Annotated in this window: 47 protein-coding genes and 1 pseudogene (1 of these 48 running past the window's edge); 33 read left to right on the plus strand and 15 right to left on the minus strand. The window is 73.1% G+C overall.

Going from position 1 to position 57527, the window contains the following annotated elements; translation table 11 throughout:
- On the minus strand, positions 1-333 hold a 333-nt coding region (locus A5481_RS17635), incomplete at its 3' end, for a contractile injection system protein, VgrG/Pvc8 family (RefSeq protein WP_280945611.1).
- A 215-nt stretch (positions 334-548) separates the two neighbouring features.
- Here A5481_RS17635 and A5481_RS17640 point away from each other — a divergent pair.
- From A5481_RS17640 to A5481_RS17650, 3 genes and pseudogenes are all read left to right on the plus strand, one after another.
- Positions 549-986, plus strand: a pseudogene (locus A5481_RS17640) (transposase); the annotation flags it as partial.
- 140 nt (positions 987-1126) lie between these two features.
- Positions 1127-2014 (plus strand): TRAP transporter substrate-binding protein, encoded by an 888-nt coding sequence (locus A5481_RS17645; protein WP_245239214.1) that lies wholly within the window; start codon positions 1127-1129, stop codon positions 2012-2014.
- 65 nt (positions 2015-2079) lie between these two features.
- Positions 2080-2868: an SDR family oxidoreductase gene (locus A5481_RS17650; RefSeq protein ID WP_048437224.1), complete on the plus strand. Its 789-nt coding sequence runs from the start codon at positions 2080-2082 to the stop codon at positions 2866-2868.
- 62 nt (positions 2869-2930) lie between these two features.
- On the opposite strand, the gene A5481_RS17655 is transcribed toward A5481_RS17650, so the two are convergent.
- Complete coding sequence (locus A5481_RS17655; RefSeq protein ID WP_082173585.1) at positions 2931-5150, minus strand: TonB-dependent receptor; 2220 nt, start codon at positions 5148-5150, stop codon at positions 2931-2933.
- 559 nt (positions 5151-5709) lie between these two features.
- Between A5481_RS17655 and sbnA the strand changes: the two genes are divergently transcribed.
- The 9 genes from sbnA (at position 5710) to A5481_RS17700 (ending at position 17875) form a co-directional block, all read left to right on the plus strand.
- Positions 5710-6708: a 2,3-diaminopropionate biosynthesis protein SbnA gene (gene sbnA / locus A5481_RS17660; RefSeq protein ID WP_082173586.1), complete on the plus strand. Its 999-nt coding sequence runs from the start codon at positions 5710-5712 to the stop codon at positions 6706-6708.
- Between the two features lie 93 nt (positions 6709-6801).
- Positions 6802-7812 carry a 2,3-diaminopropionate biosynthesis protein SbnB gene (gene sbnB / locus A5481_RS17665; protein WP_197514209.1) on the plus strand — a complete coding sequence of 337 codons (1011 nt, stop codon included), beginning with the start codon at positions 6802-6804 and terminating at the stop codon, positions 7810-7812.
- Positions 7813-7823: 11 nt separating this feature from the next.
- Positions 7824-9578 carry an IucA/IucC family protein gene (locus tag A5481_RS17670; RefSeq protein ID WP_064504097.1) on the plus strand — a complete coding sequence of 585 codons (1755 nt, stop codon included), beginning with the start codon at positions 7824-7826 and terminating at the stop codon, positions 9576-9578.
- Entirely contained in the window at positions 9575-10765 is a 1191-nt protein-coding gene (locus A5481_RS17675; protein ID WP_064504099.1) for an MFS transporter, read from the plus strand. Before A5481_RS17670 ends, A5481_RS17675 begins: the two co-directional genes overlap by 4 nt.
- A complete protein-coding gene (locus A5481_RS32590; protein WP_082984933.1) occupies positions 10762-14178 on the plus strand; it encodes an IucA/IucC family protein in 3417 nt (1138 codons plus the stop codon). Before A5481_RS17675 ends, A5481_RS32590 begins: the two co-directional genes overlap by 4 nt.
- Positions 14175-14957: an HpcH/HpaI aldolase family protein gene (locus A5481_RS17685; RefSeq protein WP_048435494.1), complete on the plus strand. Its 783-nt coding sequence runs from the start codon at positions 14175-14177 to the stop codon at positions 14955-14957. Before A5481_RS32590 ends, A5481_RS17685 begins: the two co-directional genes overlap by 4 nt.
- Positions 14954-16162 carry a type III PLP-dependent enzyme gene (locus A5481_RS17690; protein ID WP_048435495.1) on the plus strand — a complete coding sequence of 403 codons (1209 nt, stop codon included), beginning with the start codon at positions 14954-14956 and terminating at the stop codon, positions 16160-16162. The genes A5481_RS17685 and A5481_RS17690 overlap by 4 nt, the downstream gene beginning before the upstream one ends.
- A complete protein-coding gene (locus A5481_RS32595; RefSeq protein WP_048435496.1) occupies positions 16159-16545 on the plus strand; it encodes a ParB N-terminal domain-containing protein in 387 nt (128 codons plus the stop codon). Before A5481_RS17690 ends, A5481_RS32595 begins: the two co-directional genes overlap by 4 nt.
- A gap of 253 nt (positions 16546-16798) precedes the next feature.
- Complete coding sequence (locus A5481_RS17700; protein WP_048435497.1) at positions 16799-17875, plus strand: alkene reductase; 1077 nt, start codon at positions 16799-16801, stop codon at positions 17873-17875.
- A gap of 38 nt (positions 17876-17913) precedes the next feature.
- Here the strand turns inward: A5481_RS17700 and A5481_RS17705 are convergent, their stop codons facing one another.
- On the minus strand, positions 17914-19785 hold the full coding sequence (locus A5481_RS17705; RefSeq protein WP_048435498.1) for a TRAP transporter large permease: 1872 nt from the start codon (positions 19783-19785) through the stop codon (positions 17914-17916).
- Positions 19782-20807 carry a TRAP transporter substrate-binding protein gene (locus tag A5481_RS17710; RefSeq protein ID WP_048435499.1) on the minus strand — a complete coding sequence of 342 codons (1026 nt, stop codon included), beginning with the start codon at positions 20805-20807 and terminating at the stop codon, positions 19782-19784. Before A5481_RS17710 ends, A5481_RS17705 begins: the two co-directional genes overlap by 4 nt.
- 237 nt (positions 20808-21044) lie before the next feature.
- Between A5481_RS17710 and A5481_RS17715 the strand changes: the two genes are divergently transcribed.
- The 7 genes from A5481_RS17715 (at position 21045) to A5481_RS17745 (ending at position 27932) form a co-directional block, all read left to right on the plus strand.
- Positions 21045-21971, plus strand: a complete 927-nt coding sequence (locus tag A5481_RS17715; RefSeq protein WP_048435500.1) for a LysR substrate-binding domain-containing protein — start codon at positions 21045-21047, stop codon at positions 21969-21971.
- A gap of 191 nt (positions 21972-22162) precedes the next feature.
- Positions 22163-23524 carry an NAD(P)H-dependent oxidoreductase gene (locus A5481_RS17720; RefSeq protein WP_048435501.1) on the plus strand — a complete coding sequence of 454 codons (1362 nt, stop codon included), beginning with the start codon at positions 22163-22165 and terminating at the stop codon, positions 23522-23524.
- Positions 23525-23580: 56 nt separating this feature from the next.
- Positions 23581-23886: a putative quinol monooxygenase gene (locus tag A5481_RS17725; protein ID WP_048435502.1), complete on the plus strand. Its 306-nt coding sequence runs from the start codon at positions 23581-23583 to the stop codon at positions 23884-23886.
- A gap of 164 nt (positions 23887-24050) precedes the next feature.
- Positions 24051-25310, plus strand: coding sequence for a ribulose-bisphosphate carboxylase large subunit family protein (locus A5481_RS17730; RefSeq protein ID WP_064504109.1), 1260 nt, complete (start codon positions 24051-24053; stop codon positions 25308-25310).
- Positions 25310-26683, plus strand: a complete 1374-nt coding sequence (locus A5481_RS17735; RefSeq protein WP_064504111.1) for a four-carbon acid sugar kinase family protein — start codon at positions 25310-25312, stop codon at positions 26681-26683. The genes A5481_RS17730 and A5481_RS17735 overlap by 1 nt, the downstream gene beginning before the upstream one ends.
- Positions 26684-26696: 13 nt before the next feature.
- On the plus strand, positions 26697-27473 hold the full coding sequence (locus A5481_RS17740) for an SDR family NAD(P)-dependent oxidoreductase (protein ID WP_048433062.1): 777 nt from the start codon (positions 26697-26699) through the stop codon (positions 27471-27473).
- 78 nt (positions 27474-27551) lie between these two features.
- Positions 27552-27932 (plus strand): group III truncated hemoglobin, encoded by a 381-nt coding sequence (locus A5481_RS17745; RefSeq protein ID WP_048433061.1) that lies wholly within the window; start codon positions 27552-27554, stop codon positions 27930-27932.
- A 20-nt stretch (positions 27933-27952) separates the two neighbouring features.
- On the opposite strand, the gene A5481_RS17750 is transcribed toward A5481_RS17745, so the two are convergent.
- On the minus strand, positions 27953-29545 hold the full coding sequence (locus A5481_RS17750; protein WP_053082303.1) for a gamma-glutamyltransferase: 1593 nt from the start codon (positions 29543-29545) through the stop codon (positions 27953-27955).
- Positions 29546-29815: 270 nt separating this feature from the next.
- Between A5481_RS17750 and A5481_RS17755 the strand changes: the two genes are divergently transcribed.
- The 8 genes from A5481_RS17755 to A5481_RS17790 all read left to right on the plus strand — a co-directional run bounded on the left by A5481_RS17755 (position 29816) and on the right by A5481_RS17790 (position 38999).
- Positions 29816-30559, plus strand: coding sequence for a FadR/GntR family transcriptional regulator (locus tag A5481_RS17755; protein ID WP_064504101.1), 744 nt, complete (start codon positions 29816-29818; stop codon positions 30557-30559).
- A gap of 635 nt (positions 30560-31194) precedes the next feature.
- Positions 31195-32298: a four-carbon acid sugar kinase family protein gene (locus A5481_RS17760; protein WP_064504113.1), complete on the plus strand. Its 1104-nt coding sequence runs from the start codon at positions 31195-31197 to the stop codon at positions 32296-32298.
- 19 nt (positions 32299-32317) lie between these two features.
- On the plus strand, positions 32318-33355 hold the full coding sequence (pdxA, locus tag A5481_RS17765; RefSeq protein WP_197514210.1) for a 4-hydroxythreonine-4-phosphate dehydrogenase PdxA: 1038 nt from the start codon (positions 32318-32320) through the stop codon (positions 33353-33355).
- A complete protein-coding gene (locus A5481_RS17770; protein ID WP_048433646.1) occupies positions 33352-34479 on the plus strand; it encodes an iron-containing alcohol dehydrogenase in 1128 nt (375 codons plus the stop codon). Before pdxA ends, A5481_RS17770 begins: the two co-directional genes overlap by 4 nt.
- 11 nt (positions 34480-34490) lie before the next feature.
- A complete protein-coding gene (locus A5481_RS17775) occupies positions 34491-35408 on the plus strand; it encodes a dihydrodipicolinate synthase family protein (RefSeq protein ID WP_048433647.1) in 918 nt (305 codons plus the stop codon).
- A gap of 280 nt (positions 35409-35688) precedes the next feature.
- Positions 35689-37107 carry a sodium:solute symporter family protein gene (locus A5481_RS17780; protein WP_048433648.1) on the plus strand — a complete coding sequence of 473 codons (1419 nt, stop codon included), beginning with the start codon at positions 35689-35691 and terminating at the stop codon, positions 37105-37107.
- A gap of 16 nt (positions 37108-37123) precedes the next feature.
- Positions 37124-38320, plus strand: coding sequence for a sialidase family protein (locus tag A5481_RS17785; RefSeq protein ID WP_048433649.1), 1197 nt, complete (start codon positions 37124-37126; stop codon positions 38318-38320).
- Complete coding sequence (locus A5481_RS17790; protein WP_048433650.1) at positions 38313-38999, plus strand: SDR family NAD(P)-dependent oxidoreductase; 687 nt, start codon at positions 38313-38315, stop codon at positions 38997-38999. The genes A5481_RS17785 and A5481_RS17790 overlap by 8 nt, the downstream gene beginning before the upstream one ends.
- 40 nt (positions 39000-39039) lie before the next feature.
- Here the strand turns inward: A5481_RS17790 and A5481_RS17795 are convergent, their stop codons facing one another.
- Positions 39040-39549 carry a Ros/MucR family transcriptional regulator gene (locus A5481_RS17795; protein WP_048433651.1) on the minus strand — a complete coding sequence of 170 codons (510 nt, stop codon included), beginning with the start codon at positions 39547-39549 and terminating at the stop codon, positions 39040-39042.
- Between the two features lie 339 nt (positions 39550-39888).
- Between A5481_RS17795 and A5481_RS17800 the strand changes: the two genes are divergently transcribed.
- From A5481_RS17800 to A5481_RS17810, 3 genes are all read left to right on the plus strand, one after another.
- On the plus strand, positions 39889-40098 hold the full coding sequence (locus A5481_RS17800) for a hypothetical protein (protein WP_048433652.1): 210 nt from the start codon (positions 39889-39891) through the stop codon (positions 40096-40098).
- Positions 40099-40207: 109 nt separating this feature from the next.
- A complete protein-coding gene (locus A5481_RS17805) occupies positions 40208-40411 on the plus strand; it encodes a hypothetical protein (RefSeq protein ID WP_048433653.1) in 204 nt (67 codons plus the stop codon).
- A gap of 102 nt (positions 40412-40513) precedes the next feature.
- On the plus strand, positions 40514-41494 hold the full coding sequence (locus A5481_RS17810) for a right-handed parallel beta-helix repeat-containing protein (protein ID WP_048433654.1): 981 nt from the start codon (positions 40514-40516) through the stop codon (positions 41492-41494).
- 147 nt (positions 41495-41641) lie between these two features.
- Here the strand turns inward: A5481_RS17810 and A5481_RS17815 are convergent, their stop codons facing one another.
- The 5 genes from A5481_RS17815 to A5481_RS33665 form a co-directional block, all read right to left on the minus strand.
- Positions 41642-44074: a putative bifunctional diguanylate cyclase/phosphodiesterase gene (locus A5481_RS17815; RefSeq protein WP_053082341.1), complete on the minus strand. Its 2433-nt coding sequence runs from the start codon at positions 44072-44074 to the stop codon at positions 41642-41644.
- 79 nt (positions 44075-44153) lie between these two features.
- Positions 44154-44714 (minus strand): porin family protein, encoded by a 561-nt coding sequence (locus A5481_RS17820; RefSeq protein WP_048433655.1) that lies wholly within the window; start codon positions 44712-44714, stop codon positions 44154-44156.
- A gap of 27 nt (positions 44715-44741) precedes the next feature.
- A complete protein-coding gene (locus A5481_RS17825; RefSeq protein ID WP_048433656.1) occupies positions 44742-46136 on the minus strand; it encodes a TonB-dependent receptor plug domain-containing protein in 1395 nt (464 codons plus the stop codon).
- Positions 46133-46816, minus strand: coding sequence for a hypothetical protein (locus A5481_RS17830; protein WP_197514211.1), 684 nt, complete (start codon positions 46814-46816; stop codon positions 46133-46135). Before A5481_RS17830 ends, A5481_RS17825 begins: the two co-directional genes overlap by 4 nt.
- A gap of 500 nt (positions 46817-47316) precedes the next feature.
- Positions 47317-47502: a hypothetical protein gene (locus A5481_RS33665; protein WP_156311811.1), complete on the minus strand. Its 186-nt coding sequence runs from the start codon at positions 47500-47502 to the stop codon at positions 47317-47319.
- A gap of 54 nt (positions 47503-47556) precedes the next feature.
- Between A5481_RS33665 and A5481_RS17835 the strand changes: the two genes are divergently transcribed.
- Positions 47557-48213 (plus strand): response regulator, encoded by a 657-nt coding sequence (locus A5481_RS17835; protein ID WP_053082342.1) that lies wholly within the window; start codon positions 47557-47559, stop codon positions 48211-48213.
- A 24-nt stretch (positions 48214-48237) separates the two neighbouring features.
- Here A5481_RS17835 and A5481_RS17840 read toward each other — a convergent pair whose 3' ends face one another.
- The 3 genes from A5481_RS17840 to A5481_RS17850 all read right to left on the minus strand — a co-directional run bounded on the left by A5481_RS17840 (position 48238) and on the right by A5481_RS17850 (position 54946).
- Positions 48238-51063, minus strand: coding sequence for a hybrid sensor histidine kinase/response regulator (locus A5481_RS17840; RefSeq protein ID WP_082173083.1), 2826 nt, complete (start codon positions 51061-51063; stop codon positions 48238-48240).
- A gap of 151 nt (positions 51064-51214) precedes the next feature.
- Positions 51215-52411 (minus strand): DUF2252 family protein, encoded by a 1197-nt coding sequence (locus A5481_RS17845; RefSeq protein WP_048433659.1) that lies wholly within the window; start codon positions 52409-52411, stop codon positions 51215-51217.
- Between the two features lie 213 nt (positions 52412-52624).
- Entirely contained in the window at positions 52625-54946 is a 2322-nt protein-coding gene (locus A5481_RS17850; RefSeq protein ID WP_425339732.1) for a CHASE domain-containing protein, read from the minus strand.
- Positions 54947-55207: 261 nt separating this feature from the next.
- On the opposite strand from A5481_RS17850, the gene A5481_RS33670 reads away from it, so the two are divergent.
- Both A5481_RS33670 and A5481_RS17855 read left to right on the plus strand, forming a co-directional pair.
- Entirely contained in the window at positions 55208-55366 is a 159-nt protein-coding gene (locus A5481_RS33670; protein ID WP_091883624.1) for a DUF3309 family protein, read from the plus strand.
- 140 nt (positions 55367-55506) lie between these two features.
- A complete protein-coding gene (locus tag A5481_RS17855; RefSeq protein ID WP_048433660.1) occupies positions 55507-56550 on the plus strand; it encodes an ABC transporter substrate-binding protein in 1044 nt (347 codons plus the stop codon).
- A gap of 130 nt (positions 56551-56680) precedes the next feature.
- Here the strand turns inward: A5481_RS17855 and A5481_RS17860 are convergent, their stop codons facing one another.
- Positions 56681-57527 carry the 3' end of a cache domain-containing protein gene (locus A5481_RS17860; protein WP_048433661.1) on the minus strand. 884 nt of this gene lie beyond the right edge of the window, so only the last 847 of its 1731 coding nucleotides appear in the window; its start codon lies off the right edge, out of view — the gene reads right to left on this strand; its stop codon occupies positions 56681-56683.

The following is a 57527-nucleotide window of genomic DNA, read 5'->3' on the forward strand; positions in this document are numbered from 1 at the left end:
GCGCTGGCTCATCAGCCACAGCCGCGGGCGCAGGGTCAGCGCGTACTGGCGCGCGCCTCTCGTGACGATCGGCCCCTCGTGCAGCTCGGTGACGAGGCCGTTCCAGACCCGCTGCGAGCCGTCGGCGAGGGTGAGCGTCAGGTCGGCGGCGGTACCGACGATCTCGTCGGGGCGGACCTCGTCGCGTTGCGCGCGGACGCGGGCCTGGAGGGTGAAGAGGCGGTTGATGCCCTCCTCGACCTCCAGGCGTTCGAGCAGCAGCACGTCGGGGCCGAGCACGGTGTCGATCGCCATCAGGCGACCGGCCTGGGTGTAGCGCACAGGCTCGGTCATCGCGTGCCTTCCGTAGGGGTCGAAGACGAGATCTATGGTTTACGGCAGGGTTCTCCGACGTTCAACCCTGCGCCGTGCGGTGACTTCGGCGACGATCCGTGAGGGCTGACGCAGCAGCATGGGGATATCATATTGTAGATCCGGCGCTTCAGAGCACCTGCCTCAACCGTCTCTACTCCCGTGATTTCAACGACTTAGCAGGATCCGGGATGGGTACGACGCTGTTTGCCGCGCTCGACGTGCTGGAGGGCACGGTGATCGGCCGCTGCATGCAGCGCCACCGCCACGACGAGTTCCTGCGCTTCCTCAACACCGTCGAGGCGGCGGTGCCGGCCGGCACGTTGATCCACGCGATCCTGGACAACGACGCCACCCACAAGCCCCCGAAGGTAGGGGCTTGGCTGGCCCGGCACCCGCGCTGGATCTTCCACTTCACCCCGACCTCGGCGTCGTGGATGAACGCCGTCGAGGGCTTCGTCTCGGTCCTGACCCGGCGCAGGCTGAGGCGGGGCAGCTTCAGCGGGATCGTCGATCTCCAGGCCGCGATCAACCGCGACATCGCCGAGCACAACGACAAGCCGAAGCCCTTCGTCCGGACCAAACCGGCCGCCATCCTCGATGCCGTCGACGGCAACGCTGCACCATCCGAATGAGTCAGTGCACTCGATCACGGGTTCCGCCGCGTGGCCCCGGGATGACGACGGAGAGTCACGGGATACGTTCACGGACACGGTCGAAGCAAGAAAAGCACCCGAGCGGCAAGGCCGCCAACCACAACAGACCAGGAGGAACGATGTCGCGCGCTCTTCTCTCGCGCCGGGCTGCGGACGCCATCCGCGAGCAGACCGGCGGGCGGGTCGACCTCCAGATCTTCTCCAACAACCAGCTCGGCGGCCAGAGCGACATGCTCTCGCAGCTGCGCTCCGGCGCCCTCGAATGCTTCGCGCTCTCGGGCGTCAACGTGCTCTCGACGATCATCCCGACCGCGTCGATCTACGGCCTCGGCTTCGCCTTCCCGGATTACGACGCGGTCTGGCGCGCCATGGACGGCGATCTCGGCCGGCACCTGCGCGGGCAGATCGAGAAGGCCGGCCTCGTCGTCATGGACCGGATCTGGGACAACGGGTTCCGGCAGATCACCAACAGCGTGCGACCGATCGCCGAGCCGAAGGACCTCCAGGGGCTCAAGATCCGGGTGCCGGTGAGCGCGCTCTGGACCTCGCTGTTCCGCTCGCTCGGGGCGGCGCCGACCAGCCTCAACTTCGCCGAGGTCTATTCCTCGCTGCAGACCCGGGTCGTCGACGGGCAGGAGAACCCGCCGGTCATCATCAACACCGCCAAGATCTACGAGGTGCAGAAATACTGCTCGGTGACGAACCACATGTGGGACGGCTGGTGGTTCCTGATCAACCGCCGGGCCTGGACCCAGCTGCCGGACGACCTCAAGGAGGTGTTTGCCCGCATCGTGAACGCCGCCTGCCTCGACGAGCGCAGGGACGTCGCCCGGCTGAACGCCTCCCTGCGCGAGGAGCTGGTGGCCAAGGGGCTCGCCTTCAACGACGTCGACACCGCCCCCTTCAAGGAGGAATTGCGCAGGAGCGGCTTCTACGCCGAGTGGCGTAGGAAGTTCGGCGACGACGCGATGGGCCTGCTCGAGAGCGCCGCCGGCAAGCTCGGCTGAGGCCTTGCGGTCGGCCCCCGATCGCCGACACTGGCGCACGACGACACTCCCGGGGAGGGACCACGATGAAGCTCGGACTCGACGGCAAGGTGGTGCTGGTCACCGGCGGCTCGAAGGGGATCGGCCTCGCCTGCGCCCGCGCCTTCCTGGACGAGGGCGCCCGGGTCGGCCTCGTCTCGCGGGCGCAGGCCCATCTCGACCACGCCCTCGCCGAGCTCGGGGCGGGCGGGGACCGCGTCGCGGGCTACGCCGCCGACCTCGTCGACCCCGCCCAGGCGCTCGCCGCCCTCGATGCCCTGGAGGGCGCGCTCGGCCCGGTCGACGTGCTGGTCAACAGCGCCGGCGCGGCGCGGCGCGTCCCGCCCGACGACCTGACCCCCGAGCGCTGGCGCGCCGCCTTCGACGCCAAGCTCTTCACCTACGTCAACATGTTCGATCCGGCGGTGAAGCGGATGGCGGCGCGGGGCAGCGGCGTGATCGTCAACGTGATCGGCAGCGGCGGCAAGGTGGCGGCGCCGACCCACATCGCCGGCGGCGCCGCCAACGCCGCCCTGATGCTCGCGACCGCCGGCCTCGCCCAGGCCTACGCGGCGAGCGGCGTGCGGGTCGTCGGCGTCAGCCCGGGCCTCACCCGCACCGGCCGGGTGGCCGAAGGCATGCAGGCCGAGGCGGCCCTGCAGGGCGTCGCGGTCGAGGAGGCGCAGGCCCGGGCGGAGGCCGGCATCCCGCTCGGCCGCATGGCCGAGCCCGAGGAGATCGCCGCCGCGGTGGTGTTCCTCGCCTCGGCCAAGGCGAGCTACGTCACCGGCGTGACGCTGACGATGGACGGGGCGAAGGTGGCGGTGGTGGTGTGAGCGGCGCCAGGATCGACCGGGTGCCGCCCTGACGCGGTGGCAGGAAGAGATCCCCGTCGGCTTCAGAAATCCATCGAGGCCGAGAGCAGGAAGGTCCGCGGCGTGCCCTGACTCAGGATGCCGCGTCCGGTCGAGGCCCAGTAGTTGGTGCCGGTCACGTTGGCGACGGTCGCCCGCAGGGTCAGCGGGCGGTCCTGGACCGTCGTCGCGTAGCGCAGGCCGACGTCGAGCGTCGCCCAGTCGGGGATCTTCTGGCTGTTGGCGAGGTCGTAGTACTGCGCCGAGGTGTAGATCACGCGGCCGGTCAGCGTCAGGCCGGGCAGCAGGCTCGGAGGCAGGTCGTACTCCCCGTAGAGGTTGAGCTGCACGTCCGGCACGCCGACCGCGGTGCGCCCGACGTTGCGCGGGTCCTGCGCCCGCACCTGCACCCCGTCGAGCAGGGTGACGCCGCCGAGGAGCCGCACCCCCGGCACCGGCTCGCCGAACACGGTCAGCTCGACGCCGCTGTTGCGCTGGCGGCCGTCGACGGAGAAGACCAGGGTGCGCGAATCGAGGAAGCCGGAGGGCTGCTCGATCTCGAAGGCCGCGAAGCCGACGCCGACCGTGCCGAAATCGTACTTCGCGCCGACCTCGGTCTGGCGCGAGACGAAGGCCGGGAAGGCCGCCGAGGCGTTGACCGCGTTCACCGGCGCGGCCGGCGAGGTCAGCCCCTCGACGTAGTTGGCGTAGAGCGACAGCCGCTCCCAGGGCTTCACCACGAGGCCGACGCCCGGCGAGAAGGCGCCGCTCTCGCTCGCCCCGGTCCGCAGGCCGGTCGTCGCGCTGTAGGAATTCACGTCGAGGCTCTGCCAGCGGCCGCCGATCGTCAGCAGCACCCGGTCGTCGAGGATCGACAGCGTGTCGGCGACCGCGATGCTGCGGTTGATCCGGCTCGAGGTGCGCGGGGTCGCGTTCGACAGCCCGATCGTCGAACGCGGCGCGACGTAGGTCGGGTCGTAGAGGTTCGACACGATGGTCGACCCGACATTCTGCGCCGGCGGCTGGGCGAGGTCCTGCCAGAACCCGACCGCGGCGAGCCCGAAGCTGTGCTTGACCGGGCCGGTCTCGACCGTGCCGCGCAGGCCCGCCTCCGCCGTCTGGTTGACGATGTGGAACGGCAGGTAGCTGACCGGGTCGCGGTAATCGCCGCGCGGGCTGAAGATCGTCAGCACGCCGCCGAAATATTCCTGGCGGAAGTTCGAGACGCCGTAGGCGCCGTAGAGCGTCAGGTCCGGGGTCAGGTCGTACTCGACCCGGGTGGCGAGCTGCTGGTTGGCGCTGTCGCGGTACTCCCAGGGCTGCTGCTGGTTGAGGGTCAGGTCGGGCGCGCGGGGAATCCGCACGCCGGCCGCCACGCTGCGGTTGCGCAGGGGCGAGGTGAAGTCGAGTTCCTGGTAGCCGAGGTCGAGGCTCGCCCGCAGCCGCTCGCCGCGATAGTCGAGGGCGAGCGCCGCGACGCCGAAATGGAGGCTCTGGTTGTCGATCGGCGTCCGGCCGTTGTTGAACGCGCCGTTGAAGCGGACGCCCCATTCCTTGGCGTCGCCGAAGCGGCGGCTGACGTCGATCGCCTTGTAGATCGTGGCATCGGAGGCGTAGCCGATCGTCGCGCGGGTGAGCGGCTCGTCGCCGGCCCGCTTCGGGATCAGGTTGATGATGCCGCCGATATTGCCGAAGGGCGGAACGCCCGAGAGCAGCGTCGAGGGCCCGCGCAGCACCTCGACCCGCTCGATCGGCTCGATCGCCGGGTTGAACGCATCGGCGACGCCGAACAGGCCGTTGAACGCCATGTCCTGGGCGAAGACCGGGAAGCCGCGGATGAAGAAGCCGAGGATGCCCGAGAAGGCCGGCACGTTGGTGCGGATCGACGGGTCGTTGTTGACCACGTCCTGGACGTTGCGGGCCTGCTGGTCGCGGATCAGCTTGTCGGTGTAGCTGGTCGAGCTGAACGGCTGGTCGAAGACGTCGCGGTTGCCGAGAAGGCCGAGGCGCGAGCCCGATCCGACCTGGCCGCCCGGATAGGCCGGGGGCGGCGGCCCGACCACCCCGTTCGGCGGCGGGGCCTGGAGGCCGGGCCGGCCGCCGGCCTGGCCCGCCACGGTGATCTCGTCGAGGCGGATGTCGCTCTGGGCCGCGGCGCCCTGCGCGAGGCAGGGCAGGGCCAGCGTGGCCAGGCCGAGGCCGGCCGCGAGCCGGCCACGGGTCCTGGAACGGGTCCTGGGACGGGGACGTCGGGCGTGCCGCATACGAAGACGATCCGGAGTTGATGGCGATCTCGGGCCGACCGCGTGCCAGCCGATTTTTCTATTCGGTATCCCCAAGCGGCACGCAACGGATTTGCGCGCCGTCCCGCCGCTTATCCGCAGCCTTGTTGCGTTTCTGGAACAAAACTCAAACTATAATATCTCTAAACTGGCTCATTCCCCGGATTGCGCGTCTTATGAATTCTGCCGGGTATGCGCGCCACATCGATCCTGCTGCTGCGGCATCGTGACCGAGAACGCGGCCCCGTCGATGCCGAACGCTCGCCAGAGGCGCGCCCGGGCCCGGCAATCGATTGATCGGCCTCGCCGAATCCCCGCACCTGGAATTGTTCGACTTCCATCCTGCACATCGTCTTATAAACATTCGATATCGGAATGAATATATCTTAGAAATCATCCAGAAGAAATCGATTGAACCATGCGACGACATCGTTATCTCCACCGCAGATCGGATCGGCACTGAACCGGGAGCGGGCGAAAGTCCTGCCAGGTCTGTCGTGCCCGTCGCGATGTCGAAGGAATGCCAGACGGGGAGATGCCCATGTTGCCGGCGCTTGAGATCCGTGTCGGGGAGACGCCGCTCGTCGCCCTCGACAGGCTGTTCCCGCCCGAGATCGTCCCGGTCTTCGCCAAGCTCGAGATGCTGAACGTCGGCGGCAGCGTGAAGGACCGCACCGCCCACTACATGGTGGCGCAGGCGATCGCCGCCGGGCGGCTGACGGCGGACAGCCACCTCGTCGAGAGCTCCTCGGGCAACCTCGCCATCGCGCTCGCGATGATCGCCCAGCGCGTCGGCATCCCGTTCACCGCGGTGGTCGACCCGAACATCGCGCCGGCCAACCGCCGCCTGATCGAGGCCTACGGCGCCCGGGTCGACATGGTGAGCGAGAAGGACGAAGGCGGCGGCTACCTGCACACGCGGGTGCGGCGGGTGGCGGAGCTGGCGCGCACGCTCCCGGGCGCCTTGTGGCTCAACCAATACGCCAATCCCGACAATTGGCGGGCGCATTACCACGGCATCGGCGCCGAGATCGTGCGCGAGATGCCGGCGGAGCCGACCCACCTCGTCGCCGCCGTCTCGACCTGCGGCACCCTGATGGGCATGGCGCGCCGCCTGCGCGAGCGCTGGCCGCGGATCGAGGTCGTCGCCGTCGACCTCGACGGGTCGGTGATCTTCGGCGGGCCGGGCGGGCGGCGCGACATCCCGGGCATCGGCGCGAGCCGGGTGCCCGAGCAGCTCTCGCTGCCGGAGGTCGACGCGGTGATCCACGCCACCGACTGGGAATCCACCCTCGGCTGCCGCCGGCTGGTCGAGCGCCAGGGCCTCCTGGCGGGCGGCTCCTCCGGCACGGTCGTGGCGGCGATCGAGAAGCTGATCCCGCGTCTCGGCCGCGGCGCCCGCATCGTCACGCTGCTGCCCGACCGCGGCGAACGCTACCTCGACACGGTCTACGACCCGGGCTGGCCGGCGCCTGAGCGACGCCTGACGAAGCCCTTCGAGGCCTCCTACCGCCGCCTCGCGACCCGCTCCGCGGCCTGAGCGCCGCCCGTATCGCGGCCTGACGGGCCGCCCGTATCGCGGCCCGACGGGCCGCCCGCGCCCCTCTCCGCCGACAGCCCAAGGATGCACCCCATGGCCACGACCAGCCTGCGCTACCTCTCGCGCGCCGACATCGTCGGACTCGGAGGCGACCGCTCCGACCTCTACATGGCGGCGATCGAGGAGGGGTTCCGCCTCCACGCGGCGCGCGACTTCGTCCAGCCGCTGAAGCCCTACCTGCGCAGCCCGCGCGCCGCCCACATCGCCGACCGCATCATCGCGATGCCGGCCTGGATCGGCGGCGAGCGGCCGGTCGCCGGGCTCAAGTGGATCGGCTCGAAGCACGACAACCCCGCCTCCCGCGGCCTCGAGCGCGCCAGCGCGGTGATCGTGCTCAACGATCCCGAGACCAACGGCCCGGTCGCCGTGATGGAGGCGGCGCTGATCAGCGCCATGCGCACCGCCGCCGTCACCGGGCTGGCCGTGCGCCACCTCGCGCGGGACGGCTTCACGGAGGCCGCGCTGATCGGCTGCGGCCCGATCGCCGCCCGGCAGGCCCAGACGCTGGCCGAGCAGGTCCCGAGCCTGGCGCAGGTGCGGCTGTTCGACCTGCGCCGCGAGGCGGCCGAGGACCTGGCGAGTGCCTTGCGCGACCGCTTCCCCCACCTGCGCACGGTCGTCGCCCCGAGCGCCGAGGCGGCGGTGCGCGACTGCCCGGTCGTCGTCACCTGCACGGTGACCGACACGCCCTACCTGCCGTTCCGCTGGCTCAGCCCCGGCACGCTGCTGGCCAACGTCTCGATCATGGATGTCGAGCGCGAGGTCTTCCTGAAGGCCGACAAGGTCGTGGTCGACGACTGGGACCAGTGCAACCGCGAGAAGAAGATCATCAACCTGCTGGTCGAGGCCGGCGAGTTCTCCCGCGAGCGGCTGCATGCCGAGCTCGGCGAGATCGTGGTCGGGCGCCGGCCGGGGCGGGAGCGCGACGACGAGATCATCCTGCTCAACCCGATGGGCATGGCGATCGACGACATCGCCTGCGCCCGCGCCGTCCTGGCCCGCGCCGAGGCCGCGGGCGCCGGCACCGTGCTGCCGTTCGTCTGAGGCCGCCGCCGATGCCCGGACCGACGACCCTCGCGGACGACCTCCTGGCCGAGCTGTTCGACGCGCTCTGGATCGAGGACGTCGCGGGCTTCTCCAGCCGGGGCGTCCTCGGCGCCCCGGACCCGGACGGGACGCGCGACTACGCGCTCGCCCTCGGCCCGGGCCACCTGCGCGCCCGCGTGCGGCCGGACGGCTGGCGCGAGGGCGTGCGCTATGCCGGCGCCGCCCGCGTCGAGACCGCCCGCGAGAGCAGGAGCCTCGACGCGGCGGGGCTCCTCGCCCTGGCGCTCGACGCCCTGCCGGGACTGGCGCCCGCCATCCGGGAGCGCACCCGCGACGAGATGGCGGGCATCCTCGACGACCTGCCCGACCGGGAGGCGGCGGCGGACGCCCTGGTGGGCCAGGCCCTCGCGGGCGACCCGATCGCCTGGGAGCGGATCGCGGCGTGGCGCGACCGGCCGTTCCATCCGCTCGCCCGCGCGCGCCAGGGCTTTGCGCGCGCGGACAGCCTCGCCTACGGCGCCGAGGCCGGGCGCTACTTCGCCCTGTCCTGGTGTGCGCTCGCCCGCGACCGGCTCGGCATCGCGCCGGGCGCCGACCCGGCGGGGCCCGCCGCCGCCCTGCTCGATGCCCCGCAGCAGGCCCTGCTGGCCCGCGAGATGGCGGCGCGCGGCCTGCACGCCTCGCACGTCGCCCTGCCGCTCCACCCGTGGCAGGCCGAGCACGCGGTGCCCGGGCGCTTCGCCCCCGAGCTGCGCGACGGGCGACTGGTGATTCTCGATCTCCGCGGCCCCCTCGCGGCGGCGACCTCGTCCTTGCGCACGGTGGCGCTGCCGGCGCGGCCGGGCCTCCACCTCAAGCTGCCCCTCGACGTGCGCACCCTCGGCGTGCGCCGCCTGCTGCCGCCGCAATCGCTCCACAACGGGCTGCACGGGGCCGCGCTGCTGGCCGCGGGGCTCGCCCGCGACCCGGTGCTCGCCGGCTCGGTCGGGCTCGCCAACGAGGCGGCGTTCTGGCACTTCGCGGAGGCCGACGGCGGCCTCTACGCCGAGCGCCCCGGCCTCCTCGGCTGCTCCCTGCGCCGCCTGCCGGCGGGCGACGGCCCGGCGGTGCCGCTCGCGAGCCTCGCGGTGGCGCCGCGGGGCGGCGTGCCGCCGGCCCTGCGGGCGGTCGCCGGGGACGCGCCCGATCTCGGCGCCCTGTTCGCCGATATCGCCGGGCTCGTGCTCGGCGCGATCCTGCGCGGCGCCTGCCTCGGCTTCGTGCCGGAGCTGCACGGGCAGAACGCCCTCGTGGCGTTCGCCGGCGGGCGGCCCCGCCGCCTGATCCTGCGCGACCACGACACGGTGCGCACCGCGCCCGACTGGCTCGCCGGGATCGGCCTGCCGGTCCCCGCCTACCTCGTCACCGATCCGCTTCGGAACTCGCTGCTGCTGCGCCGGCCCGAGGATCTTGTCGCCTACGCCCAGACCCTCGCCGTCGACGTCGCCCTGCGGGCGGTGGCCGAGGCCTTCGCGGCGGCGGGAGCCGGCTTCACCCTGGCCGAGGCCCGCCGGATCCTCGTCGCGACGGTGGAACGGGTGCTCGACGAGGCCGAGGCGCCCCGCGAGCGCAGGGCCCTCGTCGCCGACTGCCTGCTCGGGCGCGAGACGGCGCCGTTCAAGGAGGTGCTGACCCCGCTCCTCGCGGCGGCCGCCCTCACCACCTCGATGCCGAGCCGGCTCGGCCGCGCCCCGAACCCGCTCGTTGCGGGGAGGAGGTCGTGACAGGCCGGCCGGCCGGCACCGCCGGGCTCGCCGCCCTGGTCCTGCTCCAGGTCGCCGTGACGGCGGCCCCGCTCGCCCTGCTCCCGGTCCTCGGGCTCGAGGTCGCCCGGATGGGCGCCGCCCCCGCCTTCTGGACCGCCGCGCTCCTTGCCGCCCCGGCCGTCACCACCCTGGCGATGACCCCGGCCTGGCCGGCCCTGGCGCGGCGCCTGTCCCTGCCGGCCCTCGTCGTCTGGACCGGGCTCCTGTCGGCGGCGAGCTGCGGGCTGATCGCGCTCGCCGCCGATCCGCTCGTGCTCCTCGCCGGCCGCCTCGTCCAGGGGCTGGCCGGGGGCGGCGTCGTGCTGGCGCTGGCGTTCCGGGCGGCGGGGCGCAGCGCCGGGCGCGGCTTCTCGCTGATGCAGCAGGCGGTGGCGGCGGGCTGCCTGATCGGCCCCGTCGCCGGCGGGCTGGCCTTCGAGCGGGAGGGTATCGGCGCGCTGATGCTCGCGGGCGCCGGGCTGATCCTGCTCCTGACCCTCGCCGCCGCCCGCGCCGCCCGGGGGCTCGCGGCCGAGCCGGAGGCCGCGCCCGCGCCCGCCGGGCCTCGCGCCCGCGATTGGCCGCTCCTCGTCGCCGGGACCTGCGGCAGCGCCGGGGCCTTCGCCTTCGTGGCCTTCTTCCCGACCTGGGCGAGCGCGCAGGATGCCGGTCTCTACACGCCCGGCCTGATCGGCCTCCTGCACAGCCTGAGCTGGGTCGCGGCGCTGCTCGTCCTGCCGCTCTGGGCCCGGGGCCTCGACGGCCTTTCGCCCGTCCTCGCCCTCGTCCTGTCGCTCGTCGGCTGCGGCCTCGGCTATGCCCTCGTGCCCCTCGGCCTCGGGCTTTCCGGCATCGTCGCCCTGCGGGTGATCCAGGGCGCGGTCTATGCCGGCCAGGCGCCGGCCCTGTTCGCGGCGGCGGAGGCCGCGGGCCCGAGCCGCACCGCCGCCCTCGCGCGGGCGCGGGCCGGCCTGACCGTCGGCCAGCTCCTCGGCCCGGTGGCCGCGGGCCTCGCGCTGGTGCCGCTCGGCCCGTCCGGACCGCTCCTCGCGGCGGCGGGCCTGTCGCTCGCCGGGGCGCTCGCCCTCGCGCCGTCCCTCCTCGCCCGGCACCTCCCCGCCCCGCCGGTCGAGGCCGATCCCCTCCGTCCCCGGAGCCGCTCATGACGCCCTCGCCCCTCGCCGAATCCGACGTCCGTTCCGCGGCCGACCCCGCCGATGCCGTCCAGGCCGGCTTCGCCCTCGAGCGCCTGCTGAACACCTGGCTGCGCGAGCGCAGGCCCGATCTCGTCCCGGTCGAGGGCGAGACCTGCGCGGTCCCCCTCGGTGACGAGACGCTGTCGGCCCTGTGCCTGCGCGCCTCGCCGGGCGGGTTCCACGCCTTCGCCGCGCCCCTGTGCCTGCACCACGCCGACGGCCGCGTCACGGATCTCGACGATCCGGCCGAGCTGGCCCGGCGGATGATCGAGGCGGCCGCGCCGGAGGCGACGCCCCTGCGCGAGGCCGTGCGGCGGCGCCTCCTCGACGGCTTGCGCCGCTCCCGCGACCATGCCCGCGCCTGCGCCGCCCGGCCCCTCGATCCGACCCCGGCCGGGCTGGAGCAGCGGCTGTGGCACGGCCACCCGTTCCACCCCCTCGCCAAGAGCGTCGACGGTTTCTCGGAAGCCGATTCCGCGCTCTACGCCCCCGAGCGCGGGGCGGCGTTCCGCCTGCGCTGGCTGATCGCCGACCCCGACCTCGTCGCGAGCCTGTGGCGCGCGCCGGAGGCCGGGCCGCGTGTGGCCGCGGCGCTCGCCCGCCTGTCGGGGCTGCCCGCCGAGACGGTGAAGGACCGCGTCCTGATCCCGAGCCATCCCTGGCAGGCGGCCCGGCTCGAGGCCGACCCGGCCGTCGCCGCCCTCGTGGCGCAGGGGCGCCTCGCCGTCACTCCGCCCTCGGGCGCGTCCGTCACGCCGACCTCCTCGGTCCGCACCGTCTTCTCGGCCGCGGAGAACCTCTTCCTCAAGCTGCCGATCGCGGCGAGGATCACCAACTTCGCCCGCACCAACAGCCGCGAGCACCTCGCCCGCAGCCTTGCCGCCGCGCGGGCGCTCGCCGCGCTCCCCGGGGTGGCGGCGGCCTGCGGCCTCGACGTGCTGGACGAGCCGGGCGCGCTCAGCCTCGCTCACGCCGACCTCGACGCGGTGACCGGCGTGCTGGTGCGGGAGGGACCGCGCGAGGACGCCTTCGTGGTCGCGGGCCTGCTCGAGCCTGCGCCGCAGGACGGACGGCCGATGCTCGCGGCGATGGGGGCGGCGCCCGCCGGCCGCGACGGGGCGGAGGCGTGGCTGCGCGCCTATGCGCGGGCGGCGATCCTGCCGCCGTTGCGCCTGTTCGCCCGCACCGGGATCAGCCTCGAGGCCCACGCCCAGAACAGCCTGCTCGTCCTCGAAGGCGGCGTGCCGGCCCGCCTCGTGGTGCGCGACCTCGAAGGCGCCAGCATCGACCGCGACCGGTTCCCCCCCCTCGCGCCGGGCCTCGCCCTCGATCCGGCGGTGCTCTACGGCGCCGAGGAAGCGTGGCGGCGCCTGCTCTACTACCTCGTCGTCAACCAGGTCGCGCACGTCGTCGCCACGGTGGCGCGGGCGGCCGACCTGCCCGAGGCGCCGCTCTGGGGGGTCGTCGCCGACGCCCTGGCGGGCTCCGACGAGGACGACGGGACCCACACCCTCGTCGCCCGGCTCCTCGACGCGCCGACCCTGCCGGCCAAGGCCAATTTCGCGAGCTGCCTCGCCGGCCGGGGAGAGCGGCCGGACTACGTCGCGCTCCCCAACCCGCTGCACGCCGCCCGCGCCCGCATGCAGGCGCAGGCCTGGCGCGAGGCCGGCGCCCGCGTCGCGGGACAGCTCCTCGGCGCGCTGCTGCACGAGGACCTGCTGCCGGACGGCACGGTCGCCCTCGACGGCCCGGACACGGCGCTTACCGTCGCCGTCACCCCGTCGCGCGGCGGCACGGTGCATCGCGCCCGGGCCCGGCGCATGGCCGGCTACGGGCGCATCCTGGTCGAGCCCGGCAGCGTCACCGCCGACGGGGTCGCGGTCACGGACGCCTCCGCCTTCCTCGCCGACCTGCTCCCCGCTCTTCCCAGCACCCCGGCGGATCACGCCCGCTTCGCCGAGGAGCTGGCGCGCACGCAGGGCAACCACGCCGCGAGCCTCGCGCACGGCGCCGGCCGGCGCCTCGCCGGCCTGTGCTACGAGGAGCTGGAGGGGGCGCTGCCGGACGGGCACCGCTATCACCCCTGCTTCAAGTCCCGCATCGGTTTTTCCCCGGAGGACAACCGCGCCTACGGCCCGGAATTCGGCCGGCCCCTGCGCCCGGTCTGGATCGCCGCCCACCGGTCGATCGCCGAGGCCGGCTCCCTGGCGGCGCCCGGCCGGCAGGATGACGGGCTTCTTGGCCGGAGCCTCGAACCCGCCGGGCTGTCGGCGTTCCGGGACCGGCTCGGCGGGCGGGCGGAGGACTTCGTCCTGCTCCCGGTCCATCCCTGGCAGTGGCTCAGGGTCGGCGAGGCGGCGACCGAGGCGCAGCGGCGGGCCGGCCGGGTGGTGGTGCTCGGGCCCTCGCCGCACGAATACGGCGCGCAAGCCTCGATCCGGACGCTGGCCGACCGCACCGCGCCGGGCGCGCCCTCGCTGAAGCTGGCTCTCTCGATCCGCAACACCTCCACGGCCCGCACGCTGGCGCCGCACACGGTGCTGAACGCCCCGATCGTCAGCGCCTGGCTCGCCGAGGTCGCGGCGGGCAGCGCCTATCTGCGCGACAGCGGCGTGGTGCTCCTCGCCGAGCGGATGGGCGTCGCGGTCACGGCCCTGCCCGCCTGGGATCGGGACGGCACGACCCGCGGCGCCCTGTCGGCGATCTGGCGCGATTCCGTGACGCCGCACCTGCGCGAAGGGGAGGGCGCGGTGCCGTTCGCGGCGCTCACCCACCAGGACGGAGAGGCGCCCTTCATCGCCGGCTGGATCGCCCGGCACGGGATCGAGCCGTGGCTCGACCGGCTGCTCGCCGTCGCGATGCTGCCGGTGGTGCATCTCCTCCTCGCCGAGAGCATCGCCCTCGAGAGCCACCAGCAGAACATGGTGCTGCTCCACCGCGACGGCTGGCCCACCCGCGTCGCCCTCAAGGACTTTCACGACGGGGTCCGCTTCATCCCCGGCGACGTCGCCCGGCGGCCGGCGCTCACCCCGACGCCGCCCGAGCATGCCCGCGTCAACGCCAATTCGTACGTCGAGGCGACCGACGTCGAGGACGTGCGCGACTTCATGGTCGATGCCCTGTTCGGCGTGAACCTCGCCGAGCTCGGCTTCTGGCTCGACCTGCGCCTCGGCTATCCGGAGGCGCGCTTCTGGGAGCGGGTGGTCGCGGCGCTCGCCGGCCATTGCGCGGCGCATCCGGCGGCCCGGGCCGGGGCCCTGCGCTACCGCCTCGCCGCCGACACCCTGGTGGTCGAGGACCTGGCGCGGCGCCGGCTCGATCCGGCCGGGGCGAGCGGCCGGCGCCGGCCGAACCCGCTCGCCGCCCTGAGGATCCGGCCGTGAGCGCGCGCCTGCGCCTCAAGGGCCGGCTCGATGCCGGGCGGGCGGCCGGCGGCCTGTTCGTGTCGATCCCCGCCCCCGAGATCGTCGAGATCGCCGCGGTGGCGGGCTTCGACTTCGTCCTCGTCGACCTCGAGCACACCCTGATCGACGGGGCGGCCCTGGAGCGGATGCTCGCGGCCTGCGACCGGGCGGGCGTCAGCGCGCTGGTGCGGGTGCCCGGGGCGGGCTCCGAGCGGATCCTGCAGAGCCTCGACGCGGGCGCCGCCGGCATCGTGGTGCCGCGGGTCGCCTCACCGGCCGAGGCCGTGGAGGCGGTCCGGCGCGCCCGCCACGCGCCGCGGGGAATCCGCGGGCTCAATGCCGGGCGGCTCGGCCGCTACGGCGATTGCGATCTTGCCGGCCTGCCGGCCCGCCTCGATGCCGAGACCCTGGTGATCGCGATGATCGAGGACGAGGCCGGGCTCGCGGCGGTCGCGGACATCGCCGCGACCGCCGGCCTCGACGGGCTCCTCTTCGGCGCGGCGGATTACTCGCAGGCGATCGGCCTGCCCTGGCAGACCGGCGCCCCGGCGGTGCAGGCGGCGGGCTCGGCGGTGACGCGGGCCTGCCGCGCGGCCGGGATCCACGCCTTCGCCATCGCCCGCTCCGAGGCGGACCTGCCGCGCCTGCGCGACGAGGGCGTGGGCGGGCTCCTCGTCGCCAACGACCGCGGCCTCCTGCGCCGCGCCCTGAGCGAGGCCGACCGCGCCTGGCGCACCCTTCCGGGAGACCTCCGATGACCACCCTCTACCGGCCCTCGGCCGAGACCGTCGCCGCCGTCACGCGGGCGGACCGGCCGGTCTGCGCCTTCCTGCACGACCTCGACGGCCTGCGGCGCCAGGCGCGGGCGCTCACCGCGCCGCTGCCGCCCGGCACCGCCTTCTTCTACGCGGTCAAGGCCAACAGCGACCCGCGCGTCCTGCGGGCGCTCGCACCCGTCGTCGCCGGCTTCGAGGTCGCCTCCGCCGGCGAGGTGCTGCGGGTGCGCGAGGCCGCAGGACCCGATATCCGCATCGTCATGGGCGGCCCGGCCCGGACCGAGGAGGACATGCGGGTGGTCCTCGCCCACGGGGTCGAGCGGCTGCACGTCGAGAGCCTGCACGCGCTGCACCTGGCGAATGCCGCGGCGGCGCGGGCGGGCGCGGTCCTGCCGATCCTGCTGCGGGTCAACCTCGCCGGGCCGGTACCGGGGGCGACCCTGACCATGGGCGGGGCCGCCACCCAGTTCGGCATCGAGGAGGCGGCGATCCCCGACGCGATCGCGGCCGCGCGCGACTGCCGGGCGCTGCGGCTCGAGGGCTTCCACTTCCACACCGTCTCGAACAACCGCGACGCGGCCGGGCACGCGGCGCTCTGCGCGGCCGAGCTCGCGCTGGCCCGGTCCCTGGCGCGCGAGCACGGGGTCGACCTGCGGATCGTCAATCTCGGCGGCGGCTGGGGCGTCGACTACGCCGATCCCGGATGGCGCTTCGACGCCGCGGCCTTCGCGGCGGCCCTCGCGCCCCACCTCGCCCCGGACGGCCCGGCGGTCCAGTTCGAGTGCGGGCGCATCGTGGCGGCCTACCACGCGGCCTATCTGTGCGAGGTACTCGACCTGAAGCGCACCCATGGCCGCGCCTTCGCGCTGCTGCGCGGCGGCACGCACCATTTCCGGCTGCCGAGTTCGTGGGCGCACGACCACCCGTTCCGGATCCTGCCGCGGGAGGGCTGGCCCCATCCCTGGGCGCGGCCGGCGCTCACCGATGCCCGGGTCACGCTCGCGGGCGAATTGTGCACGCCCAAGGACGTGCTCGCCCGCGACGTCGCGGTGGCCCGGATCCGGGTCGGGGACGTCGTCTGCTTCGAGATGGCCGGCGCCTACGGCTGGGACATCTCCCACCACGACTTCCTGCGCCACGCCCATCCGGAGCGGCTCTTCCTCGACCGGGGCGAGGTGATCGCGTGAGCCCCCTCTCCCTGCTCCCGCCGCTGGCCCTGCGCCCGACCGAGGAGACGGATCCCGGCCGGATCGGCGAGGTGATCGCGCTCATCCTCGACGCGCAGGCCTGGACCCAGCCGATCTGCGTCGAGCGCGACACCCTCGCGGTGCTCGACGGCCATCACCGCCTGGCGGCGGCGATCCAGCTCGGGCTCGCCCGGGTGCCGGTCCGCACCTACGACTACGCCGCCGTGCCGCTGGCCTCCTGGCGGCCGGAGGTCGCCCCGACCCGCGACGAGGTCCTGCGCCGGGCCCTCGCCGGCCGGCTCTACCCGCCGAAGACGACCCGCCACACTTTCGCGCCGGCACCGGAGACGGCTGTCGGGCTCGCGCAGCTGGTCGGGCCCTGAGGGACGGCCCCCGCCGACGCGCGATCCGGCTCCGGGTGACGGCGAGCCGGATCGTACCGGCATCGGCACCGCGCCGCTCCCATGCGGGAGAGGCGCCGTTCTGCTGGCACGCCCGCCGGCGCGCAGGCCTGCGGTCCGTTCGCCGGCCTTGCTCCCGCGGAGCATCGGCGCGACACCTTCCGGCGAAGCCGGGCCCTCGGCCCTTCCCCGTCCGGTCGCTTCGCCGTCTCCCGCCCCGCCACGAAGGTCCGCCATGCCCAGCCTTCTCGACCCGATCCGGCTCGGCGCGCTCGACGCGCGCAACCGGGTGCTGATGGCGCCGCTCACCCGTGCCCGCGCTACCCGCGACCACGTGCCGACCGCCCTGATGGTCGATTACTACGCCCAGCGCGCCTCGGCCGGGCTCATCATCGCGGAGGCGACGGGCATCAGCCCGCAGGGCCTCGGCTGGCCCTACGCGCCGGGGATCTGGAATCCGGAGCAGGTCGAGGCCTGGCGGCCGATCACCGCCGCGGTGCACGCGGCCGGCGGCCTGATCGTCTCGCAGCTCTGGCACATGGGGCGGGTGGTCCATCCGAGCCTGCCCGGGCGCGGCCAGCCGGTCTCGTCCTCGGCCACCACGATGCCGGGCCTGGCGCGGACCTACGAGGGCAAGGCGCCCCACGTCGAGGCGCGCGCCATGACCGAGGACGACATCCGCGCCGTCCTCGACGATTACCGCCGGGCGGCGCGCCACGCCCGCGAGGCCGGGTTCGACGGGGTGCAGATCCACGCCGCGAACGGCTACCTCATCGACCAGTTCCTGCGCGACAACGCCAATTTCCGCACCGACCGCTACGGCGGGTCGATCGAGAACCGCATCCGGCTCCTGCGCGAGGTCGCGACGGCGGTGGCCGACATCGTCGGGCCGGACCGCGTCTCGGTGCGGCTGTCGCCGAACGAGGAGCGCCAGGGCGTGAACGACAGCGATCCCGAGCCGCTGTTCGAGGCCGCGGCGGCGGCGCTGTCCGAGATCGGCGTCGCGTTCCTGGAGGTGCGCGAGCCCGGCTTCGAGGGCACCAACGGCAAGGCCGAGCGCCCGCCGGTGGCGCCGCGGATGCGGGCGGCGTTCCGGGGCGCCTTCGTGCTCAATTCCGACTACGACGGCGCGAAGGGCCAGGCCGCCCTCGATGCCGGCGAGGCCGACGCGATCTCGTTCGGGCGCCCCTTCATCGCCAATCCCGACCTGCCGCGGCGGATCGCCGACGGCCTCCCGCTCGCGGCCGACGACACCGAGACCTGGTACGTCGGCGGCGCCAGGGGCTACGCCGACTATCCGCCGGCGGCGTAGCGGCCCGCGGGGGAACGGGGCGCCCGCTCCCCCCACCGTCACAGGAACCCGATCGAGAACCACGGCACGAAGGTGATCGCCAGGAGGCCGAGGAACAGCGCGCCGAGATAGATCCAGATCCGGCGCATCCCGGCCTCGGGCGCGACGCCGCCGATCAGGCAGGCGGCGTAGTAGCAGAGGCCGAAGGGCGGGGCGAACAGGCCGAGGCCCATCGCGAGGATCACGATCATGCTGTAATGCACCTCGTGGATCCCGAACTGGTGGGCGATCGGGAACAGCAGCGGGCCGAACAGCACGATCGCCGGGATGCCCTCGAGCAGGCTGCCGAGCACGATGAAGGCGACCACCGAGATCAGCAGGAATCCGGTCCGGCCGCCGGGCACCGCCGCCATCGCCCGGGCGAGGTCGTGCGAGAAGCCCGACTGGGTCAGCGCCCAGGCCATCGCGCTCGCCGCTCCGACGATGAACAGGATCGCCCCCGACAAAGAGGCGGTGCGCGCCAGCATCGGGACGATCTCGCCGGCCTTCAGCCCGCCGCGATAGACCACGAGGCCGAGCACCAGCGCGTAGGCGATGCCGATGGTCGAGACCTCGGTGGCGGTCGCCACGCCCTCCACCACCGCGGTGCGGATCAGGAACGGCAGCAGCAGGGCGGGAAGCGCGACCACCAGGGTCCTGCGGATCACCGCGGCCGGCGCGCGCGGGACGACGACCGCGTCCTCCTCCCGTCCGGCGCGGTAGCGGGCGACCGCCGCCAGCACCAGGGCGAGCACCAGGGCCGGCAGGATGCCGGCGGTGAACAGGGCGGCGATCGAGACGCCGGTCGCCGACGCGATGGCGATCAGCACGATCGAGGGCGGGATCGTCTCGCTCATCGCCCCGGAGGCCGCGAGGATCGAGAGCAGTTCCCCGTCCTTCATGCCCCGCTTGCGCATCTCGGGAAACAGCACCGGGGCGACCGCCGCCATGTCGGCGGTCTTCGAACCGGAGATGCCCGACACCAGCAGCATCGCGCCGAGCAGCACGTAGGACATCCCGGCCCGGACGTGGCCGAGCAGCGAGGCGAGGAAGGCCACCATCACCCGGGCCATCCCGGTCGCGTCGACGAGCTGGCCGAGCAGCACGAAGAGCGGGATCGCGAGCAGGATCAGGCTGCTCATCCCCTCGTCCATCCGCCCGACCACGACGGTGAGCGGCGTCGACGTGGTGGTGAGGAGGTAGGCGGCGGTGGCGAGCGCGAACGAGAACGCGATCGGCACGCCCGCCAGGATGCCGACGCCGAGGAGGCCGACGAAGAACACCAGGAGCGCCCAGTTGCCGATTGCCGTGAGCACCGGCGCGCCGAGGGCGAGGAGCGCCACGACGCCCGCGAGCACGGCGCCGACGCCGATCAGGTCGGCCGGGCGGTGGCGCGCGAGGCGCAACGCGCAGGCCAGGAGCGCCAGCACGAAGCCGACCGGCACCGCGAGCGCCCGCACGGTGCCCGACCAGCCGAGCGCCGGCGTCTCCACGAAGGACTGGTCCTCGGTGTAGTCGTAGGCGGCGTGGAGGAGGAGCGCCAGGAAGGCGAAGACGGTGCCGACGGCGAGCGCCTCGCACCAGGCGCGGGCGCGCGGCGACAGCCCGCCGACCAGGAAGGTCAGCCGCATGTGCTCGCCGCGCTGCACCGCCACGACGCTGCCGAGCATCGCGAGCCACAGGAACAGGATCGAGGCGAGCTCGTCGCTCCAGATGATCGAGTGCCCGATCGCCCGCGAGACGATGCCGGCGAACAGGATCAGGGCTTCCGCCGCGACCAGGATCGCCGCCGGCACCTCGACGGCGCGGCGCAGGGCGCGCTCGGCGGCGGCGAGCCAGTCGGGGGAGGGGAGGGCGGCCGGGCGCCCGTGGCTGTCGGCGAGCGCGCTCATGCCAGCCCCCCGGTCACGGCCTCGAGCGCCTTCCAGGCCTCCGGCCCGAACTTCTCGCGCCAGTCGCGGTAGAAGCCGGCCTGCATCAGGCCCTTGCGGAACGCCTCCTTGTCGGCGGTCTCGAAGGCGAGGCCGCGGGCGGTGAGCTGCGCCTTCAGCGTGCCGTTGAGGCGCTGGACGTCCTCGCGCTCCTCCATCGCGGCCCGGTCGAGCTCGCGCCGGACGATCTCCTGCAGCGGCCCGGGCAGCTTTCCGAAGGCGCGCCGGTTGGCGACGATCCAGAACGGGTCCCAGATGTGGTTGGTCTCGGTGAGGTACTTCTGGACCTCGTAGAGCTTGCCGGCCTCGATCGTCACCAGCCCGTTCTCCTCGCCGTCGACCAGCCGGGTCTGCAGCGCGGTGTAGAGCTCGTTGAAGTTGATCGAGGTCGGGCTCGCGCCGAGGGACGAGAACAGCGAGGTGAAGATCGGCGCCACCGGCACGCGGATGCGGTAGCCCTTGAGGTCGTCGGGCGTCCGGATCGGCCTGGCGTTCGAGGTGATCTGGCGAAAGCCGTTGTCGGCGGCCTTGGCGGCGACGATCAGGCCGGCCTTCTCGATCTGGCCGCGGACATACTCGCCGATCGGGCCGTCGACCCCGCGCCAGACCTGGTCGTAGTCGGAGAAGGCGAAGCCGACATTGGTGATCGCCGCGCCCGCCGCCACGGTCGAGATCACCGAGCCGGCGATGTTGAGGAACTCGATCCCGCCGGAGCGGACCTGGGTGATGAGGTCGGTGTCGGAGCCGAGCTGGCTCGCGGGGAAGAAGCGCAGCTCCATCCGCCCGCCGGAGGCCTCGCGGATGCGCGCGCAGGCCTGGTCGAGCCGGGCGTTGATCGGCTGGGTCAGGGACTGGCCGGTGGCGAGCTTGTAGGTGAACTCGGCGGCGCGCGCCGGCCGCGTGCGGATCGCGCACAGGGGCATCGCCGCGGCGCCGGCCAGGAACAGGCGGCGCGAGGGTCCGGATTCGGGGGTGGTCGTCATCGGGTTTCCTCCGGCGCGCCGTCATCCGCGGGGTTGCGCGGTGCGGCATCGTTTGGGTCGAGACGTCGGGGGAGGCGTGGCGGCGTGCGGGCGGCGTTCCCGCGCGCGTTCTCCCCTGTGTGCGGCACCCCCTTCCGGGGCGTCTCGTCTCGTTTGGCAGCCGAGACTACGGAGAGGCGTCCGTGTAGGACAATCCAGATTATTTGCACGTCCGTGAAGCACCGCTAAAGTGTCGGGATGTCGGTCCCGCTTCGCGCCATCACGGTCTTCCACGCGGTCGCCCGCTCCGGCAGCATCACCCGGGCGGCGGAAGCGCTCGGCGTCACGCCCTCGGCGGTGAGCCAGCAGGTCCAGGCGCTGGAGGTCGGTCTCGGCACCGCGCTCATCGGCAAGGCCGGCCGCCACGTCGTGCTGACGGAGGCCGGCGAGCGCTACTTCGAGATGATCGGGCCCGAGATCGACCGGATCATGGAGGCGACGCAGCGCATCCAGGGTTTCCGCTCGGTGACGACGCTGACCGTCAGGGCGACCCCGAGCCTGTCGACGAAGTGGCTGCTGCCGCGGCTCTCCGGCTTCATCGCGGCCTACCCGGACATCGAGCTGCGCCTAGACGGCACCAACGAGCCGACGGCGTTCCAGAAGGAGAGCGTCGACGTCGAGATCCGCCACGGCACCGGCGGCTGGCCCGGCCTCTTTTCCGAGGGGCTGGTCGAGGAGAGCTTTCGCCCCGTCTGCGCCCCGTCCTTCGCCGCCCCCGGCAGCCTCGCGGCGCAGGACCTGCCCGGCCACCTCCTGATCCACTCGGTGAAGTCGCAGGTGCAGTGGGCCTCCTGGTTCGAGCGCGCCGGGGCGGTGCCGGCCGCGCGCTGGCGCCGGCTCCTGTTCGACCGCACCCACATGGCGATCGACGCCGCCGCCGGCGGGCTCGGCATCGCGCTCGAGAGCGACCTGATGCTGTGGGGCGACCTGCGGGCCGGGCGCGTCGCCTGCCCGCTCGCCGCCCCGCCGCGGATCACCCTCGTCACCCAGTGGGTGACGTGCCCGCCCGACCACCTGCGCCAGCGCAAGGTGCGCGCCTTCCTCGACTGGCTCCGCCGCGAGCGCGACGCCTGGACGGCGGAGCGCGACATGCGGAATGCGGAGCAGGCCGCCACGAACCTTTAGCCGGGCTTCACGGTCGCCTCGGAAATCTGGATTGTCCTTCACGAAGCCGGCTTCTAGCGTCCGGGCGTCAGATCCCGCCGCGGGTTTCACGCCCCCGGCCGGGATCGTGCCGAGACCGGCCCCAACCTTCCCTTGAGGAAGGCGCGGCGAAAGACCGGTCGGCCCAAGAAGACGATCGACGGAGGAAACCGATGAACCTCTCCACCCTGCTCCTCGCCCGCGCCTCGGCCGGGCGGCCGGTCCGCGTCGGGCTGATCGGCGCCGGCAAGTTCGGCTCGATGGTGCTGGCCCAGGCCCAGCGCATCGCGGGGATGCACGTCGTCGCCGTCGCCGACCTCGATGTCGGCCGCGCCCGCGCCTCGCTCGCCCGCGTCGGCTGGCCGGAGGAGCGCTATGCGGCGACCTCGCCCGGCGACGCGGTCAGGACCGGCCGCACCTGCGTCACCGACGATGCCGGGGCGCTCGCCGCCTGCGACGAGATCGAGTGCATCATCGAGGCGACCGGCCACCCGATCGCCGGCATCCGCCACGCCATCCAGGCGATCGATGCCGGCAAGCACGTCGTGATGGTCAACGTCGAGGCCGACGTGCTGTGCGGCCCGCTGCTCGCCGAGCGGGCGCGCCGGCGCGGCGTCGTCTACTCGATGGCCTATGGCGACCAGCCGGCGATCATCTGCGAGCTGGTCGACTGGGCCCGCTCCTGCGGCTTCGAGCTGACCTCGGCCGGCAAGGGCATGAACTTCGAACCGCGCTACCGCTACTCGACGCCCGACACCGTCTGGGGCTTCTTCGGCTGGTCCGAGGAGGAGGTGAGGAAGGGCGACTTCAACCCGAAAATGTACAACTCGTTCACCGACGGCACCAAGGCGGCGATCGAGATGGCGGCGGTGGCCAACGGCACCGGGCTCGACTGCCCCGACGACGGCCTCGCCTTCCCGCCGACCGGCCTGCACGACCTCGCCCGGGTCTTCCGCCCGGTCGCCGACGGCGGCCGGCTGGCCCGCTCGGGCCTCGTCGACATCGCGGCGAGCCAGGAGCCCGACGGGCGCGAGGTGTTCAACAACATCCGCTACGGCGTCTTCGTCACCTTCAAGGCGACGAGCGAGTACACGAAGGCCTGCTTCAAGCAGTACGGCCTGCTCACCGACCCGTCCGGCTGGTACGGCTCGATGTGGCGCCCCTTCCACATGATCGGGCTCGAGACCAGCGTCAGCGTGCTCTCGGCGGTGCTGCGGGGCGAGCCGACCGGCTGCTCGAAGGAGTTCCGCGGCGACGCCGTCGCGACCGCCAAGCGCGACCTCAAGCCCGGCGAGATGCTCGACGGCGAGGGCGGCTACGCGGTGTGGGCCAACGCGATTCCGGCCTCGAGGAGCCTCGCCCTCAACGCCCTGCCGATCGGGCTCGCCCACAACGTCAAGCTCAAGCGCCCGGTCGCCCGCGACACGATCGTCAGCGTCGACGACGTCGAGCTCGTCAACGACCTCGACGTCGTCGCCCTGCGCCGCCGGATGGAGGACGAGACCCGGCAGGCGGCGCCGCAGCAGGCGGCCTGAGGCGCGCGGCGCCGCTCGTCGGCGCCGCGTCACACGTCCCCGAGTCGAGGTCGTCCATGCCGTCCGCCCGCCCCTTCGTGGTCATCGCCGAGTTCCGGGTGAAGCCCGGCTCCCTCGACGCCTTCCTGGCGCTCGCCCACGACGACGCCCGCGCCTCGGTCGCCGACGAGCCGGGCTGCCGCGCCTTCGACGTCGCGGTGAGCGAGAGCGACCCGCTCACGGTGCTGTTCTACGAGGTCTACGACGACCGCGCCGCCTTCGACGCCCATCTCGCCACCCCGCACCTCGCCCGCTTCCGGGCCGGCTTCCCGGCCCTGATCGAGGCGGAGCGCCCGGTGCGCTTCCTCGCCCGGACGTCGTAGCGCGGCGCATCCGGCGTGAGGAACGCTGTCCCCTTCGGCGAAAAATGCCCTACCTTGCCGGGACGACCGGCCCGCGACGAGCGCCGGCACGCCGGGAGCCCGACGGCGAGCGGGCCTCGCGGACCTTGAGGGGGAGACGCCGCCATGCAGGTCGCCGGACGATGATGCCGCCTCCGATCCGGATCGAGGCGGATTACCTCCTCGAGACCGCGAGCGATCCCCGCCGGGTGGCGGAGACGATGGCCGGCGAGCAGTCGAGCGGCACCTTCGTGCCGGTGCCGGGCGAGACGCCGGAGCTCAAGGCCCGCTCGGCCGCCCGGGTCGAGCGCCTCGAGATCCTCGACGCGCCGGTCGCCGTCCCGTCGCTGCCGACCACCGCGGCGGTCGATCCCCAAAAGCTGCGCCGCGCCCGCGTCACCCTGTCGTGGCCGATCGAGAATCTCGGCCCCTCGCTGCCGAACCTGCTCGCGACCGTGGCCGGCAACCTGTTCGAGCTGCGCCCTATCACCGGCCTGCGCCTCCTCGACATCCGCCTGCCGCAGGCCTTCGCCGACGCCTATGCCGGCCCGCGCTTCGGGATCGAGGGCACCCGCCGCCTCGCGGGCGTCGAGGGGCGGCCGATCATCGGCACGATCATCAAGCCGAGCGTCGGCTTCGGCCCCGAGGAGACCGCCGCCCTGGTGCGAACCCTGTGCGAGGGCGGGATCGACTTCATCAAGGACGACGAGCTGCAGGCCGACGGGCCGCATTGCCCGTTCGACGACCGCGCCCGCGCGGTGATGCGCGTCGTCAACGACCATGCCGAGCGCACCGGCAAGACGGTGATGGTCGCCTTCAACCTCACCGGCGAGATCGACCAGATGCGCCGGCGCCACGACCTCGTGCGCGACCTCGGCGGCACCTGCGTGATGGCGAGCCTCAACTCGGTCGGCCTCGTCGGGATGATCGAGCTCGCCCGGATGAGCGAATTGCCGATCCACGCCCACCGCAACGGCTGGGGCTATCTCACCCGCCACCCGCTGCTCGGCTGGTCCTACGTCGCCTGGCAGAAGGTCTGGCGGCTCGCCGGCGCCGACCACATGCACGTCAACGGCCTCGACAACAAGTTCTTCGAGGACGACGACAGCGTCGTCGCCTCGGCGCGCACCTGCCTCACCCCGCTGTTTCCCGACAAGCCGTGCCTCGCCATGCCGGTCTTCTCCTCCGGCCAGACCGTGCGGCAGGCGCCAGGCACCTTCGCGGCGCTCGGGTCGACCGACCTCATCGTCACGGCCGGCGGCGGCATCGTCGCCCATCCGGGCGGGCCGGGGGAGGGCGTGGCGGCGCTCCGCCAGGCCTGGGAGGCGGCGGTGGCCGGCATCCCGCTGCCCGAGCACGCGCGTCGCCACCCGGCACTCGCCCAGGCGCTCGAGGGCGCGGCGTGATCCCCCGGCCGCTCCCGGACGGTCCCCTCGTCGCCTTCTACGGCGACGACTTCACCGGCTCGTCGGCGGCGATGGAAGTCCTAGCCTTCGCCGGGCTCGAGACGGTGCTGTTCCTCGCAAGCCCCGGCCCGGCGCGCTTCGCCGCCTTCGCGGGCGCCCGCGCCGTCGGCATCGCCGGGGTGGCGCGTTCGCAGCCGCCCGCCTGGATGGACCGGGAGCTGCCCGGGTCCTTCCGGCTCCTCGCCTCGCTCGGCGCGCGGATCGCGCATTACAAGGTCTGCTCGACCTTCGATTCGGCACCGCAGGTCGGCTCGATCGGCCGGGCGGTCGAGATCGGGCGCGGGATCTTTCCCGGCGACTGGACCCCGATGGTCGTCGCCGATCCCGGGATGGGGCGCTACCAGAGCTTCGGCCACCTGTTCGCGGTGGCCGACGGCACCGGCCACCGCCTCGACCGCCACCCGACCATGGCCCGCCACCCGGTCACGCCGATGGACGAGGCCGACCTCGCCCGCCACCTCGCCCGCCAGACCGCCCTGCCGGTCGGCCTCGTCGACTTCGTGGCGATGAAGCGGGGAGAGGGGGATGCGGCCCTCGACCGCGCGCGCGCGCAGGGCGGGGCCATCGTCTCCCTCGACGTGCTCGATGCCGAGACCCTGGCCGAGGCCGGGCGCCTGATCTGGGAGCGGGGCGGGCGCCACGTCTTCGCCGTCGGCTCGCAGGGGGTCGAGGCCGCCCTCGTCGCCCATTGGCGCCGGGCCGGCCTCCTGCCCGCCGAGCCGCCCGCCGCCCGGCCCGGCCCGGTCTCCCGGATCGCGGTCGTGTCCGGGTCGGTCTCGCCGGCCACCGCCGGCCAGATCGCCCACGCCCTCGACCGCGGCTTTGCCGGCATCCGCCTCGATGCGAGGCGGGTCGTCGACGACGCGGCCTGGGAGCGGGAGATCGGGCGCGCCGTCGCCGAGGCCCGCGCCGCGCTGGCCGAGGGCCGCGATCCCCTGGTCTACAGCGCCGCGGGTCCCGACGACCCGGCCGTCGCCGCCCTGCGCGCGGCCGTGGGTGCCGCCGGGCTCGATCCGGTCATAGCGAGCGAGCGGCTCGGGGCCGGGCTCGGCCGGGCGCTGCGGGAGATCGTCCTGTCGACGGGCCTGACCCGGGCGGTGATCGCCGGCGGCGACACGTCGGGCCACGCCGCGATGCAGCTCGGCGTCGATGCGCTGAGCGCGCTCGGCCCCCTCGATCCGGGCTCGCCGCTCTGCCGCGCCCACGGCCCCGACACGCCGCTCGACGGGCTCGAGCTGGCGCTGAAGGGCGGCCAGGTCGGCCGGCCGGATTTCTTCTCGGCGGTCAAGGCCGGCGGCCGCGCCCCTTCGTGAGGAGACGGATACCATGCAGAGGCCGGCCGGCGACAGGCTCACGGGCAGGATCGCCCTCGTGACGGGGGCGGCGCGGGGCATCGGCCACGCCGTCGCCGCCGCCTTCGTGCGCGAGGGCGCGCGGGTCGTCGTCGCCGACGTGAACGGGGCGGGCGCCGAGGCCGCCGCCGCCGGGCTCGGGGACACCGCGATGCCGGTCGCCGTCGACGTCGCCGACGAGGCGTCCGTCGCCGCCATGATGGCGGCGATCCTGTCCGCCCACGGCCGCGTCGACATCCTCGTCAACAATGCGGGGATCGGCGCCGCCACGCCGTTCCTCGAGACCAGCCTCGCCGAGTGGAACCGGATCCTCGGCGTCAACCTCACCGGCGCGTTCATGGTGGCGCAGGCCTGCGCCCGCGAGATGGTGCGCACCGGCGGCGGCAAGATCGTCAACATCGCCTCGCTGTCGGGCCAGCGCGGCGGCAACGGCCGGGCGGCCTACGGCTCGGCCAAGGCCGGGCTCGAGCTGCTGACCAAGGTGATGGCGGTCGAGCTCGCCCACCACGACATCAACGTCAACAACATCGCCCCCGGCGCGATCGAGACCGAGATCGCCAAGGCGATGCACGACCGGGCGACCCGCGAGGCCTACGCCGCCCGCATCCCGATGACCCGCTACGGCACCCCGGAGGAGATCGCCGACGCGGCGGTCTTCCTGTGCTCGGACGAGGCCCGCTACATCCACGGCCACACCCTCAACGTCGACGGGGGCTTTCGCGAGGCCGGGCTGATGTTCAAGCCCGGTTGAGGCCGGTATCGGTCACGGTGCGGACAGGCGCGGCCCGGCTCCCTTGCCCGGGTGCGGATCGATCGACATCTGACCGGCATGACCTTGAACGACAGCAGCCTCGCTCCCTTCCTGGCGCAGTTCTACGCGCGGGTCCGCCGCGACCCGCTCCTCGGCCCGGTCTTCGCGGCGGCGATCCCGGACGCCGCCTGGCCACGGCACATGGCGACGGTCGAGGCGTTCTGGTCTTCGGTCTTGTTCAAGACCGGCCGCTACAAGGGCAATCCCTTCGGGACGCATCAGGCCCTCGGCAGCCTGCAGCCGGCGCATTTCACGCGCTGGCTCGCGCTGTTCGGGGAGACCGCGCAGGCGCATTTTCCTCCCGAGGACGCTCACGCCCTGCAGGAGCGGGCCGAGCGGATCGGGGCCAGCCTCCAGGCCGGCCTGTTCTTCAGGCCCGACGCTGTCGGGCGGGGCTGAGCAGGGACCGGCTTTGCCCGTCACATCGCGGTCGCCGCCACCGCGGCCGACCACGGCGAGGCGACGTCGCTGCACCCCGTCGCGCTCCCGCCCTCGAGCCTCACGACGTTCGGGCAGGCGAAGTTGATCGGCAGGACGCCGTGCTCCACCACCGCGAGGGGGCCGGCCGCCGCGAGCGCGTCGCGCACCTCCGACGGGAGCCGGGCATCGGCGCTCGTCCCGTCCGGCCCCGAGACGTCGATGCGCGGGGCATGGGCCGCGTCCTGCTCCGTCATGCCGAAATCGAGCAGGAAGGCGAGGGTCTGGTACACGCTCGCCAGGATGCGCCGCCCGCCGGAGGAGCCCGCGGCGATGCGCGGGCCTTCGCCCGAGCGCGGCGTGACGATCACCGGGCACATGTTGCAGAGCGGGCGCGCGCCCGGGGCGATCGGGTTGGCGCTGCCGGGACGGGGATCGAACCACATCACGCCGTTGTTCATCAGGACGCCGGTCGTCGGCAGCACGACCCGGCTGCCCATCGAGGAGAGCAGCGTCGTCGTCATCGACACCATCATCCCGTCCCGGTCGACGACGGTGAGGTGCGTCGTGCAGGTCTCGCCCGGCTCTCCTGCGGCCCCCAACCCGTGGAGGCGCCGCGCATAGGCGTCGCGCATCACCCGCGAGAGCGCCGAGAACCAGGCGGCGCCGGGGCCGCCGGGGGCCCGAGCCACGCCGTCCATGCCGGCGACGACCTCGGCCAGGGTCGGCGCGGCGGTGAGCCCGCCGGCGGTGTGGACGAGGTGGTCGCCGCGCCAGGCGATCGTCGGCGCATCGCGGATCGCGGCACGGCAGCCGGCGAGGTCCGCGCCGTCGACGACGCCCCCCAGGGAGGCGATGTCGGCGGCGAGGTCGCGGGCGATCCCGCCCTCGTAGAAGTCGCGCAGTCCGGCCTCCGCCAGCCGCTCCAGCGTCCCGGGTAGCCGCCCGAGCGGCCGGAAGCCGGGCGTGCCCTGGTAGGGCGGCACCGGCGGCAACCCGTCCGGCAGGTAGATCCGCGCGCTCTCCTCGTAGAGCCGCAGCACCGCGGCCGAGGAGGCGATCTTGAGCGTCGTGAACCAGTCCAGGGCGAGGCCCCGGCGCGCCAGCGCCAGCGCGGGCGCCAGGAGCTCCGCCACCGGGCGGCCGGTCCCGAACGTCTCGTGCAGGGTGGCATAGCCCGCCACCGCCGAGGGGATGCAGAACGAGAGCGGCCCGTGGACGTTGCGGTCGCCCGCGACCTCCGGCCAGGTGAACAGGTCGCGCTTCTCCCGCCCGGTGAGGGGATAGTCCGCGGCCCGGGTGTTGCGGCTCGAGACCGGTCCGAAATCCACCACCCTGGCGCGGGCCGCGCCGGCCGGCAGCACCAGCGCGAAGCCGATGCCGCCGAGCCCGCTGTTCCAGGGCTCGACCGCCGCGAGCGCGAAGGCGGTGGCGACGGCCGCGTCGGCGGCATTGCCCCCCGCGGCCAGGATCGCCGCCCCGGCCTCGGCAGCCTCGCGGTTCTGGGCCACGACGATCCCGTCCCGGCCCGAGGCGACCGGCTTCGTAACGGTCCAGTTCTGCGTCCGGTAGGGCATGGGGTCGTGGGCCGGCATCCTGCGTCCTCCCGGGATTTCGTCGTTCTGGCATTCTTGGTTCTGGCATTCTTGGCGGCGGAGCATCGCCCGGCGGGGCGCGGGCGACCAACCCGCCCCGGGAATGCCAGACCCGCGACAACGCGCCTGACAACATTTAACAAGCTTGCGCTGCCTGGGCGGGACGCGGCATACTTGTCGACAGGTGGGCGGCCGAGGCCGCCGCCCCGGAAGGCCGTCCCCGCCCGGCCAGTTCCCGCAAGGCCAGTTCCCCCAAGGCCAGGAGAGTCCATGTCGTCGGCAGTTCAGGATCTCGTCGAGTCCGAGCCGGACACCGCGCGCCCGTCCGGCCTCGCCGACGGCGTCTATCACGGCCTCCTGACCGAGATCGCCGGCGGCACCTACGCCGAGAACCAGAAGCTGCCGAGCGAGAACGAGCTGGCTTCGCGCTACAAGGTCTCGCGCCCGGTGGTCCGCGCGGCGCTGGAGCGGCTGCGGCGGGAGAACGTCATCGTGTCCCGGCAGGGCGCCGGCAGCTTCGTGCGCGGGCAGGGGCGGGCGCCGGCCCTCGGCTACGCCCCGGTCGAGAGCATCGCCGACATCCAGCGCTGCTACGAGTTCCGCCTGACGATCGAGCCGGAGGGCGCCCGCTACGCCGCGCTCCGGCGCAACGCCGCCGCGCTGGCCCGCATCGGCGCCGCCCTCGACCTGATGAACACCGCGACGCGCCAGCAGCAGCACCGCGACGACGCCGATTTCGCCTTCCACCTCGCCATCGCCGAGGCCTCGAACAACCATTATTACGGCGCCTCGCTGCAGGCGCTGCAATCGCACATCGCCGTCGGCATGAAGATCCACGGCCTGGCGCTGCTCGGACCCAATTCCGGCCTGCAGGGCGTGCTCGACGAGCACCGCGCGATCTTCGCGGCGATCCGCGACGGCGACGCCGAGACCGCGCGCGACCGGATGCACCGCCACATCTGCTCGTCGCGCGACCGGTTGTTCGAGGGGCGGTTGCTGGATTTGTCGTTGTAATGGCATGATTACTCGAAGGTGGAATTTCGATTTTTTCCTCGATTCGGATGGCGTGATATTTCGTTCAACCGCATCAATATCGATAGGCTTCATCCAAGCGCGACTGTCCACGAAGATATGAGAAATTTATATTATAATTAGATCTTGTGGTCTTACGTTAAATGATATGCCGCCCGCAATTCCTGTCCCCGTAATTCCCGTCCAAGCAAAGGTAGAAAACCTCTTCCCTTCCCCCGTGTGGGAGAAGGGCCAGTCCGGCCGCCCGCCCGCATCCCAGGCCCCGGCCCGCCGCCGACCGGACCTACCCGCGCAACGCGATGATGCCGCACACCGCAACCGCTCGCTTGACAACCCCGCCCGCCCTCTCGTACCCCATAACAAGTTTACAACAAATTCGGCGCCGGAGCGGTGTCGGGCGGGAGGAGCGAGATGGCGGAAGCCCGTGGATGTGCGGATCGACCCCTTGACCCGGTCTTCCCGCTCCGCGCGCGACCGGGCGATCGACCGGCCGGCCGCCCCTATACCGGATTCCGACGCCCCCGCTATGCGGCCCCGGCGATGCTGCGGCTCGGCCTGAGCGGTGGAGTTGTCAGGTTGTCAACCAATTCCGTCGCGACCCGCCGCGCGTGACCGCCATGTCCGTCTCCCCGCCGACCCTGCGGCTGATCGCCGACGACCTCACCGGCACCCTCGACACCGCGGCCGGCTTCACCGGCCTCGTCGGGCCGGTCGCGGTCGCCTGGACCGGCGGGGCGGTTCCGGAGGCGGCCAACCTCGCCCTCGATACCGGCACCCGCGAGCGGGCGCCGGCGGAGGCGGGCCGGATCGTCGCTGCCGCCTCCCCGCTGCTCGCCGGCGCCGGCATCGCCTTCAAGAAGGTCGACAGCCTGCTGCGCGGCCCCTGGGCGGCGGAGCTCGCCGCCTGCCTCGGCGGCCGGCGCCACGTCGTCGTGGCGCCGGCCTTCCCCTATCAGGGCCGGCGCACCTGCGACGGCCGCCAGCTCGCCCGCGCGGGCGACGGGTGGCAGGCCGTGTCGGGCGACATCGCCGAGGCGCTGCGCGCGGCCGGCGTGCCGGCCCGCCGCGCCGACGTCGCGGAGGGGCCGATCGACGGCGTCGCGGTCTACGACGCGACGACGGAGGACGACCTCGACCGGATCGCCGCCCTGGGGCAGGGCGCGCCGGTCCTGTGGTGCGGCAGCGGCGGCCTCGCCGGGGCGCTCGCCCGCCGCCACGGTGCCCACCCGGCTCCGGGCGGCGCGGCCTTGCGCGGCCCGGTCCTCGGCCTGTTCGGCTCGGACCGGCCGGAGACGGCAGGCCAGCTCGCCCTCTGCCCGGAGCACCGGCTGGTGCTGGACGAGGGCGACCCGGCCGCGCCGGTCGCGGACCGGCTGGCCGCCGACGGCGTCGCCCTGGTGAGCCTCGCGCTGCCCGAAGGCACCCCCCGGGGCGAGGCCGCCGAGCGCATCGCCGCTGCCTTCGGGCGCCTCGCCCGCGCCCTGCCGCCGCCCGGCACCCTCGCGGTCGCCGGCGGCGAGACCCTGAAGGCGCTGTGCCTGTCGCTCGGCACCGAGGCCCTGGTCGTCACCGGCCAGGTCGCCCCCGGCCTGCCCCGCTCGCGCATGCGCGGGGGCCTGTGGGACGGCACCGACATCCTCTCGAAATCCGGGGCGTTCGGCACGCCCACGCTCTGGCGCGACCTGCTGCGCGAGAACGGCCTCCTCATGGAAAGGACTTGATCTTGGAAAGGACCCGCGCGTGACCCGCCACCTCGCCATCACCATGGGCGATCCCGCCGGGATCGGCCCCGAGATCATCGTCAAGGCCGCCCACAGGCTGCGCGATCGCCTCGCCGCCGGAGACCTGAAGCTCGTCGTCATCGGCAGCAACCCGGCCCTGAAGCGGGCGGAGCGCGCCCTCGGCCTCGACGTCGCGATCCCCGAGGTGTCGAGTGACGGCGACTGGCCGTCCCTGTGCTGCCTCCAGGCCGACGAGGAGGGCGCGCCGATCGAGCCGGGCCGGCTCAGCGCCGATGGCGGCCGCTTCGCCTACAAGGCGATCGAGCGGGCCGTGGGCCTCGCGCTCGACGGCACGATCGGCGGCATCGTGACGGCACCGCTCAACAAGGAGGCGCTGAACCTCGCCGGCTACCATTATGCCGGCCATACCGAGATGCTGGCCGAGCTCACCGGCGTGCGCGGCTCGGTGATGATGCTCGCCCACGGCAACATGCGGGTGAGCCACGTCACCACCCACGTGGCGCTCCAGGACGTGCCCAAGCGCCTGACGCCGGAGCGCCTGCGCCTCGTCATCGACCTCACCCACGCGGCGCTGACGGGCATCGGCCTCGAGAAGCCCCGCATCGCCGTCGCGGCGCTCAATCCCCATGCCGGCGAGGGCGGCCTGTTCGGCCGCGAGGACATCGACGTCAGCGCGCCGGTGATCGCCGGCAAGGTGGCGGACGGCCTCGACATCGTCGGCCCGGTCCCGGGCGACACGGTGTTCGTCAAGCTCCGGGCCGGCCAGTACGACGCGGTCGTCGCGATGTACCACGACCAGGGGCACATCCCGGTCAAGTTGCTCGGCTTCGAGGTCGATCCCGAGACCGGCCGCTGGGTCGACCTGTCGGGCGTCAACATCACCCTCGGCCTGCCGATCATCCGCACCTCGGTCGATCACGGCACCGCCTTCGACATCGCCGGCCGCGGCATCGCCAACGAGCGCAGCCTGATCGAGGCCATCGAGTACGCCGAGCGGCTCGCCGCGACTGCCACCACCCAGAGGAGCGCCGCGTGAACCCCCTCCACTCCCCCATCGAGATCGTCCGCCCCGACATCGCCTTCGGCTCCGGCACCGTCACGGATGTCGGCCGCCGCGCCCGGGCGATGGGCGCCCGCAACATCCTGGTCGTCGCCGACGCCTTCAACGCCGCCCGGGTCGATCTCCTCGACCTGCCCGGCGAGGTGCGGGTGTTCGGCGAGGTGAAGCCGGAGCCCGACATCCCGAACCTCGACCGGGCGCTGGCGCTCGCCGGGGAGATCGAACCCGATCTCGTCGTCGGCTTCGGCGGCGGCAGCGCGATGGATCTCGCCAAGCTCGTCGCGGTGCTGCCGGGCAGCGGCCAGACCCTGCACGAGGTCGTCGGCCCCGAGAAGGTGCGGGGCCGCCGCATCGGCCTGATCCAGGTGCCGACCACCGCCGGCACCGGCAGCGAGGGCGGCACCCGGGCGCTCGTCACCGACCCCGCGACCCAGAACAAGCTCGCGGTGCAGAGCCGCTTCATGCTGGCCGATGCCGCGGTGATCGATCCGGACCTCACCATGACGGTGCCGGCCGCCGTGACCGCCGCGACCGGCGTCGACGCCATGGCGCATTGCGTCGAGGCCTTCACCAGCCGCAAGGCCCACCCCCTGATCGACCTCTACGCCCTCGAGGGCATCCGCCTCGTCGGCCGCTTCCTGCCCCGCGCCGTGCGCGACGGGGGCGACCGCGAGGCCCGGGCCGGGCTGGCGCTCGCCTCGCTCTACGGCGGCTTCTGCCTCGGGCCGGTCAACACCACGGCGGGCCACGCCGTCGCCTATCCCCTCGGCACCCGCCACCACATCCCGCACGGCCTCGCCTGCGCGGTGATCTTCCCGCACACCCTCGCCTTCAACGCCCCGGCGGTGCCGGAGAAGACCCGTCAGGTGATGGCGGCCCTCGGCCTCCCCGAGACCGACGACGAGGCGGCCGTGGTCGCGGCGACGACGCGCTGGTGCGCCGATCTCGGCATCGCGATGCGCCTGTCGGCCCACGGGGTGCCGGCCGGCGACCTGCCCGCCATGGCGGCGGAGGCCCACGCCATCCGCCGGCTCCTCGACAACAACCCGCGCGAGATCGGCGAAGACCAGATCCTCGCCCTCTACCACGCGGCCGGCTGAGAGCGCTCGTCATGACCGATCCCGTCTTCCCCCGCGGCGTGTTCTGCGCCGCCCTGACGCCCCTCGACCGGGACCTGAACCCGCATTATTCGGCCTTCACCGCGCATTGCCGCTACCTCGTCGACGAGGGCTGCACCGGCGTGGCGCTGCTCGGCACGACCGGCGAGGCGAACTCGTTCTCGGCCGACGAGCGGATGCGCCTGCTCGAGGCGGCGCTCGAGGGCGGGGTCGCGCCCGCGCAGCTGATGCCCGGCACCGGCGTCGCGGCGATCCCCGAGACCGTGGCGCTCACCCGCCACGCCCTCTCGGTCGGCGTGACGACGGTCGTGCTGCTGCCGCCGTTCTACTACAAGGGCGTCTCCGAGGACGGCCTGATCGCGGCGTATTCGCGGATCATCGAGGGGGTCGGCGACGACCGCCTGCGGGTCGTGCTCTACCACATCCCGCAGATGTCCGGCGTGCCGATCCCGCACGGCGTCATCGCGGCCCTGCGCGAGCGCTTCCCCGGCATCGTCACCGGCATCAAGGATTCGTCGGGCGACCTCGCCCACATGACGGCGCTGGTCGAGCGCTTCCCGGGCTTCTCGGTGCTGGCCGGCGCCGACCCGCTGATGCTGCCGCTCCTGACGATCGGCGGCGCCGGGGCGATCACCGCGACCACCAACCTCTGCGCGAGAGACCTGCGCTTCGTCTTCGACCATCACGCCGATCCGGCGAAGGCGGACGAGGTCGCGGCGGCGCAAGCCCGTGTGGTGGCGACCCGCGAGCGCGCCTCGCGCTTTGCCCAGATGGCCTCGCTCAAGGCGCTCACCGCCGCGCGCACGGGCGATCCGGACTGGCACCGCCTGCGCCCGCCGCTGATGCCGCTTTCCGAGGCCGAGCGCGTCGCGCTGCTGGACTCGGGCGAGGGGCTCGCCCGGGCCTCCTGAGATCGGCCGGGAAACGGCGCGCCAAGATGCCGGTCCGGTCTCTCATCCCCATCACGGCCCCTTTCCCGGACGACTGAAGCGAAGCGGAAGGAGATCCGGGAACCAGCACGAAAAGTCGCGAAGCGTCCGTCCGTTCGCAACGTCGCGTCATACAGAGCCGCTTCGCGGCACTTCCTAGGCTGGATCCCGGATCTTCTTCCCCTGACGCTGCAATCGTCCGGGAAAGGGTGCGGGTCATGAAACAATCGACTCCCAAAAGCCTTATCCCGAGGACACGCCCATGCATGAATTCACCGAGGGCGAGAGCCTGACCATCGCGGTCATGGTGGTCGCCTACATCCTGTTCACCGGGTGGCTGACGCTGCGCCTGCGCAGCCGCACCAACGCCCAGTTCATGACCGCGTCGCGCTCGATGCCGGCCCTCGTCGTCGGCGTGCTGCTGATGTCGGAATTCGTCGGCGCCAAGTCGACGGTCGGCACCGCCCAGGAAGCATTCAATTCCGGCATCGCCGCCGCCTGGTCGGTGCTCGGCGCCTCGATCGGCTTCCTGCTGTTCGGGCTGCTGATCGTCCGCCGCATCTACGATTCGGGCGAGTACACCATCTCGGCCGCGATCGCGCAGAAATACGGCAAGTCGACCATGATGACCGTCTCGGTGATCATGATCTACGCGCTGCTGCTGGTGAACGTCGGCAACTACGTCAGCGGCGCCGCCGCGATCTCGACGGCGCTCCGGGTCAACATCCCGACCGCGATGTGCATCATCGCGGCGGTGAGCACGTTCTACTACGTGTTCGGCGGGCTCAAGGGCGTCGCCTGGGTGACGATCCTGCACAGCGCGATCAAGGTCGCAGGGATCGGCATCATCCTGTGGGCCGCGCTCTCGGCCACCGGCGGCATCGCCCCGATGCAGGCGGCGCTGCCGCCGGAATACTTCACCTGGGACGGCAAGATCGGCGGGGCCACCATCTTCGCCTGGACCTTCGGCACGGTGGGCGCGATCTTCTCGACCCAGTTCATCGTCCAGGCGATCTCCTCGACGAAGAGCGCGTCGGCCGCCCGCGCCTCGGCGCTCTACGCGGCGGCGTTCTGCCTGCCGCTGGGCCTCGTGCTGGCGCTGATCGGGCTTGCCGCCAAGACGCTCTACCCGAACATGAGCAGCCTCTACGCGCTGCCGATCTTCCTCAAGACCATGCACCCGCTGCTCGCGGGCGTCGTCACCACCTCGCTCGTCGCCTCGATCTTCGTCAGCGTCAGCACCGTGGCGCTCGCCATCGCGTCGCTGGTGGTGCGCGACTTCTACGTGCCGTACTGGAAGCCGGACCCGGCCCGGGAGCTGCGCATGACCCGGGTGTTCTCGCTCGTCATCGCGGTGGTGCCGCTGGTCTTCGTGTTCTTCATCCCGGAGATCCTGAAGCTGTCGTTCTTCACCCGGGCGCTGCGCCTGTCGATCTCGATCGTCGCGATGGTCGGCTTCTACCTGCCCTGGTTCGGCTCGAACCGTGGCGCGACGCTGGGGCTCCTCGGCGCGGCGCTCGCCACCACGGTCTGGTACGCGATGGGCAATCCCTACGGCATCGACAACATGTACATCGCCGCCCTCGCGCCGCTCCTCGTCATGGGGGTCGAGCGCCTGTTCCGCTGGGGCGACAAGGAGACCGCCAAGGTCGAGCCCGCCCGTCCCGCCACCACCGCCTGAACCCACGGAGACCCCCATGCTCGACACCATCGAGACATCGACCCGCACCGGCGCGGTCCAGCCCGTCTCCGGCGACCCCTTGCGCCGCGAGGCCTTCATCCCGAGCCCGTGCGTGCAGAACCACGCCGCCAACATCCTGGCGCTGCCGAACGGCGACCTCGCCTGCGTGTGGTTCGGCGGCACGCAGGAGGGCATGGCCGACATCTCGGTCTACGGCTCGCGCCTGCCGGCCGGCAGCGACACGTGGTCGGAGGCGCAGAAGCTCTCCGACGATCCCGCCCGCTCGGAGCAGAACCCGATCCTGTTCGACGCGCCGACCGGCGAGCTCTGGCTGATCTGGACCGCGCAGGTCTCGGGCAACCAGGACACCGCCTTCGTGCGCCGGCGGATCTCGCGCGACCACGGCCTGACCTGGGGGGCGATCGAGACCCTGTTCGCGCAGCGGGAGGGCTGCGGCACCTTCGTGCGCCAGCCGCCGGTGGTGCTGGAGAACGGCACCTGGCTCCTGCCGATCTTCCACTGCCCGAGCGTGCCGGGCGCGAAGTGGGTCGGCGACGACGACACCAGCGCGGTGATGCTGTCGTCCGACCAGGGCAGGACCTGGCGCGAGGTGGCGGTGCCCGGCAGTACCGGGGCGGTGCACATGAGCGTCGTGCCGCTGCGCGACGGCACGCTGCTGGCGCTGTTCCGCAGCCGCTGGGCCGACGCGATCCACGAGAGCCGCTCGACGGATGGCGGCGAGACCTGGTCGGCGCCGGTGCCGACGGTGCTGCCGAACAACAACTCGTCGATCCAGGCGGCCCTGCTGGCGAACGGCCACGTCGCCCTCGTCTACAACGCCGTCAACGCCGAGGCCGCGACCGAGCGGCGGGCCTCGCTCTACGACGAGATCGAGGACGAGGGCGAGGCGCCCGCCGCGACGCCCGCCGCGATCGATCCGGACAAGCGCACGGCGTTCTGGGGCACGCCGCGGGCGCCGCTGACGCTCGCCATCTCGCCCGATGGCGGCCGGACCTGGCCGCAGCGGCGCAACCTCGCGGTCGGCGACGGCTACTGCATGACCAACAATTCCCGCGACCGCTCGAACCGCGAATTGTCCTACCCGTCCGTGACCCAGTCGCCGGACGGCGCGATCCACGTCGCCTTCACGTATCACCGCCAGGCGATCAAGTACGTGCGGGTGAGCGAGGCCTGGGTGGCGGCCGGTGAGTGAGGCGGCGGACAGGCACGCCCTCGTCACGGGGGCGAGCTCCGGCATCGGCGCCGCGATCGCGGCGCGGCTCCTCGGCGAGGGCTGGCAGGTGACCGGGGTGAGCCGGGGGGAGGGCGGGCCCGCGCATCCGCGCTACCGCCACCTCGCCCTCGATCTCTCGGACCTCGACGCCATCGCGCCGGCGCTCGGCGACATGCGGGTCGACGCCCTCGTCCACGCCGCCGGGCTCCTGCGCGTCGGCCGCCTCGGCGAGGCGGACCCGGCGGACGGGGCGAGGATGTGGCGGCTCCACGTCGAGGCGGCGACGCGGCTCGCCGACGTGCTGGTGCCGCGCATGGCGGAGGGCGGCCGCGTGGTCCTGATCGGCAGCCGTACCGCCACCGGGGCGGCCGGGCGGGGCGCCTACGCGGCCTCGAAGGCCGCGCTCGCGGGGCTCGCCCGCTCCTGGGCCGCCGAGCTGATGCCCCTGGGGATCACCGTCAACGTCGTCGCCCCGGCGGCGACCGAGACCCCGATGCTGAGCGATCCCGCCCGCGGCGGGCTCGCGCCGAAGCGTCCGCCGCTCGGACGGTTCATCCGGCCCGAGGAGGTGGCGGCGGCGGTCGCCTATTTCCTGTCGCCGGAGGCGGCGGCGGTGACGGGCCAGCAGCTGGTGATCTGCGGCGGCGGCTCGCTGTGAGCCGCCCGGTCCCCCGTCCGCGATCTCCGGACGGGCGGGCTCAGCCGTTGCCGGCGGCCTCGGCCTTGCGCGGCCGGCCCCGGCGCGCCGGGACCGCAGGCTCGGCCTTCGCCTCGGCCTCGGCCCGCTGCGCCGCGGCGCGCTCGCGCCGGATCTGGCCGAGGCCCAGGCTCTTGGCGAGCTCGGAGCGCTGGGCGGCGTAGGTGGCGGCGACCATCGGGTAGTCGAAGGGCAGCCCGAACTTCTGGCGGTATTCGTCCGGCGTGAAGCCGCGCGTCGTCAGATGGCGCTTCAGGCTCTTGTACGGCTTGCCGTCCAGGAAGCTCGTGATGCTGTCCGGCGTCACCGATTTCCGGATCTGCGCCGCGGTGACCTTGTGATCCTCCTCGGGCGCCGCCGCCGGCTGGCCGAGACCGGTCAGCGAGGCGTGTACCGATGCAATCAGGCCGGGCAGATCAGCCGGGCGCAGGTTGTTGTTCGAGACGTAGGCGCCGACGATGTCGCTCGTCAGCTCGATCAGCGGGGATGTGGGGGGAGCAGCGTCGTCCATTTTCTCTTCCGATTACCAACCTCCTCCGTGATGGGCGCCGCTCGTTGCAAGGTCAATCGTCAAGATTGAACAATTCGCAGATAACAAGGAACGGGGGACCGGTCGCCCCGAAGATCCGTCGTCGCGGATGGCGGCGCGCGGGTCCGCCCCCGTCCGGAAAACATTGTGACGCGATACCTGAGTACCGTATCGCCCATGACGGACGACCGCGTCGCATCGGTGGATGAACCGACGGACGGCCAAGCTCGAACCGTCGCCGCCTTCGGCCGTTCGCTTGCGGGACGGCGTGCCGGGTCCCGTGCGGGACACCCCGGCGGACACGAAGCGGGAGCACGGATCATGGAGTTCGGACGCAGGTCGGATCGGTTCGGGCGCGTCGTCGAGGTCGGCCTCTGCGGCCAGGCCCGCTACGCCCGGATGGCGAGCGGCGAGACGATCTGGTGGGGCTCGGAGGAGGACGTGCCGGACCGGGTGGCCCTGGCCGCCGCGGCCGCGCGCGACGCGGCCGAGCGCCGGCGGGGGACGGGGGGCGGACGGATGCCGGCCTGAGCGGTGAGCGGGCGCGAGCCAGGCGCCGAGAAGCCGCGCCGCCGGCCCTCGGCACCGGAGTTTCCGCCCCCGGCTGGAAATGCGCCCGGCTCGCCCCTATATGGGTGGCATGTCAGAGAACAGCTCCACTCCCTACACCATCGAGATCTCCCCCATCACCAAGCCGGCCGGCCAGTACCAGTGGGCCATTCGCCGGAACGGCAAGCTCATCGAGCGCTCCGATCGTCCGCATCCGACGGAAGCCAAGGCCGAGGCCAGCGCCCTCGCCGCCGTCGAGCGCAGCATGCACTCCGCGACCAGCGGCCGCTGGTAGGCAGCCGCGCCGCCGGACCGATGGTCCGGCCCTCCCGCATGTCTCATTGCCCGGGACGGGTGGGGTCGCTCAGGCCCCGCCCGTTTCCGTGCGCCTGACGCGATGCCGGTCCCGTTCACGACGCCGCCCGATCCGCCGGCCCTGGTGCGCCGGGTCGCGGCCGCGCCCTGCGACGCCGCCTTTCGCGCCCGCCTGCTCGCGCCGCCGGGCGCGGACGGGGACGAGATCTCGCTCACCTGCTCGCTGCGCCTCGCGCCGGACGACCGGGTGCGCAAGCGCCTCGTGATCGAGGGGGCGGCGGCCTCCGGCGTCACCCTCGACTGCGCCGGTGCCAGCCTCGGCGTGCCGGGCGAGCCGGCCCGTCTCGGCGCCTACACGATCGCGATCCGCTCGCGCCCGCCCGCGCGCCCGGGGGAGGGGTGGGACCGCCCCTCCGACGTCCATATCCGCGACTGCACCGTGTACGGCCACGTCCGGATCTGGGGCATGGCCGAGAACGGGCAGGGGCCGATCCTGCGCGATTCCTCCCACAGCCTCGGCCATACCGAGCGTGCGCAGCGCGCAGCACCGACCGGCGTGACGATCACCGGCACGACGATCGTCGCCGCCGGGCCGATCCCGCTCTATCTCGGCCCCGGCGTGACGCGGGTCACCCTGCGGGACTCGCGCCTCACCGGCCGCTCGGTCTCGACGGCGCTCTACCTCGACGCCGAGAGCGCGGAGAACCGCATCGAGGACAACGACCTCGAGACCGAGACCGGGCGCGAGCTCGTCGCCGTCGACGGCTCGGCGCGCAACCACATCACCGGCAACCGCTTCACCCTGCGCGGCCAGGGCGGCGTGCGCCTCTACCGCAATTGCGGCGAGGGCGGCACGGTCCGCCACCAGACCCCGTCCGACAACGTCGTGACCGGAAACCTCTTCCGCACCGGCGGCTTTTTCCAGGCCGCGCCGATCGTGGTGAATTCCCGCAACGGCTGGCGGCTGACCTGCGGCGAGGATGCCGGCTACCCGTTCGGCAGCAGCCTCGACAACCGCGACAACGGCACCGGCAACGTGGTGGCGCCGAACGCGGTGGAGTGAGGCTGCGGCACCTTCGAACTCGTTCGAGGGGGGTGGGCGAGCCCGCACGGTCTCCCCACGCGGCTCCAGGATGACGACGGAGGATTTCGCCTCGGCCGGTTCAAGGGCGGGGCGGCCCGTCGCCGGATCCCGGCCCCGGCGCGTCGATCATGCGACGTTCAAGCGCCGCTGCAGATGGTGCAGTTGGCGATCCTGCGGAGACTCGGATGCACGCGCGCCGGCGAAATCCGTCACGAGCCTGACCGTTTCGGCGTAGTTGGCCGGTCGGTCGAGCAGGAACCCTTGCAGCTCACGGCAGCCCTGCGCGCGCAGGATGTCGAATTGCGCCTCGGTTTCGACGCCTTCGGCGGTCACGCGCAGGGCGAGTTCGCGGCTCATCGACATGATGGCCTGGACGATGACGCGCGCCCGCGGCTCGTGCTCGAGGCGCTGGACGAAGGACCGATCGATCTTCAGCTTGTCGAGCGGGAAGCGGTGCAGGTACGACAGGCTGGAATAGCCGATCCCGAAATCGTCCAGCACGAGGCGAACGCCGAGCCTGCGCATGGCATGCAGGATCTGCATGGACTTCTCGGTGTTGTCGAGGAGGACGCCCTCGGTGATCTCGAGCTCGAGCCGTTCGGGTGCGAGGCCCGACGTCGCCAGCGCGCCCTCGATCACGGACAGCAGATTGCCGCGCAGGAACTGGGCCGGCGACAGGTTCACGGCGATCCGGCAATCCGCCGGCCAGGCCGCGGCAGCCTGGCAGGCCGTATCGAGCACCCATTTGCCCAGCCCGACGATGAGGCCGCTGCGCTCGGCCAGCGGGATGAAGTCGGCCGGCGAGATCATCCCGCGCACGGGGTGACGCCAGCGCACCAGCGCCTCGAACGCGATGAGGCGACGGGTCTCGTCGAACAGGGGCTGGTAGTGCAGTTCGAGTTCCTCGCCTTCGATGGCGCTGCGCAGGTCCTGCTCGAGGGCGCGCTGCTCGCCCAGGGCCTCGTCCATGCCGACCTGGAAGTGGCAGTACCAGCCGCGTCCGTCGTCCTTCGCCTTGTAGAGCGCGATGTCGGCGTTCTTGAGCAGGTCCGCCCCCCGTCCGCCGTGCTCCGGTGACCGGGCGATGCCGATGCTGGTGCCGACCGAGACGATCTGGCTGTCGAGGGTGAAGCTCTCGGTCAACCCGTCGATGATGCGCCGGGCGAGCGCGGTGGCCGAATCCTCGAGACCCGGTTCGACGCGATGCACGATCACGAACTCGTCGCCGCCGATCCGGGCGACGAAGTCTCCCGCGTGGCAGGCCGCCCGCAGCCGGTCGGCGACCTGGCGCAAGAGCTGGTCGCCGGCGGCGTGGCCGAGCGTGTCGTTGACGAGCTTGAACCCGTCGAGATCGAGGCACAGCACGCCGATCGATCCGCCCGTGCGATCCGCTGCCCGCAGGGCGGCGTCGAGGTGCTCGCCCAACGCCGCCCGGTTGGGCAGCTCCGTCAGCATGTCGTGGTGGGCCATGAAGTAGATGCGCTGCTCGGACGCCTTGCGCTCGCGCACGTCCCGCAGGGCCGTGACCACGGCCGGCTCGTTGCCGAAGCTGATCGGGCGAGAGAGAAGCTCGACGGGCAGCGTCTCGCCGTCCACCGCCGTGACCGTCGCCTCGATCGGCAGGCCGGCCTTCGCCGCGACGCTGAGGGCCAGCGCCTCGGCGTCGACGAAGCGCGACAGGCGATGCTCGCCCAGGTTCGACGGGTCGAGGCCGAGCAGCGCCGTCAGCCGCTCGTTGCCGTCCAGGATCCGGTCGTCGCGGTGGATGACGATCCCCTCGAAGGTGCTGTCGGCGAGCTGGCGCATGCGGGCCGCCTCGAGGCGGTCGCGGGCCGCGACCCGGTTGTCGACGAGCGAGCCGAACAGGCTGAGCACCAGGACGGCGCCGGCTTCGGCCGCCACGATGATGAAGATCGGCGCGGTCGAGAGGTCGTCGGGGCGTGCGATCGCGGTGAGCCACTCCTCCAGGGGCAGGATCGCAGCGAGCGACCCGACGGCCAGGATCGTGACGGCGACGCCGACCAGGGCCGTGCCGAGGAGGGCGCGGCGCCGGCCGCCCCTCCCGGTGCCCTCCCAGAGGGCGAAGCTCCACAGGGCCGCGCCCAGCACCATCGCGATCATCACGGCGGTGAGGTCGTAGGACAGCGCGCAGGGGCGCACGAGGCCCGCCATCGCGGTGAACAGCATGCAGGAGGTCCCCGAGGACAGCACCGAGCCGGCGAGCATGCCGTTGCGGGCGGTCCGGGTACCGCGCAGCTGGAGCAGGCCGGCGGCGGCCGCGGTCGCGAAGGAGAGCGCCAGGGCCGGCCCCATCCAGGTCAGGGGGACGGCGACCGTGAGCTGGGGGAAGCTGCCGCGCAGGGCCAGGGTGAAGGCGAGCCAGGACGTGCCCGTCACGGAGGCGGCGAACGCGCCGATGCGCATCCAGAGCGGCCAGGCACGGGTGCGTCCGCCCAGGGTGAGGCTGGCGAGCAGGCCGCCGGCCATCGCCGCCAGGGCGACGAGGAGGAGAGACGCGGGCTCGCGGTGGTTGAGCAGAGCCGCGAGGAGGTGATGCATAGGACCGGCCTGACCTCGAGAGATGCGACGAACGGCACTGGATGGGTTCGGGCGACGCCCCCGTGCGGGCGCAACGTCGTTAGAATTGGGCCTGGACGCCGCCGAACACCCGGCGCTCGGTGGCGACGCCGGCCGTCTGCGTCTGGAACTGGCGGTTGATCTGCTCGGCGGTGAGGGAGACGACGACCGAGTCCGTCAGGCGGTAGGCGAGGCGGAGGTTGGCGGTCACGAAATTCGGGACGACCACCGGGAGTGCCGCCAGGAGGGTCGCGTCGAACCGGTAATCCTGGTAGCGCGATTGCCAGCGCAGCTGCGCGTCGATGTCGAACCGCTCCCAGGTCCATCCGGCGCCGGCGATCACCGCATGCACCGGGGTCTGGCGCTCGTAGTTCACCGAGGGGGCGGCCAGGAGCACGGGGGCCGGGGTACGGTCGTGGACCGCGGCGAGGGCGTAGCTCGCGTTCCAGCGGAACCCGTCCGCCGCCCCGCGCAGGCCGATCTCGGCCCCGACCTGCTCGCTGCCCTTGAAGTTGCGCGCCAGCGCCGCGGGCTGCCCGGTGGGGAGGATGGTGAGCCCAGACCCGAACGGCGAGCCGAGCGTCGTGTCGGTCTCCTGCCGGAACACGGCGGCGCGCAGCACCGACGAGAGGGCCGGCAGGGCCCGGTCTTAGGCGATCTCGGCATTGGTCACCGCCGAGGGCCGGAGCCCCGGATCGCCGGCGATGACGAGCGGGCCGATACTCGCCGTGAAGCCGAAGTTCAGCAGGCTCGGAAGCTGGACGGCCCGCCCCGCGGTGAGCCGGACCGTGTCGAGCTCGGTGGCGCGATAGACGACGCCGCTGTTGAAGCTCGGTTCGACCAGCGTGACGTCGCGGTAGAGCGGCCCGACGCCCGGGATCGTGACTTGCGGCCCGTCATGCTTGAGCGACAGGGCGTCGACACGGACCGCGTTGGTGAGCGACAGGTCGGGCAGGATCTGCCACTCCCACATCGCCGACCCGGCGCCGATCTGGTAGCCCAGCGTCCCGCTGAAGCTGCGGTTCGACGCGATCGTGTTGTTGCGGTATTCCGCGCCGATGCGGAAGGTGTGGTCCGCCCCCCATTTGAAGACGTCGCTCGCCTGCACGACCGACACGTCCTGCCGCCACGACTGGGGGCTGATCCCCGCGACCTGCAGGTTGTTCCGGTTGTGATAGGCGTCGAGCTGCAGCAGGCCGAGCTCGGTATCGACCGACAGCTTAGAGCGCAGGCTGGCATTGTCGTTCGACAGCGGCTGGTACAGGCCGATATCCGAGTAGGTGGCGGTCGTGAGCGAGCCGGCGGAGCCCGACAGCGTCCACTCGATACCCGGCGCGAGGCGGGCGCGCAGATCCAGCGCCGCCGTGCCGCTGCGCGGCTGGTCGGTGACGCCGGGCGGCAGGCCGCGGAACTCGTCGCCGCGAAAGCCCTTGGCCGAGAGGCGCACGCCGACGGCATCGGGCGTCTGACCCGTGGCGACGACCTCGCCGTAGGCCTGGTTCTGGGTGCCGCCGGCGGTCCGGGCCGTGTTCTGCCGGTCGCGCAGCGGATCGTAGGTGACGATGTTGATGACGCCGGAGACCGCGTTGAAGCCGTAGAGCGCGGCGCTCGGCCCCTTGATGATCTCGATCTGGCGGATCTCGCTCAGGGCCACCGGGATCAGCGGCCAGGCGGTCGTCCCGTAATCGTCGGAATAGACCTGGCGCCCGTCGAGCAGGACGAGGACGCGGGGATTGAGCGCGGTGTTGTAGCCGCGGATGCCGACGGCGAAGTTGAGCTGGCCGTAGCGTCGGACGTCGAGCCCCGTGACGAAGCGCAGGACCTCCGGGATCGAGATCGCGCCCGAGCGCCGGATCTGGTCGGCCGTCACGATCTCGAGGTTGGCCGGCACGTCGCTCGCCCGCTGCGGCTTGCCCGTCACCGATGTCGTCACCGGCTCGCCCAGCATCTGCTCGGCGGCCGTGTAGTCGATCGTCTGTCCCCGCGCCGAGGCGGCGGACAGGATCAGGAAAGGCAGCGTCGCTGCCAGCTTGCGCGCCTTCATACTTCACGGACCATCATGATGAACGCAGTGGCGAACCGGATGCCGGCCGCGGCGGCGTTGGCGCTGCTGTAGGCGATGCTGATGCTCGGGTTCGAACGGAAGCCGACGGTGCAGGCGCCGTGCGCGACCTGCTCGATCTGACGGGTGATGCAGGGGATCTGGTGCTGGCGGACGGCGGCCCGGACGATGCCGGTGTCGACGGCGGCCGCGGTCAGGATCGCCGCATAGCCCGAGGCGCCGCCGAGGCGCCCCTGCTCGATCAGGAGCGGGCGCAGGATCAGGTTGCCGACCGCGACCCCGCTCCCCATCAGCTCGGCGAAGGCCTGCGCCTCGCCGAGCGACTGGGCATCGGTCGGGTTGTAGACGATGGCGATCGGCGCCGCGCCGGAGCCCTGCGCCTCACGGAACGAGAGAATCCGCCCGAGGATCTGGAGGTCCTGCCGGGACGGCGGCGGGAGCCCGCCGGCTCCGGCGGCCTGGAACAGGCAGCAGAGCGGCAGCGCCAATGCCACGCCGACCGGCCTTCCCTTGAACATGGCACGGATGGACATCATGCTATCGGCAGCTTCCTTTGAGTTATCCTGCGTCACAATGATTTCGCAGGCATTAATCCGCAGAGGCAGGCCGACATCAGCGGACAAATTCCGTAGCGATCGACGTATTTTCGAGACGCTGCTCACGATGGTCCGATGCGCCTGACCAGGGACGGCGCTCCGAAACTGAGCATTGGCGGCGATCTGAGCCCGCCCTGGCGCGTGAAAGTTTTCTTGTGAAAAGTAAATCCACCAACTATGTGGGTTTCGATGAATGAATCCCGATGCCATGCGAGCGCGGCGGACTCCCAGTCACGACGCTCGTCGCCTGACTCTGATGATGATCCCGTCGCGGCGTTCGAGATCGGCGACGGGGACGATCTCGACGTTGGACCTCGCGGCGCGGACCAGTTGCCGCGGCGATCCGCGCGGCCGGTTTAATGGGTCGTGACGCAGGGGCACATCGCGACGACGAACGGGTTCCTTGTCGTCGGTAAGATGAATGACCCAAGCGCGAGGACGAGCACATCACCGATCGCGTCATGGTCTCGCCTGCCGCCGCCGCTCCACGCGGAGGCCCGGGCGCGAATCGGCCCTCTACCGGCTCGGCCCCGGACCTCCGCGGGGGATCGTCGATCGGGCTCGCCCTACGGCCCGGAGACCCGCACCGCGAGGCTCACGATCGCCAGCGGCCTCTGCACCGGCCGCAGGCGCGCGAAGAACAGCGGCGTCTCGCCGCGCCGGGCGGCGACCGGGTCGAGCACCGCGACGAGGCCGAATCCGGCGATCAGGAGCACGGCGGCGATGGCCGGGCGCTCCAGCGCCGCACTCACGAGGGCGGCGACAGCGCGGACGAACAGGGCCAGCGGGCCTCGCGCCGGGCGGCTATGTCTGCCTGTCGGTCGGCGATACCGGCACGGGGATGGGCGAGGCGGCCCTTCGCCAGGGCGGCGGAACCGTTCCTCACCACCAAGGGCGTCGGCACGGGCACCGGCCCCGGCCTGTCGATGATCCACGGCTTCGCCGAGCCGTCGGGCGGGCGCCTGCGGCTCCGCAGCGCGCCGGGAGAGGGCACCAGCGCCGAGATCTGGCTGCCGGTCGCCGGGGCAGGCCTGCCGTTGGGCGAGGTCGCGGCGCGGCCGCCCGAGCCTCCGGTGCTCCCGGCCATGACCATCCAGATGGTGGACGACGATCCCCTCGTGCCGATGAACGGTACGGCGTTGCTGGAGGATCTCGGCCACGCCGTGGTCGAGGCCGCGTCGGGCGCGCAGGCCCTGCAGGTGCTGCGCGAAGCCGCCATCGACCTGATGATCGCCGACCGGGCGATGCCCGGCATGACCGGCGCCCGGCTGATCGAGGCCGTCCGGGCCGAGCGGCCGGGATTGCCGGTCGTCCTCGCCAGCGGGTTCGCCGACCTGCCGGAGGGGAGGCTCGCCGGGATCGTGCGCCTCGCCAGCCTCTTCGGGCAGGACGACCTCGCCCGCGCCCTCGCGGCGAGCCTCGACCTCGCGGCGCGCCTTGTCGCGAACCCGGGCGGGGCGTGACGGCCGCTGCCGGCGGCGCGGGCATCAGCCCGCCGCCAGCTGCGCCAGGCTCGCGGCGAGGTCGGCCTTGCGGAACGGCTTGACGAGCCGCGGCAGGTCGGCGGCGACGCCCTCGCTCTCGGCGTAGCCCGAGACCAGCAGCACCGGCACGCCGGGCCGGGCGGTGCGCAGGGCCCGGGCGAGGTCGGTCCCGGTGATGCCCGGCATCAGGTGGTCGGTCACCAGGAGGTCGAAGGGCTCGCCGCGGGCGACGAGGCGCATCGCCTCCTCGCCGGAGCCCGCCTCGATCACCGTGTAGCCGAGGTCCTCCAGCATGTCGGCCGTGCTCATGCGGACGAGGTCCTCGTCGTCGACGAGGAGCGCGGTCCGGCGCGCGGGCGGCGCGTCGGGGGCCTCGACCCCGGTCTCCGGCTGGTCCGGCGCCGCGTCGCTCAAGGGAAGCCACAGCTCGACATGGGTGCCGAGGCCCGGCCGGCTGCGCATGGTGAGGGCGCCGCCGAGCTGCGAGGCGAGGCCGTGCACCATCGACAGGCCGAGGCCCGTGCCCTTGCCGATGCCCTTGGTCGAGAAGAACGGCTCGACCGCCCGCGCGAGCGTCGCCTCGTCCATGCCCGTGCCGGTATCGGCGACCGACAGCCGGATGTAGGGGCCGGGCCGGAGCGTCGCCCGGTGGCCGGCCTCCACGGCCTCGACGCCCGCCGAGATGCGCAGGGTCCCGCCCTCCGGCATCGCGTCGCGCGCGTTCACGCTGAGGTTGAGAAGCGCCATCTCGAGCTGGTTCAGGTCGCCCATCGCCGGCGGCAGCCCCTCCGGCACCTCGACGACGACCCGGATCTGCGGGCCGGTCGTGCTCGCGACGAGGTCGCCCATGCCGGTCACCAGCCGGGCGACGTCGACGGCCCGGGCCTGGAGCGGCTGGCGCCGGGCGAAGGCGAGGAGCCGCTGCACCAGGGTCTTGGCGCGATCGGCCGACTGCACCGCGCCGGCGATCAGGCGCTGCTCGCGCTCGCCGCCCACGCCCCGGCGCTGGAGCAGGTCGAGGGAGCCGACGATCGGGGTGAGGAGGTTGTTGAAGTCGTGGGCGACGCCGCCGGTGAGCTGGCCCATCGCCTCCATCTTCTGCGACTGGCGCAACGCCTCCTGCGCCGCCTCGAGCGCGGCCCGTGCGGCCTTCTCCTCGGTGACGTCGCGGGTCACCGCGTAGAGCTTGCCGCCCTCGGGCACCGCCACCCAGGACAGCCAGTGCCACGCGCCGTCCCGGGCGCGGTAGCGGTTCTCGAAGCGCAGGACCGGGTCGCCGCGCCGCACCTGCGCGAAGGCCGCGTCGCTCGCGCCAGCATCGTCCGGATGCACGAACCCGGCGTAGGAGCGGCCCTCGATCTCGCCGGTCGCCCAGCCGAGCGCCGCGCTCCAGGCCGGGTTGACCGCGTCGAAGGTCGCCGTCGCCAGGTCGATGACCGACAGGAGGTCGAGGCTGTGGCGCCAGATCATGCCGCGCTCGCGGGTGCGCTCACCCACCTCCCGCTCGAGATCGGCGTTGAGCGCCCGCAGGGCCGTCTCGGCGAGCTTGCGGTCGTGGATGTCGACCGAGGCGCCGAACCAGTGCAGGACCGCGCCGCCGGCCGGGTCGCGGTAGGGCTCGGCGCGCACCAGGAACCAGCGGTAATCGCCGCCGGCCGAGCGGATGCGGTGCTCGACCAGGAAGGTGCCGCCGGAGCGCCGCGCCGCCTCGAACGCCGCCATCGTCGGCGCGACGTCGTCCGGATGGACGTGGGCGTCGGCGATCCCGGCAGCGGTCGCCGGCTCGTGCGGGGCGCCGGTATAGGCGGTCCATTGCCGGTTGAAGAACGCGACGCGGCCCTCGGCGTCGGTGATCCAGACGATCTGCGGCACCGCGTCGGCCATCAGCCGGAAGCGCGCCTCGCTGGCGCGCAGGCGCTCCTCGACGGCGAGCCGCTCGGTGAGGTCGACGGTCGCGACGAGCAGGTTGCCGGGCTCTCCCGACGCGAGGTTCAGGCGGGTGACGCGGCTGTTGGCCCAGACGATGCTGCCGTCCGGGCGCCGGTAGCGCTTGTCGAGGGAGGCGGTGCCGCCGGTCCGGATCGACCGCACCAGCGCGTCGCGGCTCGGCCGCACGTCGGCGGGATGGGTCACGTCGGCGATGGTGAAGGACAGGAGGTCGTCGGCGGTCCGCCCGAGGATGCGGCACAGCTCCTCGTTCACCCGCAGGAAACGGCCGTCGAGGCCGACCTCCGACAGGCCGACCGTCGCCCCGGCGAAGATGGCGGACAGCCGCGCCTCGCCGCCCCTCAGCTCGCGCTCGGCCGCGACGCGGCCGGTGGTCTCGGCCAGCACGCACAGCACGCCCGCCGGCCGGCCGCTCTCGTCGAGCACCGGCGAGTAGTCGAGGTTCATCCAGACCTGCTCGGGGCGCCCGTACCGGTAGAGCGTCAGCTCCTGGTCCCGGTACGACAGCGTCCCGCCGGACAGGCCGACCCGCATCACGCGGTCGTTGAAGTCGGCGACCTCGGGCCAGCCCTCCCGCACCCGCGAGCCGAGGAGCGCGGGGTGCCGCCCGCCGGCGAAGACCGAATAGGCGTCGTTGTAGAGCATGATGCCGTCCTCGCCCCACAGCATCACCATCGGGACCGGCGAGCGCAGCAGCAGCAGGGTCGCGGTCCGCAGGCTCTGCGGCCAGCCCGCGAGCGGGCCGAGCGCCGTGCCCGACCAGTCGCGCCCCGCGACGAGGCGGCCGCAGGCGCCGGCCGCCGCCAGGTTCGCCTCGAAGGTCAGGGTCGTCCCGAGGATCGGGTTCGCCGCGACGGGTCGGGCCCGGGTATCGGCCGGCATCGTTCCTCTCTCCGGACGCCGCGAGCGGACGTCGACCCATCCCCGCGGGACCGCTCGCGCCGACCGCCCGCGGCGACGCCGCGCATAAGCTCCTCCCCAGTATACGATTCCGCTGGGTCAGTCACGTCCCGGGACGCTCGCAAGGCGCGCGTCAGGCGGCCTGCCGGTCGGCGTAGAGGCGGCAATGCTGCAGGTAGCCGACCTCGTGACGGCCGGCGAGCTCGACCACGCTCGACCACAGCCAGGACGGCGCTCCCGCGCAGCCGGCCGCGACCTCGGCCCGCCACGCCGCGCGCACCGTCCCGTCCATCTGCCGGCCATGGGCCTGGCCGACCACGTAGGCGAGGTAGTGGGCGGCGCGCACCGCCTCCTCGCGGCTGAACTGGTCGACGTCGAGCTTCAGGTCCTGGGGCGCGAGCTCGCGCATCACCACCGGCTTGCCGAGGAGGCGCACCGGCAGCATCCGCTCGCCGAGATTGGGCGAGAGCGCCCGCGCCCCGGCGACGACGCGGGCGGCGGCGTCCGGCGGCATCTCCGCGCCCGGGGCGGCGGGTGCCGCCGAGGCGACCGCCTCCTTGAGGTCGATGAGCGCGAGCCGGCCGCGGTCCTGCGGCTCCTCGATCCGCACCAGCGCGGCGTAGCGCAGGAAGCCGAGCGAGCTGCAGCCCTTCATCCAGTAGGCGGCGTCGATCAGGCGGATGTCCTGCACCGCGTCGCGGCCGTTCAGGGCGCGCACGAGGCCGCGCACGTCCTCCTCGCCGAACAGCGCGTGCAGGGCGTCGCGCTCGGCCGCGTCGAGGGCCCAGAACTTGCGGCCGAGCGGGATCCGGGGCTCGACGTCCTTCAGGCGCTCGCGGGCGAGGTGCTTCCAGTGCCGGCCGAGCGCGCGGCGCCGCACGGTGTGCACCACCTCCGGCTCCGGCGGAGCGGCGTCGCCGTCCGGCCCGTCGAGGCCCTGGACGTAGCCGTGGATCATCTCCTCCAGCATCCGCGCGGTGACGACGCCCGGCAGGTCGGAGCCACGGGCGGCGCTCGCCAGCGACAGGCCGAGGCGCACGAGGTCGTGGGTCGGGTTGCCGATCACCGTCTGGTCGAGGTCGCGGATCTGGATGTCGACCCGCCCGTCGGCATCGGCGAGGGGGCCGAGATTGCCGAGATGGCAGTCGCCGCAGATCCAGACCGGCGGGCCCTCCGGCAGGGTGCCGCGGGCAAGCCCGTCGAGCCACTCGTAGAATTGCAGGGTGTTGCCGCGGACATAGGCATGGGCGGAGCGGGCCATCTTCAGGGTCCGCTGACGTTCCAGGACGGCCGCACGGTCCTTCGGGCCGAGGATGAGGGTCTCGCGCATTCCACCACCTGCATCGCCGCGGCCGCAGACTCGACATCCGGTTCGATATGGCCGCGCTTCTCAACGCGCGAGAACGGATCGGCACCGCGCGTCGTTTCGTCTCCGCTGTGGATGACGCGGACCGGTCGTTCGTGCAGGGAAGCGACGGCGCCGGTCGTGCGTCCCGTCCATGCGGGATGACGATCGTCCGGGCGGTGCCGCGAGGCCGGGGCTTCAGGGCGCGATCATCTCGCGGATGCGGGCGGCCAGGGCATCGACCGCGAACGGCTTGGTCAGGACCGCCATGCCGGGTTCGAGCCGGCCGTCGCCGAACAGGGCGGCCTCCGCGAAGCCGGTGATGAACAGCACCTTGAGATCCGGGCGCGTCACCCGGGCGGCATCCGCCATCTGGCGGCCGTTCATGCCGCCGGGCAGGCCGACATCCGTCACCAGCAGGTCGACGCGGGCGTCCGACTGGAGCACCCGCAGGCCCCCCGCGCCGTCCGCGGCCTCGACCGCGGTGTAGCCGAGGTCGTTCAGCACGTCGGTCACGAGCATCCGCACGGTCGGCTCGTCGTCGACGATCAGCACGGTCTCGCCCGCCCCGGCCTGGGCCGGCGGACGCCTCTCGGCATCGAGCCCGCCGACCTCCGCCTCGCCCCGGTGCCGCGGCAGGGTGAGGCAGACGGTGGTGCCGGCCCCGACCACGGAGCGGATCCGCACCTGCCCGCCCGACTGCTTGGCGAAGCCGTAGATCATCGACAGGCCCAGGCCCGTGCCCTCGCCCATCGGCTTGGTGGTGAAGAACGGGTCGAACGCCCGGGCGACGACCTCCGGGGGCATGCCGGTGCCGGTATCGGACACGCACAGCGCCAGGTACTGCCCCTCCGGCATGTCCTGCGCCTCGGCCTGCGCACGGTCGATCCAGCGGTTCTCCGTCTCGATGACGATCCGGCCGCCGTCGGGCATCGCGTCCCGCGCGTTGATGCAGAGGTTCAGGAGCGCGTTCTCGAGCTGCGAGGGATCGACCAGGGCGGGCCAGAGGTCGTCGGCCCCCCGGTGCCGCAGGTCGATGCCCGGGCCGACGGTGCGCTGGATCAGGTCGAGCATCCCGTCGACCAGCCGGTTCGCGTCGACGGCCTTGGGGGCCAGCGTCTGGCGGCGCGAGAAGGCGAGGAGCCGGTGGGTCAGCGCCGCCGCCCGCTTCGAGGCGCCCTGCGCGGCGGCGATGTACTTCGCGACGTCCTTGGAGCGGCCCTGGCCGATGCGGGTCTCGATCAGCTCGAGCGAGCCGGAGATGCCGGCGAGCAGGTTGTTGAAGTCGTGGGCGAGCCCGCCGGTGAGCTGGCCCACCGCCTCCATCTTCTGCGACTGGCGCAAGACCTCCTCCATGCGGGCGCGGTCCTCGCCGGCCTGCCGCAGGCTCTCGGCCGCCTCCCGCAGGTCGCGCGTCCGCTCCTCGACCCGGGCCTCCAGCGAGGCGTTGAGCCGGCGGATCTCGTCCTGCGTGCGGCGCTGCCGGAACGCCGCGAAGGCGAGAAGGGCGGTGGCCAGCAGGCCGCCGCCGCAGACGAGCCCGATCTCCGGCAGGGCCGAGGCGCGCCGCGGCGAGAGGCGCTGCTCGAACTGCACGGTCCAGGTCCGGCCGCCCAGCTCGAGCGTCGCCTCGCGCGTCAGCCGGCCGGGCACGCTGTGCGGGGTCCGGGCGGAGCGGTGCAGCAGCGTCGCCGCGCCCGGGGCGCCGTCGTAGATCGCGTAGGCGGCGTCCTCCTCGGCCTCGGCGGCCACGATGCTGTTGAACAGGTCGTCGGCCCGGAAGGCCCCGAAGACGAAGCCGAGATACCGCCGCCGCCGCTCGTCGAGGTCGGCGGGCACGGCGCCGCCGGCATAGACCGGCATGGCGACGAGGAAGCCGGCCTGCTTGTTCGCGTCGATCTCCTGGACGAGCTGGATCCGCGCCGAGGCGGCCGGAAGGCCGGTGTCGCGGGCGCGCTCGACCATGTCGCGCCGGACCGGGTCGGACATCACGTCGTAGCCGATGGCGGCCTGGTTGCGCGGGTTCGGCGGCTCGGCGAACAGGACCGGGCTGAGCACCGGGTTGTCGGTCGGCGGCCGCACGCGGAAGTCCGGCACGCCCAGAGCCGCCGCCTTCGCGGCGAAACGCTCGCGGTCCGAGGCCGGGACGGCCGGGGTGAAGCCGATGCCGAGGAAGCCGGGATACAGGGCCTGGAACTCGATCCGCTGCACGTAGGCCCGGAACTGGGCCAGCGTGACGGTGTCGCCGTCGGCGGCGAACAGGCCGGCGCCGCCGCGCAGGAGCGCGGTGTAGGTGCGGAACTGGTCCTCGACCGTGCGCAGCTCGATGTCGGTGGCGTGGAGGAAGGTCAGGCGGTCGCGCAGCTCCGCCGACCGCCAGATCAGGGCGGTGCCGAGCGCCGTCGCGAGCAGGCACACGGCCAGGATCGAGTGCGGGATCCAGCGCCAGGCGCGCGGTGCCGTCGGGATCGGGGCCGCCGTCGCCTCGACGCGGTCCTGCTGCAGGGGAAGTTCGTGCAAGGGGAAGAACCGAACGAATGGAGCGGCCCGTCGCGCGGGGCGGATGGCGGCATGCGATACCATGATGACGGTAACGGGGCAGTTCAGCCAACCGTGGCGGCAAGGGACGCGGCCCGCGCCGCCCATCGCCCGGGACGCGGGGTCGCGGGGCCGGCGCTCCCAACCGCGCGCGGTGCGGTTCCGCGGGAATCGCCGCGGAACGAAAGGCGCCATCGCGGCATTCCTCATCCGAGCCAGCTTGGCCTTAAGGACTGCCCGCCCATGACCCTCCTGATCGTCCTCATCCTGCTCATCCTGCTCTTCGGCGGCGGCGGCAGCTTCTACGGCGGCGGCCGCTACCGCACGGGCGGCCTCGGCATCGGCGGCATCCTGCTGATCATCCTGGTCGTGCTCCTGCTCACCGGCCGGATCACCATCTGATCCCGCAGCGCCTTCGAGCGACGTCGTTCGAAGGCGCTGCCCTGGGCCCGCACGGCCGCCGTGCTCGTCGCCTCGGCGCCGGTCGCCGTCCCGGCGAAAGGGGGCTATGCTCCGGGATCGGATCCCCCGGATGCCCTGCGATGACGACGCGCTCGCGATCCGACACGGGAGGCCTCGCCGCCCCGCGGGCGAAGCGCCGGGACGTGCTCGCCTGGCTCGCCGGCGCGGTCGCCGTCCCGCACGCCGCCGGCGCGCAGCCGCGGCCGGCCCTGCCCGTCGCCGGGCCGGTCATCGGCTATCTCGGCCTCGAATCCCCCGAGCCTTACGCCAGCCGGCTCGCCGCCTTCCGGGACGGCCTGGCCGATGCCGGCCTCGTCGAGGGACGCGACGTCGCGATCGATTTCCGCTGGGCCGAGGGGCGCTACGAGCGGCTGCCCGGGCTCGCGCGGGACCTGGTCGAGCGCCGGGTCGCGGTCCTGGCCGCACCCGGGGGGGCGCCGGTCGCGCTCGCCGCGAAGGCGGCCACCGCGACGATCCCGATCGTCTTCGAGATGGGCGGGGATCCCGTCGCGCTCGGGGTCGTGCAGGACCTCGCGCGCCCGCGCGGCAACCTCACGGGGGTGTCGAGCCTCAGCGTGGAGGTGTCGCGCAAGCGGCTGGAATTCCTGCACGAGGCGGTGCCGGCCGCCCGGACCTTCGCGGTGGCGTTCAACCCGACGAGTCCGACCGCGCCCTCGCAGCTGCGATCCCTGCACGAGGCGGCAGACGCCCTCGGCGTGGGCCTGCAAGCCTCGGCGGTCGGCAGCGAGGCGGATTTCGCGCCGATCTTCGCGGGCGCGGCCGCGCAGCGGCCCGGGGGCCTCGTCTTCACCTCCGACCCCTATTTCGCCCTGCGCAGCCGGCTGCTCGCCGACCTCGCGCTCCGCCACGCCCTGCCGGCCGTCACGCAGACGCGGGACTTTCCCCTGGCGGGCGGCCTGATGAGCTATGGCGGCGACTTCACGCAGACCCACCGGCTGGCCGGCCTCTATGCCGGCCGGATCCTCAAGGGCGAGCGGCCCTCCGACCTGCCGGTGCAGCTCGTCACGAAGGTCGAGCTGTTCGTGAACCTCAAGGCCGCCGATGCCCTCGGCGTGACCGTCCCGCCCGGGCTCCTGAGCGCCGCCGACACGGTCCTCGAGTGAGGCCGCCGCGCCTTCGAACGGATCCGTTCGAAGGCGCAGCGCAAGCCCGAACGGGCGTCGGCGCCGGTGCGCCGGACGCCTTGGCATCGACGTGTCGATGCCAGGGCGCGAGGGTATGGGCGCAGCGGGTTCAGCTCCCGTCCGCGACGCCGAAGACCGGCACCTCTCCCCCGAACCCCTTCAGCGGCAGCGCGCCGAGGGCGGCGACCGCGCACCGCCCGCGCACCGCCTCGGCGAGGGTCGCGTCGATCAGGATCTGCGCGTCCGCGGCCGCCGCGCAGAGGCGGGCGGCGAGGTTCACCACCGGCCCGATCGCCGTGTAGTCGGACCGGCCCTCGCAGCCGATCCGCCCCACGGTGGCGGGCCCCATCGCGGCGCCGACGCCGAAGCCGAGGCGAAAGCCCCGGGCGGTCCAGTCCCCGGCGAGAGGACGGACCGCCTCCTGCATGGCGCGGGCGAGCCGCACGGCGGTCGGGCCGGGATCCGGGGTCGGGACGGGGGCGTTCACCAGGGCCATCAGGCCGTCGCCCGTATAGGTGACGAGGGTGGCGCCGTGCGCCGTGATCACGCCGCCCAAGGCCGCGAAATACGCGCCCAGCACCTCGATCACCACCTCGGGCGGGGCGAGCGCCGAGAAGGCCGTGAAGCCGCGCAGGTCGCCGAAGATCACCGCCACGTCGAGGCGTCGCCCGTCGAGCACGCCGTCGTCGCCGCACCGGTCGACCAGCTCGGCGACCTGCGGGGCGAGGAAGCGCCGCAGCCGCGCGATCCGCTCCTGGCGCTCCTGCGACAGGGCGAGCTCGCCCGCCATCGCGTTGAACCGCGCGGCGAGACGGCCGAGCTCGTCCGCCGAGGCGATGGCGATGCGGTGCCGGAAATCCCCCGCCCCGATCCGCTCCGTGCCGTGTTCGAGCAGCCGGATCGGGCCGGTCATGTGGCGGGCCAGCCCGTAGGCGAGGGCGGCGGCGAATACGAGG

It is taken from the genome of Methylobacterium platani, assembly GCF_001653715.1.
In the GTDB taxonomy this organism is placed as follows: domain Bacteria; phylum Pseudomonadota; class Alphaproteobacteria; order Rhizobiales; family Beijerinckiaceae; genus Methylobacterium; species Methylobacterium platani.

Excerpts from the sequence above, each read along its gene's own strand:
- A5481_RS17800 (WP_048433652.1), top strand. The coding sequence starts at position 39,889 with ATGGAGTTCGGACGCAGGTCGGATCGGTTCGGGCGCGTCGTCGAGGTC.
- A5481_RS17740 (WP_048433062.1), top strand. The coding sequence starts at position 26,697 with ATGCAGAGGCCGGCCGGCGACAGGCTCACGGGCAGGATCGCCCTCGTG.
- A5481_RS17655 (WP_082173585.1), bottom strand. The coding sequence starts at position 5,150 with ATGCGGCACGCCCGACGTCCCCGTCCCAGGACCCGTTCCAGGACCCGT.
- A5481_RS17700 (WP_048435497.1), top strand. The coding sequence starts at position 16,799 with ATGCCCAGCCTTCTCGACCCGATCCGGCTCGGCGCGCTCGACGCGCGC.
- A5481_RS17755 (WP_064504101.1), top strand. The coding sequence starts at position 29,816 with ATGTCGTCGGCAGTTCAGGATCTCGTCGAGTCCGAGCCGGACACCGCG.
- A5481_RS32590 (WP_082984933.1), top strand. The coding sequence starts at position 10,762 with ATGACGCCCTCGCCCCTCGCCGAATCCGACGTCCGTTCCGCGGCCGAC.
- A5481_RS17840 (WP_082173083.1), bottom strand. The coding sequence starts at position 51,063 with ATGCCGGCCGATACCCGGGCCCGACCCGTCGCGGCGAACCCGATCCTC.
- A5481_RS17650 (WP_048437224.1), top strand. The coding sequence starts at position 2,080 with ATGAAGCTCGGACTCGACGGCAAGGTGGTGCTGGTCACCGGCGGCTCG.
- A5481_RS17725 (WP_048435502.1), top strand. The coding sequence starts at position 23,581 with ATGCCGTCCGCCCGCCCCTTCGTGGTCATCGCCGAGTTCCGGGTGAAG.
- A5481_RS17730 (WP_064504109.1), top strand. The coding sequence starts at position 24,051 with ATGCCGCCTCCGATCCGGATCGAGGCGGATTACCTCCTCGAGACCGCG.
- A5481_RS17780 (WP_048433648.1), top strand. The coding sequence starts at position 35,689 with ATGCATGAATTCACCGAGGGCGAGAGCCTGACCATCGCGGTCATGGTG.
- A5481_RS17750 (WP_053082303.1), bottom strand. The coding sequence starts at position 29,545 with ATGCCGGCCCACGACCCCATGCCCTACCGGACGCAGAACTGGACCGTT.
- A5481_RS17760 (WP_064504113.1), top strand. The coding sequence starts at position 31,195 with ATGTCCGTCTCCCCGCCGACCCTGCGGCTGATCGCCGACGACCTCACC.
- A5481_RS17835 (WP_053082342.1), top strand. The coding sequence starts at position 47,557 with ATGTCTGCCTGTCGGTCGGCGATACCGGCACGGGGATGGGCGAGGCGG.
- A5481_RS17710 (WP_048435499.1), bottom strand. The coding sequence starts at position 20,807 with ATGACGACCACCCCCGAATCCGGACCCTCGCGCCGCCTGTTCCTGGCC.
- A5481_RS17645 (WP_245239214.1), top strand. The coding sequence starts at position 1,127 with ATGTCGCGCGCTCTTCTCTCGCGCCGGGCTGCGGACGCCATCCGCGAG.
- A5481_RS17810 (WP_048433654.1), top strand. The coding sequence starts at position 40,514 with ATGCCGGTCCCGTTCACGACGCCGCCCGATCCGCCGGCCCTGGTGCGC.
- A5481_RS33670 (WP_091883624.1), top strand. The coding sequence starts at position 55,208 with ATGACCCTCCTGATCGTCCTCATCCTGCTCATCCTGCTCTTCGGCGGC.
- A5481_RS17720 (WP_048435501.1), top strand. The coding sequence starts at position 22,163 with ATGAACCTCTCCACCCTGCTCCTCGCCCGCGCCTCGGCCGGGCGGCCG.
- A5481_RS17795 (WP_048433651.1), bottom strand. The coding sequence starts at position 39,549 with ATGGACGACGCTGCTCCCCCCACATCCCCGCTGATCGAGCTGACGAGC.
- A5481_RS17805 (WP_048433653.1), top strand. The coding sequence starts at position 40,208 with ATGTCAGAGAACAGCTCCACTCCCTACACCATCGAGATCTCCCCCATC.
- A5481_RS17855 (WP_048433660.1), top strand. The coding sequence starts at position 55,507 with ATGACGACGCGCTCGCGATCCGACACGGGAGGCCTCGCCGCCCCGCGG.
- A5481_RS17785 (WP_048433649.1), top strand. The coding sequence starts at position 37,124 with ATGCTCGACACCATCGAGACATCGACCCGCACCGGCGCGGTCCAGCCC.
- A5481_RS17825 (WP_048433656.1), bottom strand. The coding sequence starts at position 46,136 with ATGAAGGCGCGCAAGCTGGCAGCGACGCTGCCTTTCCTGATCCTGTCC.
- A5481_RS17815 (WP_053082341.1), bottom strand. The coding sequence starts at position 44,074 with ATGCATCACCTCCTCGCGGCTCTGCTCAACCACCGCGAGCCCGCGTCT.
- sbnA (WP_082173586.1), top strand. The coding sequence starts at position 5,710 with ATGTTGCCGGCGCTTGAGATCCGTGTCGGGGAGACGCCGCTCGTCGCC.
- sbnB (WP_197514209.1), top strand. The coding sequence starts at position 6,802 with ATGGCCACGACCAGCCTGCGCTACCTCTCGCGCGCCGACATCGTCGGA.
- A5481_RS17845 (WP_048433659.1), bottom strand. The coding sequence starts at position 52,411 with ATGCGCGAGACCCTCATCCTCGGCCCGAAGGACCGTGCGGCCGTCCTG.
- A5481_RS17775 (WP_048433647.1), top strand. The coding sequence starts at position 34,491 with ATGACCGATCCCGTCTTCCCCCGCGGCGTGTTCTGCGCCGCCCTGACG.
- A5481_RS17715 (WP_048435500.1), top strand. The coding sequence starts at position 21,045 with ATGTCGGTCCCGCTTCGCGCCATCACGGTCTTCCACGCGGTCGCCCGC.
- A5481_RS17745 (WP_048433061.1), top strand. The coding sequence starts at position 27,552 with ATGACCTTGAACGACAGCAGCCTCGCTCCCTTCCTGGCGCAGTTCTAC.
- A5481_RS17690 (WP_048435495.1), top strand. The coding sequence starts at position 14,954 with ATGACCACCCTCTACCGGCCCTCGGCCGAGACCGTCGCCGCCGTCACG.
- A5481_RS17670 (WP_064504097.1), top strand. The coding sequence starts at position 7,824 with ATGCCCGGACCGACGACCCTCGCGGACGACCTCCTGGCCGAGCTGTTC.
- A5481_RS17705 (WP_048435498.1), bottom strand. The coding sequence starts at position 19,785 with ATGAGCGCGCTCGCCGACAGCCACGGGCGCCCGGCCGCCCTCCCCTCC.